This is a genomic window from Marinobacter sp. ANT_B65, assembly GCF_002407605.1.
Classification (GTDB): domain Bacteria; phylum Pseudomonadota; class Gammaproteobacteria; order Pseudomonadales; family Oleiphilaceae; genus Marinobacter.
Window position 1 is genome coordinate 514,954 of the sequence record NZ_NXGV01000001.1, and the last position, 57,180, is coordinate 572,133.

At 53.1% G+C, this 57,180-nt stretch carries 55 protein-coding genes (2 of these 55 cut by a window edge); 29 read left to right on the plus strand and 26 right to left on the minus strand.

All coding sequences use genetic code 11. The features are described from left to right. On the plus strand, positions 1-112 hold the 3' portion of the coding sequence (locus CPA50_RS02505; RefSeq protein WP_179397137.1) for a hypothetical protein. It extends 308 nt beyond the left edge of the window; only the last 112 of its 420 coding nucleotides appear in the window; its start codon lies beyond the left edge, outside the window; it ends in the stop codon at positions 110-112. Positions 113-176: 64 nt separating this feature from the next. On the opposite strand, the gene CPA50_RS02510 is transcribed toward CPA50_RS02505, so the two are convergent. Further along, positions 177-980 carry a DUF3750 domain-containing protein gene (locus CPA50_RS02510; RefSeq protein ID WP_096780894.1) on the minus strand — a complete coding sequence of 268 codons (804 nt, stop codon included), beginning with the start codon at positions 978-980 and terminating at the stop codon, positions 177-179. A 235-nt stretch (positions 981-1,215) separates the two neighbouring features. On the opposite strand from CPA50_RS02510, the gene CPA50_RS02515 reads away from it, so the two are divergent. Next, positions 1,216-2,025, plus strand: a complete 810-nt coding sequence (locus CPA50_RS02515; protein WP_179397138.1) for a substrate-binding periplasmic protein — start codon at positions 1,216-1,218, stop codon at positions 2,023-2,025. A 170-nt stretch (positions 2,026-2,195) separates the two neighbouring features. Next, positions 2,196-2,624, plus strand: a complete 429-nt coding sequence (locus tag CPA50_RS02520; protein WP_227519464.1) for a hypothetical protein — start codon at positions 2,196-2,198, stop codon at positions 2,622-2,624. A 16-nt stretch (positions 2,625-2,640) separates the two neighbouring features. On the opposite strand, the gene CPA50_RS02525 is transcribed toward CPA50_RS02520, so the two are convergent. The 7 genes from CPA50_RS02525 to CPA50_RS02555 all read right to left on the minus strand — a co-directional run bounded on the left by CPA50_RS02525 (position 2,641) and on the right by CPA50_RS02555 (position 8,859). Further along, positions 2,641-3,141, minus strand: coding sequence for an ureidoglycolate lyase (locus CPA50_RS02525; RefSeq protein WP_096780896.1), 501 nt, complete (start codon positions 3,139-3,141; stop codon positions 2,641-2,643). A 42-nt stretch (positions 3,142-3,183) separates the two neighbouring features. After that, positions 3,184-3,849: a FadR/GntR family transcriptional regulator gene (locus CPA50_RS02530; protein ID WP_096780897.1), complete on the minus strand. Its 666-nt coding sequence runs from the start codon at positions 3,847-3,849 to the stop codon at positions 3,184-3,186. Positions 3,850-3,936: 87 nt separating this feature from the next. Further along, on the minus strand, positions 3,937-4,986 hold the full coding sequence (locus tag CPA50_RS02535) for a tartrate dehydrogenase (RefSeq protein ID WP_096780898.1): 1,050 nt from the start codon (positions 4,984-4,986) through the stop codon (positions 3,937-3,939). 46 nt (positions 4,987-5,032) lie between these two features. Then, positions 5,033-6,001: an asparaginase gene (locus tag CPA50_RS02540; RefSeq protein ID WP_096782300.1), complete on the minus strand. Its 969-nt coding sequence runs from the start codon at positions 5,999-6,001 to the stop codon at positions 5,033-5,035. A gap of 10 nt (positions 6,002-6,011) precedes the next feature. Next, positions 6,012-7,271 (minus strand): TRAP transporter large permease, encoded by a 1,260-nt coding sequence (locus tag CPA50_RS02545; protein WP_096780899.1) that lies wholly within the window; start codon positions 7,269-7,271, stop codon positions 6,012-6,014. Then, positions 7,268-7,813, minus strand: a complete 546-nt coding sequence (locus CPA50_RS02550) for a TRAP transporter small permease (protein ID WP_179397139.1) — start codon at positions 7,811-7,813, stop codon at positions 7,268-7,270. Before CPA50_RS02550 ends, CPA50_RS02545 begins: the two co-directional genes overlap by 4 nt. 71 nt (positions 7,814-7,884) lie before the next feature. Further along, a complete protein-coding gene (locus CPA50_RS02555) occupies positions 7,885-8,859 on the minus strand; it encodes a TRAP transporter substrate-binding protein (protein WP_096780901.1) in 975 nt (324 codons plus the stop codon). Positions 8,860-9,212: 353 nt separating this feature from the next. On the opposite strand from CPA50_RS02555, the gene CPA50_RS02560 reads away from it, so the two are divergent. Further along, positions 9,213-9,521 (plus strand): hypothetical protein, encoded by a 309-nt coding sequence (locus tag CPA50_RS02560; RefSeq protein ID WP_096780902.1) that lies wholly within the window; start codon positions 9,213-9,215, stop codon positions 9,519-9,521. Between the two features lie 130 nt (positions 9,522-9,651). Here the strand turns inward: CPA50_RS02560 and CPA50_RS02565 are convergent, their stop codons facing one another. Next, complete coding sequence (locus CPA50_RS02565; RefSeq protein ID WP_096780903.1) at positions 9,652-10,200, minus strand: hypothetical protein; 549 nt, start codon at positions 10,198-10,200, stop codon at positions 9,652-9,654. Positions 10,201-10,448: 248 nt separating this feature from the next. Here CPA50_RS02565 and CPA50_RS02570 point away from each other — a divergent pair, with 248 nt between their 5' ends. Continuing rightward, the gene (locus tag CPA50_RS02570) at positions 10,449-10,874 is read left to right on the plus strand and encodes a GFA family protein (protein ID WP_096780904.1); all 426 of its coding nucleotides are present in this window, start codon (positions 10,449-10,451) and stop codon (positions 10,872-10,874) included. 451 nt (positions 10,875-11,325) lie between these two features. On the opposite strand, the gene CPA50_RS02575 is transcribed toward CPA50_RS02570, so the two are convergent. Beyond that, positions 11,326-12,177: a hypothetical protein gene (locus tag CPA50_RS02575; protein WP_096780905.1), complete on the minus strand. Its 852-nt coding sequence runs from the start codon at positions 12,175-12,177 to the stop codon at positions 11,326-11,328. Positions 12,178-12,427: 250 nt separating this feature from the next. Further along, positions 12,428-12,907 carry a hypothetical protein gene (locus CPA50_RS02585; protein ID WP_096780907.1) on the minus strand — a complete coding sequence of 160 codons (480 nt, stop codon included), beginning with the start codon at positions 12,905-12,907 and terminating at the stop codon, positions 12,428-12,430. A 321-nt stretch (positions 12,908-13,228) separates the two neighbouring features. On the opposite strand from CPA50_RS02585, the gene CPA50_RS02590 reads away from it, so the two are divergent. Together CPA50_RS02590 and CPA50_RS02595 are read left to right on the plus strand one after the other, a co-directional pair. Further along, a complete protein-coding gene (locus CPA50_RS02590; RefSeq protein WP_096780908.1) occupies positions 13,229-13,669 on the plus strand; it encodes a hypothetical protein in 441 nt (146 codons plus the stop codon). 2 nt (positions 13,670-13,671) lie between these two features. Next, positions 13,672-14,151 carry a hypothetical protein gene (locus CPA50_RS02595; protein ID WP_096780909.1) on the plus strand — a complete coding sequence of 160 codons (480 nt, stop codon included), beginning with the start codon at positions 13,672-13,674 and terminating at the stop codon, positions 14,149-14,151. A 34-nt stretch (positions 14,152-14,185) separates the two neighbouring features. On the opposite strand, the gene CPA50_RS02600 is transcribed toward CPA50_RS02595, so the two are convergent. Beyond that, positions 14,186-14,635: a hypothetical protein gene (locus tag CPA50_RS02600; protein ID WP_096780910.1), complete on the minus strand. Its 450-nt coding sequence runs from the start codon at positions 14,633-14,635 to the stop codon at positions 14,186-14,188. 23 nt (positions 14,636-14,658) lie between these two features. Further along, positions 14,659-15,711 carry a glycine zipper family protein gene (locus tag CPA50_RS02605; protein ID WP_096780911.1) on the minus strand — a complete coding sequence of 351 codons (1,053 nt, stop codon included), beginning with the start codon at positions 15,709-15,711 and terminating at the stop codon, positions 14,659-14,661. A 435-nt stretch (positions 15,712-16,146) separates the two neighbouring features. Here CPA50_RS02605 and CPA50_RS02610 point away from each other — a divergent pair, with 435 nt between their 5' ends. The 3 genes from CPA50_RS02610 to CPA50_RS02620 are packed head-to-tail and all read left to right on the plus strand — an operon-like array spanning position 16,147 to position 19,433. After that, complete coding sequence (locus CPA50_RS02610; RefSeq protein WP_096782301.1) at positions 16,147-16,626, plus strand: FKBP-type peptidyl-prolyl cis-trans isomerase; 480 nt, start codon at positions 16,147-16,149, stop codon at positions 16,624-16,626. A gap of 18 nt (positions 16,627-16,644) precedes the next feature. Then, the gene (locus CPA50_RS02615) at positions 16,645-18,426 is read left to right on the plus strand and encodes a DEAD/DEAH box helicase (RefSeq protein ID WP_096780912.1); all 1,782 of its coding nucleotides are present in this window, start codon (positions 16,645-16,647) and stop codon (positions 18,424-18,426) included. A 56-nt stretch (positions 18,427-18,482) separates the two neighbouring features. Further along, a complete protein-coding gene (locus CPA50_RS02620; RefSeq protein ID WP_096780913.1) occupies positions 18,483-19,433 on the plus strand; it encodes an adenosine deaminase in 951 nt (316 codons plus the stop codon). A 45-nt stretch (positions 19,434-19,478) separates the two neighbouring features. Here CPA50_RS02620 and CPA50_RS02625 read toward each other — a convergent pair whose 3' ends face one another. Then, positions 19,479-20,987: an acetyl-CoA hydrolase/transferase family protein gene (locus tag CPA50_RS02625; RefSeq protein WP_413772151.1), complete on the minus strand. Its 1,509-nt coding sequence runs from the start codon at positions 20,985-20,987 to the stop codon at positions 19,479-19,481. Positions 20,988-21,265: 278 nt separating this feature from the next. Here CPA50_RS02625 and CPA50_RS02630 point away from each other — a divergent pair, with 278 nt between their 5' ends. The 4 genes from CPA50_RS02630 to CPA50_RS02645 are packed head-to-tail and all read left to right on the plus strand — an operon-like array spanning position 21,266 to position 26,219. Next, positions 21,266-21,790, plus strand: coding sequence for a sigma-70 family RNA polymerase sigma factor (locus tag CPA50_RS02630; protein ID WP_096780915.1), 525 nt, complete (start codon positions 21,266-21,268; stop codon positions 21,788-21,790). Positions 21,791-21,820: 30 nt separating this feature from the next. Then, complete coding sequence (locus CPA50_RS02635) at positions 21,821-22,849, plus strand: FecR domain-containing protein (protein ID WP_096780916.1); 1,029 nt, start codon at positions 21,821-21,823, stop codon at positions 22,847-22,849. A 52-nt stretch (positions 22,850-22,901) separates the two neighbouring features. Continuing rightward, on the plus strand, positions 22,902-25,316 hold the full coding sequence (locus CPA50_RS02640) for a TonB-dependent siderophore receptor (RefSeq protein WP_202971731.1): 2,415 nt from the start codon (positions 22,902-22,904) through the stop codon (positions 25,314-25,316). Positions 25,317-25,346: 30 nt separating this feature from the next. Beyond that, entirely contained in the window at positions 25,347-26,219 is an 873-nt protein-coding gene (locus CPA50_RS02645; protein WP_202971732.1) for an alpha/beta hydrolase, read from the plus strand. A gap of 213 nt (positions 26,220-26,432) precedes the next feature. Here CPA50_RS02645 and CPA50_RS02650 read toward each other — a convergent pair whose 3' ends face one another. Next, positions 26,433-27,431, minus strand: a complete 999-nt coding sequence (locus CPA50_RS02650; protein ID WP_143750717.1) for a YeiH family protein — start codon at positions 27,429-27,431, stop codon at positions 26,433-26,435. A 172-nt stretch (positions 27,432-27,603) separates the two neighbouring features. Between CPA50_RS02650 and CPA50_RS02655 the strand changes: the two genes are divergently transcribed. Further along, complete coding sequence (locus tag CPA50_RS02655; protein ID WP_179397140.1) at positions 27,604-28,506, plus strand: LysR family transcriptional regulator; 903 nt, start codon at positions 27,604-27,606, stop codon at positions 28,504-28,506. Between the two features lie 75 nt (positions 28,507-28,581). Here the strand turns inward: CPA50_RS02655 and nudE are convergent, their stop codons facing one another. The 7 genes from nudE to CPA50_RS02690 all read right to left on the minus strand — a co-directional run bounded on the left by nudE (position 28,582) and on the right by CPA50_RS02690 (position 34,668). Beyond that, entirely contained in the window at positions 28,582-29,142 is a 561-nt protein-coding gene (nudE, locus tag CPA50_RS02660) for an ADP compounds hydrolase NudE (protein ID WP_096780920.1), read from the minus strand. Next, positions 29,139-29,813 (minus strand): 3,4-dihydroxy-2-butanone-4-phosphate synthase, encoded by a 675-nt coding sequence (gene ribB, locus CPA50_RS02665; RefSeq protein ID WP_179397141.1) that lies wholly within the window; start codon positions 29,811-29,813, stop codon positions 29,139-29,141. Before ribB ends, nudE begins: the two co-directional genes overlap by 4 nt. 75 nt (positions 29,814-29,888) lie before the next feature. Then, the gene (locus tag CPA50_RS02670) at positions 29,889-30,407 is read right to left on the minus strand and encodes a flavin reductase family protein (RefSeq protein WP_096780922.1); all 519 of its coding nucleotides are present in this window, start codon (positions 30,405-30,407) and stop codon (positions 29,889-29,891) included. Positions 30,408-30,417: 10 nt separating this feature from the next. Beyond that, on the minus strand, positions 30,418-31,734 hold the full coding sequence (locus CPA50_RS02675) for an LLM class flavin-dependent oxidoreductase (RefSeq protein WP_096780923.1): 1,317 nt from the start codon (positions 31,732-31,734) through the stop codon (positions 30,418-30,420). Between the two features lie 35 nt (positions 31,735-31,769). Continuing rightward, a complete protein-coding gene (locus CPA50_RS02680) occupies positions 31,770-32,801 on the minus strand; it encodes an LLM class flavin-dependent oxidoreductase (protein WP_096780924.1) in 1,032 nt (343 codons plus the stop codon). Positions 32,802-32,811: 10 nt separating this feature from the next. Beyond that, on the minus strand, positions 32,812-33,111 hold the full coding sequence (locus CPA50_RS02685; RefSeq protein WP_096780925.1) for a hypothetical protein: 300 nt from the start codon (positions 33,109-33,111) through the stop codon (positions 32,812-32,814). Between the two features lie 42 nt (positions 33,112-33,153). Beyond that, positions 33,154-34,668: a sodium:solute symporter family transporter gene (locus CPA50_RS02690; protein WP_096780926.1), complete on the minus strand. Its 1,515-nt coding sequence runs from the start codon at positions 34,666-34,668 to the stop codon at positions 33,154-33,156. Positions 34,669-35,266: 598 nt separating this feature from the next. Here CPA50_RS02690 and CPA50_RS02695 point away from each other — a divergent pair. After that, on the plus strand, positions 35,267-37,267 hold the full coding sequence (locus tag CPA50_RS02695) for a methyl-accepting chemotaxis protein (RefSeq protein WP_096780927.1): 2,001 nt from the start codon (positions 35,267-35,269) through the stop codon (positions 37,265-37,267). 3 nt (positions 37,268-37,270) lie between these two features. Here the strand turns inward: CPA50_RS02695 and CPA50_RS02700 are convergent, their stop codons facing one another. Then, positions 37,271-37,750, minus strand: a complete 480-nt coding sequence (locus tag CPA50_RS02700; protein ID WP_096782303.1) for a winged helix-turn-helix transcriptional regulator — start codon at positions 37,748-37,750, stop codon at positions 37,271-37,273. Between the two features lie 141 nt (positions 37,751-37,891). Here CPA50_RS02700 and CPA50_RS02705 point away from each other — a divergent pair, with 141 nt between their 5' ends. From CPA50_RS02705 to CPA50_RS02740, 8 genes are all read left to right on the plus strand, one after another. Beyond that, the gene (locus tag CPA50_RS02705) at positions 37,892-39,148 is read left to right on the plus strand and encodes a D-amino acid dehydrogenase (protein WP_096780928.1); all 1,257 of its coding nucleotides are present in this window, start codon (positions 37,892-37,894) and stop codon (positions 39,146-39,148) included. Between the two features lie 9 nt (positions 39,149-39,157). Beyond that, positions 39,158-40,246, plus strand: coding sequence for an alanine racemase (gene alr / locus CPA50_RS02710; RefSeq protein ID WP_096780929.1), 1,089 nt, complete (start codon positions 39,158-39,160; stop codon positions 40,244-40,246). A gap of 141 nt (positions 40,247-40,387) precedes the next feature. Next, positions 40,388-41,284 (plus strand): sel1 repeat family protein, encoded by an 897-nt coding sequence (locus CPA50_RS02715; RefSeq protein ID WP_096780930.1) that lies wholly within the window; start codon positions 40,388-40,390, stop codon positions 41,282-41,284. Next, positions 41,274-43,715, plus strand: coding sequence for an EAL domain-containing protein (locus tag CPA50_RS02720; RefSeq protein WP_227519465.1), 2,442 nt, complete (start codon positions 41,274-41,276; stop codon positions 43,713-43,715). Before CPA50_RS02715 ends, CPA50_RS02720 begins: the two co-directional genes overlap by 11 nt. Positions 43,716-43,835: 120 nt before the next feature. After that, the gene (locus CPA50_RS02725; protein ID WP_096780931.1) at positions 43,836-44,288 is read left to right on the plus strand and encodes a substrate-binding domain-containing protein; all 453 of its coding nucleotides are present in this window, start codon (positions 43,836-43,838) and stop codon (positions 44,286-44,288) included. Beyond that, a complete protein-coding gene (locus CPA50_RS02730) occupies positions 44,285-45,538 on the plus strand; it encodes a hypothetical protein (RefSeq protein ID WP_096780932.1) in 1,254 nt (417 codons plus the stop codon). Before CPA50_RS02725 ends, CPA50_RS02730 begins: the two co-directional genes overlap by 4 nt. 18 nt (positions 45,539-45,556) lie before the next feature. Further along, the gene (locus CPA50_RS02735; protein WP_096780933.1) at positions 45,557-48,409 is read left to right on the plus strand and encodes an EAL domain-containing protein; all 2,853 of its coding nucleotides are present in this window, start codon (positions 45,557-45,559) and stop codon (positions 48,407-48,409) included. Between the two features lie 133 nt (positions 48,410-48,542). Continuing rightward, entirely contained in the window at positions 48,543-48,998 is a 456-nt protein-coding gene (locus tag CPA50_RS02740) for a GatB/YqeY domain-containing protein (RefSeq protein ID WP_096780934.1), read from the plus strand. Between the two features lie 39 nt (positions 48,999-49,037). Here the strand turns inward: CPA50_RS02740 and CPA50_RS02745 are convergent, their stop codons facing one another. Both CPA50_RS02745 and CPA50_RS02750 read right to left on the minus strand, forming a co-directional pair. Further along, on the minus strand, positions 49,038-49,223 hold the full coding sequence (locus CPA50_RS02745; protein WP_096780935.1) for a hypothetical protein: 186 nt from the start codon (positions 49,221-49,223) through the stop codon (positions 49,038-49,040). Positions 49,224-49,332: 109 nt separating this feature from the next. Beyond that, a complete protein-coding gene (locus tag CPA50_RS02750) occupies positions 49,333-49,830 on the minus strand; it encodes a DUF2780 domain-containing protein (protein ID WP_096780936.1) in 498 nt (165 codons plus the stop codon). A gap of 183 nt (positions 49,831-50,013) precedes the next feature. Here CPA50_RS02750 and CPA50_RS02755 point away from each other — a divergent pair, with 183 nt between their 5' ends. Then, positions 50,014-51,006: a CobW family GTP-binding protein gene (locus tag CPA50_RS02755; RefSeq protein ID WP_096780937.1), complete on the plus strand. Its 993-nt coding sequence runs from the start codon at positions 50,014-50,016 to the stop codon at positions 51,004-51,006. Positions 51,007-51,080: 74 nt separating this feature from the next. Beyond that, the gene (gene corA / locus CPA50_RS02760; protein ID WP_096780938.1) at positions 51,081-52,154 is read left to right on the plus strand and encodes a magnesium/cobalt transporter CorA; all 1,074 of its coding nucleotides are present in this window, start codon (positions 51,081-51,083) and stop codon (positions 52,152-52,154) included. 11 nt (positions 52,155-52,165) lie between these two features. On the opposite strand, the gene CPA50_RS02765 is transcribed toward corA, so the two are convergent. Then, positions 52,166-55,300, minus strand: a complete 3,135-nt coding sequence (locus tag CPA50_RS02765; RefSeq protein ID WP_179397142.1) for an EAL domain-containing protein — start codon at positions 55,298-55,300, stop codon at positions 52,166-52,168. 224 nt (positions 55,301-55,524) lie between these two features. Here CPA50_RS02765 and CPA50_RS02770 point away from each other — a divergent pair, with 224 nt between their 5' ends. The 3 genes from CPA50_RS02770 to CPA50_RS02780 form a co-directional block, all read left to right on the plus strand. Continuing rightward, on the plus strand, positions 55,525-56,166 hold the full coding sequence (locus CPA50_RS02770; RefSeq protein WP_096782305.1) for a DsbA family oxidoreductase: 642 nt from the start codon (positions 55,525-55,527) through the stop codon (positions 56,164-56,166). A 37-nt stretch (positions 56,167-56,203) separates the two neighbouring features. Next, positions 56,204-56,626 carry a Replicative DNA helicase gene (locus CPA50_RS02775; protein ID WP_096780940.1) on the plus strand — a complete coding sequence of 141 codons (423 nt, stop codon included), beginning with the start codon at positions 56,204-56,206 and terminating at the stop codon, positions 56,624-56,626. Between the two features lie 118 nt (positions 56,627-56,744). After that, positions 56,745-57,180, plus strand: the 5' portion of a protein-coding gene (locus CPA50_RS02780; RefSeq protein ID WP_096780941.1) for a transporter substrate-binding domain-containing protein. 413 nt of this gene lie beyond the right edge of the window; 436 of the gene's 849 nt are visible here — the first part of the coding sequence; it begins with the start codon at positions 56,745-56,747; its stop codon lies beyond the right edge, outside the window.

Sequence of the window (57,180 nt, forward strand, 5' to 3'; positions counted from 1 at the left end):
TAACCTTGCAGAATATGAAGGCAATATCGACGTAGACGAAGCGTTGGTGACAAGTCTCATGGAAATAACTGAAGAAATCAGGCGAGCCATGGTTGCACTTGTCACAGGGTAAAAACCAGCATTACCCATATTGGGTAATTTAATGCCCAATATGGGTAATTGAGTCGCCCCGCCCATTAATTAGCCTCTGCAACCTGCTCCACAGCTGGAACTTGCTGCAACGTTGAGCGGTCCATCCAGGGATCGCGCAGGCCAAGGCGCCCTATACCGGGTAATTTGACGGCCAGAGTCAGTGGGTCAACGCCAAGATTGAGGCCGAGTATGTTCAGTTCAACACCTTCCCGGATACTCGCCATAAGGCCGAAATAGCCATTTAGGGAGAACTGGTAGCCCGAACCGCTGGGCGTTTTAGCAAATACGCCGTCAGGGAGATAGTCTTTTCCAATGGCAATGTTGGGCAGCGCTACATCCAGTTCGGGTACCTGCCGGATTACCCAGGAGACAAAGGTATTGCTGTTGGGGCCGGGCCAGGCTTTGTATTCATTCGGGAAGGGGTAGACGTCGATAGCTGTCCGGATATTGGTGATAGCGGCCTCCGCTTTCGTACCACGGATATCTGCCAGCAACATGGGTGGATTGCCATACCAGGCAGTATCCGGTTCACCGGCGCGGGACCGCACCTTCTGATTACCCCAGCCAGTGACATCGTGGACTTCGTAGGTGGATGCTCCGCGCTCCTTGGTCGCAATCCAGGTGTGGACCGCAAAGTTGCCCCGCCAGCTATAAGCCCGGGCACCATAAACCTGCACAATGGCCTCTTCGGTCTCGCCCGGTAGTGGCGCAATGCCTGCGCTGGAGCGGTCGGCGTCACGCCAGCTCTGGCCAGGCTGGCTACTGCAGGCCGCAATCAGTGCGGGGCCTGCCAGCAGAACCAACAAAAATACTGTGGTTCTGGCGAGCCATTTAAGGGGTTTCATCATTCCAGAGGACCTCGGGCTACATGCATTGGTTGGTAGTCAAAACCCATCCAGTATACGTCTCATATAATTTTGAGTATCAATGGGAAGTATTAACGACAGCTAATGTTATGGCTTCCCGCGGGGCAGATCGCCTAATCGGCTTTGTAGTGGGCAGTAGGTTCGAAGCATTATTTTCATGGTCGCAGGAGGAAAACCTGCTATTTTTAAATCAGGTTTTTCTGAAAGGACAGGTTCTTTGTTTCAATTTTATTCAAGCACCAAAAGCCGCTTGCTTCATGTCTTGATGCTGGTGCTTTTGATGGGCATTGCAGCAAGTTCTACGGCAACGGAAAGCCTCGATATTCGAGTGGGCAATTTCTACCCCAACTACTACAAAAACGCAGAGCAGCAGTGGGAAGGTATTGATGTCGAAATGGCTGTCGCTCTGGTTGTGCGTGCGGGGTTCGAGCCCAATATCCTTGAAATCCCCTGGTCACGGGCTCTGGTCATGGCGCTGCAGGGTCAGGTCGACCTGCTGGCCAATGTAAACATCACCGAAGAACGGTCTGAGTACCTGCACTGGATTGGCCCACAGCGATACACTCAGATGAGCCTGATTGTTACCAGGGAGAATGCTGCATTGCCTGTCAGCTCTCTTGACGATCTGGTTGCCCAGTGTAAATCGCTGGGACTGAAATTTGGTATTCAGCCCAACGTTACCTACGGGGATGAGTTTGATGAAAGGCTGAGAAACGATGATGCGTTCAGGGGGTGTGCGGAGCAATTGACCGGCCCCCAGAATGACGACAAGGTTTTACTTGGCAGGCTGCTTGGTTATTTCGATGAACCACTGGATGTTCAGGCCGAAAGAAGGCGCAATCCAGAATACGGCCTGGTGGTTCATCCGTTTACCGCGATTAAAGAACCTGTGTTCTTCGGGGTTAGCAAGGCGTCTGTTACTACTGATGAGTTAAAGCGCTTGCTGATGGCCTACCAGTCAATGGTGGCGGATGGTTCTCTGGAGGCCATTGAAGGGAAGTGGACCTTCAATACACAAGACCAATAGCAATCGTGAGTGGCCGGGCACCCCGGTCAGATTTATGTTTTGCGCTGGATTGATTCAAGGGAGAAGTGAATTGAATCAGAAAGGATTTCTCGCTGTCTGGAATGATGCCAAGGGGTTTGGTTTCATTATTCCGGAAGACGGTGGTCACCATTAAGAGGTCAGGCGCTACTGTGAATAAGTTAAAAATTCTGATGGTTCTGTTGCTGTCGTTAATCGCCGGTTGTACTAACATCGCCTACGATGTCGGCAGAACCATTCATCCGGTGCCGTCTTCTGTCCTGGACAGAAACACCCTGTTCTCCGTTGCCAGTGAGTACTTCATCGGGAAGGGCTACCAGTGCGATACCAGCCGTGACCCCGGTGCGCTTTATTGTGTCAGAGAACTTCGCGATCTTTATATTCACCAGACTCAGGCGGTGGTGCAGATTTATCCTGGCGATGGCGAAGAACACCCCTATGCCTTGGCTACGTCCCGATGGGATGAAGGGCTGATTCCGGGTGAGTTTATTTCCGGTGAATTCACAAGTCCTGATGTGAAGGCGTTCTGTGAATATCTGCAGGCGCAGGCTGTGGGAAGTTGCCGGCCGATCTACCAATAAAGTAAATCTGTCCCGATTACCCGAGGGTTACCCTTAGCGCCAGTGGATGCTCGTCGCAGTTGTTTCCTGCGCCACCGCGATCCACCACCAGAAAGGTGCCTTCGCACTCCAGCACAGACTGAATGGCATGCCATGTGCCTGCATGGTAGTTGACGCCCTGTTGGCCATCGGTAATGAAAGCCCGCACCTTGTCCGGGTTTATCACGTCTCCAGGGGGTGCCACCACAACTACAAAGCGCTCACCATGCAGCGGCACAAAAGCCTGGCTGCCCAGCGGGTGACGTTCAAGAAAGGTCAGCTCCAGTGGCATCTGCACTGGCTGGCTGACGAAGATACTGATCAGCGTTCTTGCTTCGTCACCTAGTGCTTCGACCTTTGCCAGATCATGGTAGCGCCGGGTGCGTCCGCTATTGATCATGAAATATTCAGCGCTGCGGTGATCAATTACCTCACCAAAGTCGGCGAAAGCCTCGGGGGTCAGCGGCTCGGCCGTCAATTGCAATAACTGCTCACTCATATAAAGTCTCCGCTTAATAATCGCAGGTCGATAATTTTATGGTTAGATATCGTCATCACTCAAACCACCACGTATCGCTGCCGAGCGGATGTGATAAGCCATGGCCGCGCTTGCACGCTCGGGGGACTGGTCCTGAATTGCGTTGATAATTTTCTGGTGCTCTTCCAGAGGCTTCATCAACTCTTCTCTGTTACGCAAAGGGCTTAACTGGGCGCTGTGTAGGTCTGTGGCAACGCGGCGCCTGGTGTCTGTAAAGATCGAGTTTTGTAATATGGAGAAGATGGTGTGATGAAAGTTAAAGTCTTCCTGAGCTGCATCAATCAGCTGCCCTTCCTCAAGCGCATAGCGCATCCGATAGTGGGATGCTTTCAGGCGTTCCAGATCATCATCCGAACGAAGTCGGCTGGCCATTGCCGCAGCATAGGGCTCTGCAGCTAACCGAAACTGAAAAACTTCTCGGATGCGATGGCTTATCTTGCTGGTGCTGCTGGCTGTCTGGTTTTTTGGGTCAGGAACAAAGACTCCTTTAGACTGGCGAATATCGATCAGGCCCAGTGTTTCCAGAACACTCAACGCCTCGCGCAGAGCCGGGCGGCTTACGCCCAGTTCTGCGGCGAGTACACGTTGCCCTGGCAGAGCTTTCCCCGGAGGATATTCGCCATTTAATATCTTGGTCTGAAGAAGCTTTGCTATAGCGTTATTGAGCATGTTTACGTATTCACGCCTCTCGAAGACACTGAAAATGTAATGATATTTGCATCAGTCTGACAAGGTGCTATCCCGGCAGGGGGGCAGCTACAGTGATCTCACTATAGCATCGGCCAATTCCGCCGTTGTAGCTGTGCCGCCCATATCTGGCGTGCAGTTATCGGTGATGTTCAGCACCTCATTCAACGCACTCATGATGGCACCTGCTGCCTGTTTTTCGCCAAGATGCTCAAGCATCATCGCTCCGGACCATATTGCTGCCACAGGGTTGGCCTTGCCCTGGCCTGCGATATCCGGCGCTGAACCATGCACAGGCTCAAACATCGATGGCATCTGCCGCCCCGGGTTGATGTTCGCAGAGGCAGCGAATCCCAGGCCGCCCTGAATAGCAGCGCCTATGTCGCTGAGGATGTCGCCAAACAGGTTGGATGCAACGATCACATCAAAGCTTTCCGGATGCGTGATCATGCGCGCGGCGGCGGCATCAACGTGGTAGCGTTCAACTTTTACGTCCGGGTACTCGGCTGCCAGTTCATCTGTGATTTCATCCCAGAATACCATGGAGTATTTTTGCGCATTTGACTTGGTCACGGATGCCAGTTTTTTGGAGCGTAACCGAGCCTGTTCAAAGCCAAAGCGGAGAATGCGTTCCACTCCGTGGCGAGTGAATATTGAGGTTTCCACTGCCACTTCGTGTGGATTGCCCATATGCACGCGGCCGCCGGCTCCGGAGTATTCGCCTTCGGTGTTTTCCCGTATGCACAGGATGTTGAAGTCTGTTTTCTTCAGCGGCCCCTGTGCGCCTTTAAGCAGCCGGTGTGGGCGTACGTTGACGAACTGGTCGAACTGTTTGCGGATCGGCAACAGCAGGCCGTGCAGTGAAACACTGTCTGGCACTTTCTCGGGCCAGCCTACGGCGCCCAGAAAGATCGCATCGCTTTTCTCAAGGAGTGCCAGCCCGTCATCGGGCATCATCTGACCCTGCTTCAGGTAATACTCACATCCCCATTCATAGTGAGTGGGGGTCAGGATAAAGCCATATTTACGGGCCGCCGCTTCGAGTACATCAAGCGCTGCTTTTGTGACTTCGACGCCAACGCCATCCCCGGGAATGAATGCAATATTATAAGAATTCATTGTCTCTCCTGAATATTCTGTTTTTCCACAACGCTGACGGTGGCCGTCAGGAAAAGGTCGACTGATCAATTGGCATTTTGCAGGACAAAGCGCACATGAGCCTCAGCCGGGCTTTTCTGGCATTCAGGTGATTAGCCTTGATCGCACCCATTGAGACCTGCTCTGCCAGTGATCCGGGGTATTCATACACCTCTTCGACACGCCCCCAGTGTGTTGACGATGTCACCACTACTGGAATTCCAGCGCTCAACAGGTCGCCCAGAGGTTCTACCCAGCTCGGTGGAATATGGCCCCGGCCGATAGCGTCTATCACCAGCCCTTTGGCGCCGCTGGCTACCGCAGCTTCAAGCAGGGCAGGTGATGCGTCAATTGCCACAGGCAGAATATCCACTCGCGGCAATTGCTCGCCTGGTGCAATTACATCTGAACGCTGCAGCCGCTTGCACAGTCTGACTTCATCGCCATCAACAAAACCCACGGGTCCGATCCCCGGCGAGCCAAAGCCGTTGAGCTGATAGCTGCTGAGCTTACGAACCGAGTTTGCCCCATGAATTTCCTCATTGAACACAACCAGAGCACCGGCTCCTCGTGCCTGAGGAGTACCTGCTACCTTCAGTGCATCACGAAGGTTGGGGCCGGCATCTGAGCCGGGGGCGTAGGGCACGCGCTGGGCGCCGGTGACCACTACCGCAGTGTCTGCCAGTGCCAGGCTTGTATCCAGGAAGTAAGCTGTATCCTCAAGGGTGTCCGTGCCCTGGGACACTACCAGCCCTGCCACATCTTCGCGTTGCGACAGATCAATACACAGCTTTCTCAGTTGTAGCAGGTCGGCTGTGGTAATGGCATTGCTGGGCTTCTGGCATAGGGTGATGACTTCAACCGGACAATCGCTCTTGATCTGCAGCTTCTCCATCAGCTCTGTGCCGGAAAGGGCGCCCGCAATGGCCCGCCCTGAAGTGCCAGGAAGACTGGCAATCGTGCCGCCCAGTGAAATCAGTACTAGGGTATTTTTCATATCCATATCTTCAGGAAAAAATAGTCAGGATGTTGGGGAAGGCTACGAAAATCAGCAGGGCTGCGATGTAAACCGCAACAAACGGAAGCACCGCGTGACTGATTTTTTCCACCGTTTCATTGGCAATGTTGGCCGCGATATACAGGTTAAGCCCTACAGGGGGCGTGAACTGCCCGACTGCCAGTGCAATGATGGTGAATACGCCAAAGTACATGGGGTCAATGCCAACGGCAGAGGTGATTGCTACCAGGGTGGGGACCAGCAGTACCAGAGCTGACACGTTATCCAGAAAGGTACCTACTACGATCAGCAATGCCAGCATCATGAGCATTACCATGGTCGGGTCAGTGGTAATGGTCATCACCCAGGCAGAGAAAAGCTGAGGGACGCGTTCAGTGGTTATCACAAAGGCAAAGACATTGGCACAGACCATCAGGAACATGATCACGGCAGTTGTGGCCGCTGTACCCATGAAGGCACGCTTTATTTCTGTAAGGCCAAGGGTTTTATAGAGGAAGACCCCAATGAGCAGCCCGTAAATGCAGGCCACCGCAGCTGACTCGGTTGGCGTAAATGCGCCTGAGTATATCCCTATAATGATAATGATCGGCATGAGCAATGCCGCCAGGTTCTTGATGCGTTCGCTGGCAGGTGGTGGGGTGTCGTCAAGGCTGATGTCATCAACGCTCTTTCTTCCACGCCACCAGTTCAGTACACAGATAGCCAGTGTCAGCAGTATTCCTGGAACAATCCCGTTGATGAACAGCCCGCCAATGGATACCCCGGAGATCACGCCATAGATAACCATGGTGATGCTCGGTGGAATGATCAGCCCCAATGCGCCCGAGGCAGCCACTACAGCTCCTGAACCTGCTGCGGTGTACCCCATTTTTTTCATGGAAGGGATCAGGACGGTGCCAACGGCTGCGGTGGTTGCCGGTGCAGATCCGGAAATCGCTCCGAAGAACGCAGAAGAAGTCGTGGCCACATTGGCCAATCCGCCCGGGCGCTTTCCTACCAGCCGGCTTGCCATACCAACAAGGCGCTCGGATAGTTTGGCCTCATACATCAGGGCTCCGGCCAGCAAGAAGAGAGGAATGGCCAGGTATGAGAAGTTATTCAGCCCCTGGAACATTTTCTGCGCAACTACCAGCAGTGGGATATGGCTGCCGAAATAGATAGCAAGAGTGCTGGCTGCGCCCAGGGCGATCGCAATAGGCAATCCTATTATCAGAAAACCGATAAATGAGAAAATCAGAATCTCAATCATGATACAGGTTCCGCGCTGACAGCATTTTTGTCACTGATGGTTTCGTGACCCAACAGGGTTTTCACGGTAAGCAGGAAAGCCGCTACAAGACAGCCGCCCGTCAGGAAAAACTGGACATATCCAATCGGAATTCCTGAGGTGGGTGATACCTGTCTGATACCTCGCAGTGCCAGCGAGTAGCTGAACCACACAACCACGGAAAGAAAGGTGATGGTAATAAGACGGGAAGCAAGATTTACTATTTTGGCAAGTACCGAGGGCAGGCTGTCAACGAAGACAGACACCCTGAAATGTTCTCCGCGCCAGAAGGCAACGGCCATTCCCGACATGACGGCAAGCATCATCGAAAATACTGAAACTTCCTGAGTCCACCCGATCGGGGTGTTAAGTACGTATCTGAATATGACCTGAATGATGACCAGCGACAGCATCACAGCAATAGCGATGGTTGCTATCACATGGCAGACAACAGCAATTTTGTCGCAAAGTGAAATTAGTGATTTTCTGATACCAGAGGCGGATGGTTGATCTGTATTATCCATGAAACCGGTCCCGATCATGCCAACAGAACCGCTAGACCACGGTTCTGTTGGCGATCTTGTTGCTGAGTTAATTACTTGGTTAGCAGGTCAAGGATGTCCTTGTTGAACGTTGCAGCAGCGTCGTCATAGACAGGCTGTACGGCTTTGCGGAACAGAGACTTGTCTACATCATTTATCTTCATGCCACGCTCTGCGACTTCCTCCCACTGCTCGGCTTCAAGGTTTGCGATCAAATCAATGTGCCTGCGGTCGTACTCTCTGCCAACCTCAAGCAGTGTTTTCTGGATGTCTTCCGGCATGCTGTAGAAGAGGTGTGCATTCATGATGAGCGGAGAGCCCATATGGATGTGGCCTGTACGCGATACATAGTCCTGAACTTCATTGAAGTTCTGGGTAATGATGTGAGCAGGCGGGTTTTCCTGGCCGTCTACAACACCCAGTTGCAGCGCAGAATACAGCTCACCGAAGGACATTACCGTTGCACCGGCCCCTAATGTCTTAAAGGTGTCTACGAACACTTTTCCTTCCGGAACGCGGATCTTCAGGCCTTCAAGATCTTCTGGCTTGTTGATTGGGCGAACGGAGTTGGTGACATGACGCATGCCATTTCCCCACCAGCCGATGATAACCGCACCCTGATCTTCTACCTGTGCGCTCAGCATATCGCCAACGGGACCTTCAACTACCTCAAGGTATTCATCCATATCTTCGAACAGGAAGGGCAGGTTAAGCATACCCATATCAGGTACCCAGTTAGACAGCACGGTGTCTGAGGCCAGAGTCATTTCCAGAGTGCCGATCATGGTGCCTTCCACTGATTCAAGCTGATTTCCCAGCTGATCGGAGGGGAATACCTGGATTTCAACAGCGCCATCGGTTTTTTCTGCGATTTCTTTGGCAAACTGCTCGGTAATGGTTTGGTAGTGGTGGCTTGGGGCGCCAGTGTGGCTGAGGCGAAGTGTATAGTCCTGCGCAAACGCCATGTTGGAAGACAGCGCCATAGAAAGAGCAAGAGTGGAGATTGCTGGAATAAATCCGTGTTTCATTGTGTTCTCCTGATAGATGGTCTTATTGTCTGCGGCCAACCAGCGTCTCTGGTTTGCTGCCGGGGAGCGCAGACTTTTTTGAGTTAATTAATTTTAAAGTGCTGTTTGTTGTACCGGGTGTCACGTCGGTCGATGATATGATTACTCATCTGGTCTGACCGGTATGACCGGTCAGACCAGATGAAATCTTAGATGATCACCTGAGTGCGAACAAGTTTTTTAGGCGATATGTGTCGTATTGCTGTGCACGAAGATAGGGCAGTGTCGGTGGTTGTCAGCGGGTCTTATGCTCATGCTGGCTGATTGACCCTGACGCGATGTTTGTTACATCGTTATTAACCAAGGGAAAACGGATGACTTTAGGATGGGTAATTGCAGGTAGCATTGGCCAGGTTCTTCTGGCGTATATGCTGTTTTTGTTGGTGGTGTTTGGGTTCAGTGCTGTCGATACCAGTCACCGGCCTGCTTCGATTGATGACTCAGTGCTGACCTCGGCCATATACTCAGTACCCGCAAGTTGTATTCTCAGTGCTGTGGTTGTGATGGGGCTTTATCGCATGGGCGCAGGCAAGCTTGCGTATCTTTGGTATATGGCACCGATTTTTTTGTTTTGTGGCTACCTGCTATACATCAAACTGATTATTCAGCGGGGTAGTAGCTGAATTGGGCAAGCGCCCTGCCAGATCAACAACCGGGACAGATTTGTTTTCAGGGAGTTTCCAGTGCTGCGAAACTAATCTGAACCACTGTAAATTGCGGAAAATGGATCTGGCCCGGTTTTGAGCAGGTAGTTTAGTTTATCCGATAGAATGGACGACCGTAATCGAGGCTGGTTGGCCGCTGAGCCGTTGAATCGGTTGTGCCTTCTGCTGTGTAGAGAATATCGTTGTTAATGTAAATGATGCTGTATTCGTTGATGTCGAAGTAGGCCCCATTGAACTGGGTGATATGGGTATCGAGTTCGGTAGCGGTAAGGCCATCACTCAGTAAAATATCGTCGCCCAATGCAAAGTTGCCTGATGAAGTCGGGTTTGGAGCCTCCTGAAAGGGGATGCTGCAACCGCTATCGATGTAGTTCTCGATACTGGAAGCGAATGTGCCGCCGGTAAAGGATACCGTCACAATATCGTGGTGCGTTTCACCCTCAACTGGCCCGCATTGTTTGTTCCAGGTGCCCTCAAGTACTGTGATTTGATCGCTTGGCGTCACGGCACCGTTGTCCTCGTTCCCTGTATCGGGAGTGGTATTTCCACTGGTTTTTTCCAGGTCGCTTCCACTACCTCCACCTCCGCAGCCAGCCATTAAAGCTGAAACCAGAGTGCACGCTACTACCCTTTTCATAGTTATATTTTCCTGACCGTATTATCTGTTTGATTTAACGCTATATCATTGTTGCATAAGGCGAATAATCGCGACAGATTTATTCCTGCGGGTTCTGGCTCTGTTAGCAGTTCTGCGAACCCGCGCAGGGCACCATTAATTTGTGCCTGCTACGAAAGTCCTGCCAATTCCACTATTCAGGAGGATATACACCCGGGTGGTGCCTCTGGAACAGTGATCCCTGAACAACAACAAATAAGGAGGTGGTCATGAGTCAGTATCAGGGCAACTGTTTTTGTGGCGCGGTTAAATACCAGGTATCCGGTACGCCAGAGGCAATGGGCTATTGCCATTGCGACTCCTGCCGCCGTTGGTCTGCCGGGCCGGTTAACGCTTTCTCACTCTGGCCAGCAGCCAGCCTTGAGATTTTGTCTGGTGCTGATCAGGTTGGCGAGTTTCATCTCACGGAGCAGAGCTACCGCAAGTGGTGCAGACAGTGTGGTGGGCATGTGTTCACAGACCACCCGGCTTGGGGGCTGGTAGATGTTTACGTTGCGAATCTTCCTGGCCTGAAGTTTGAGCCTGCCTTGCATGTGCACTACCAGGAATCGGTGCTGCCGATCCGGGATGGTTTGCCCAAGATGAAAGATATGCCCGCTGAAATGGGTGGCTCGGGTGAGACGTTGCCGGATTAAAGGAAAATTAACGCATAGAACGTGATCGAAAAATAGAGAATCGCAACCAGAGTTCCTATTAAACCTACAGATATATGAATTTTGCAGAGCACGGAGGCAACGGCACTGACTGAAAGTTTCTGTTCAAGTGACCTGCCCCCAGTCTTTAATCCAACTGCTCCCTAGTAATGTCCGTTATTTTTGGATCAGTTTTTCCAAGTCGGAGAGCGGAGGCATTAATGGATTATTATGTCGAAGCGCAGGATCTTGAGAGCCAACATAGCATTCGCGCGGCAAGCTCATCCTATGCAGGGGGGCCGCACCATACTCGCTTGGAAATGGTCACTTACACGCCTGAAACTGACTGGTACGAAGGGATAGTGATTTTTCAATGCATGAGGAGCAGCTGACAAAATAGCCATTGTTCCTTTGCCACATCATGGGCTTTAAATTTTCCTGATTCTTGCATAGCCTATAGCCGGGGCAGGTTTTTATAGTGAAGTTTCACCCCTTGCATCAGAATCTCCGAGTCCTCGATCAGCGGGCTCCACCAATACTTGAGAGAGGCTCCTGTCATTTCAGTTAGACCAAAGCTTATTGTCAGGAGAAAGGACGGTGTGAGCACACAAGTGTAACTGAGTGCTTTTGGGTAGTTCTGGCGGGGTGCCCAGATGTATCTAAGCCAGTTAACACCATTGAACATCATTGATTCATAGTTCTTTGGTGGATCGAAAAGCTGTATGGCTATTTGTTCATCAATTGATTCCTGATCCCATCCGCGCGGCTCAAGTTCATCCTGTGTTCTGGTTCTGATGTTCCAGTTTTGTCCACCTTCGGATTCTAGATGAGCGTAGTAATCATCCTTTAAGTACTGCTCGAGCATGGCAGTATTGCCTACCTCAAGTGCCAAGCCATTTTTGACTCTCTCTAGTTGCCAGGATGTAGTGACGATGACATAAGGTTCTTGGGGAATGGGCAGAAACCGGGTCGGTTCCAACTTGGGACGTCCATATTTCCAATTGGTGACGCCCAGTTTCAGGGTGTCATGCTCAGTACGATACTCGTATGCGACTTCTAGAGCGGGGGGGCTATCCAGATCAACACTTGCCGGATACTTTGCCCCGCCACCGAAGGACGCGGCGGGCAAGTAAAACTCCACATCAACGGCACCGCAGTCCACCCGCCGGTGGTCACAGTGCTCAAGGTCCGGGCCACCGAGTATTTCCTTGAAGGGTGCAATAAAGGGGCGGGTCAGCCGCTTTAGAAACGAAGAGGGTGTCCGCCTATATCGCACGGGCGGGATTGTTGCTGCGAGTTTCGCCATTACTCAGGCCCTCCGCTCTGGTCGGTATTCCCTGGCTTAGGCTGCATGTTTATGGTTCCCGGTAAACTCCAGTTGATGGATATAAGTTTCCAGTCCGAGATACGGCAGTGTGTGGGGGCTGGCGACTGAGTCCTCTCCAAGCACTAGGCCCAGAAACTTCAGTGACCGCTTGAGACCACTTGAGCTTATGTTATTGCCTCCGGCAATGTTTGGCACGAAGTCGAACGGATTGTTGCGTTCCTGGTCAATTTTAATGCCAGCGTGGATGCAGGCCCGCCTGATGTTTGCGAGGTTGCAGCCAACGCCATGGAGGCTGACTTGTGTTGGGGCCTAACAGTTCTTTATCAAATAAAATATCGCTGACCGTTACCCGACGATCTTTATCAATGCCGTATTTGATCATGTAGTGGTAGCCCTTGAAGGGATACCGGGTTTTCAGAAGTCGCTGAAACCAGTTCTTCCTGGCTGCATCTGCTTCGATCTTGTTTGGGTATCTGACAATATCCAGCAATTCTTCGGTAACCTTGCTCCGGTCGAAATCGTTGAGCGCACAAAGCATCCGCAGGGCTTGGTCATTCAGAAAAAGCTGGCGCTCCAGTTCGTGGAATTGGGGGGAATTAGGGTGGTAGATAGTGCGGATCTGTTCATGCTTCTCCGCAGCGTCTTTCCAAGAATGGCATTGCGTAGCAAGCTGCTGCAGTTTGGCAGCACTGAGCATTTTTCGTGACATGATTCGTCCCTGTATTTTGTTAACGTCCGTGTACGCCCATGGTCCTTTTGGGTGCAGATTAGGAAGGTAACAAAATATAAACCGATAGTTCAATTATTCCGGATCGATTACATCTCTGAGGTCAAAAACACCCCTAGGGAAAGTCGCTTTTTTTCGGAAACAGTGGGAGCCGCTGTCTCCTGTGGGGCAGCCGTAATAGGATGGTTCGTAGTACTTACATCAAGTGCAGCCATACCTTTCAGTGGCGGGGGCTCCGCGGTATTTTCCGTTATGGCCTACGGGGCTGCCACAGCCAGTTCGCTGCAATGCGGAAACAGCTTGATGAGGACGAGAAATGAAATAACATCTCCTTATATGAATGACGAGCTTGATAATGAAGAATGGTACCAAAACGCTACTCTGGCACTCGATGTTATTTCTCTTGGGGGGGCATCGGCGTCCGGATTGATGACAGTAAGAGGGATAAAACTCCTCAGATCACAGGGCATAACAACACGCAGGGCGCTTGAGGGCTTAAGTAGGCAGGAGCGCAGGAGGCTGTCCCGGGAGATCGCCCGGTCAAATGCATCAGGTATTTCTAACCAAACACTGAAGGTAATGGAGCGGGCGGGCAAGATTGAGCGACGTTTTTCTAATGCAGCTATCAAGAAAACGACGATGCGTCAGATCAAAGATTCCATTGGAGCCACGCTGAGCTTTACGGGAAGTGCTACCAGTGGCGCGCTGGGAACTCTGGCCGTGGCGGTTGTTTCTGAGGAATGATTATGGAAAAGCAGTACAAAACACCAACTGACAAGGCGATGCCTGAGTATCAGGTGCTCCCGAAGGGGATGTGGCACATGCTTGGAGCCGTCATGTTGATGGTGTTTTCTCTGCCCATCGTGCTGATGTTGTTGTCAGCGTTGGTTTCGGGGTTGCTAAGCGAGCGAGCTCTGGTCTACTTGGAAATGGCGCTGCTGGTAGTCATGGTGTTGTTCTTGGCGACTCCGACGTTTCTCCTCTCAAGGGGATGGTCTGTCTGCCATCGGGTTTTACTTTGGCAAAACCTTTTTTATGTTCTGTTGCTTGCTGCGGCCACTTGTACATTGTTTTTTCTGGGCAGCACCGGGATGGCTTTTACTGGGCTGGCTGGAGTGATAATGGCCGTGCTCGCGGGTATGCTTTATCGATCTGAACGCTATGGTAATGTGGTGGAATATTACCGGCTTATTTGGTCGCAGCACCGATCGAATTCAAAGCGCTGAACGTGGGCGAGCCGTTCCTGCCTTTGTTCCCCGATTAAACGAACTCAAGGTCCAGAAATCGCTTCTTTAACCCCCCGGGGCGACTTACTCCAGGCGTGAAGGTAAGTGGCTTTTTCCATCCGCTGTCAGATTTTACCGTCAGCCTGCAGCGCTTTTCGTGGATGAAGCTGAATTCGATGGACTGTTCGCCAACAACGTTAAGGCCTTCCAGAGTCCCGTTAGCGAGATAGCCACCGAATTCCAGTGAGTCCAGAACCTCGGCGTTGCCTGCAATCAGGTAGATGCGCAAGGTTTCCTCGTATGGAACATCATCCGTGATAAACAGCAGATAGCGGTCGTCGTCTACCTGATACTGGGCCTCAATCAGAGCCCCTTTCTGTGGGCTGCCGAATGGCTCATCGCCTTTTATCAGCTGAAGGCAAGGGGTTTGACTATCGTCGGAGCTTTTGAGTAGCCTGGACGAAAACTGATCGGTTTTTTCCATGGGAGGACTTTGTCTCTGCAGTTTTACTCGTAAACGCCTGGGCGCTGGAGCCTTTTAAGGAAGTTGATGGCGTCCGTTTCCTTTCTGCTGGTCCAGCCATCCGCCATGATTTTTACCAACAGCTTGTTCAGTGGCCGGTGAAGTCGCAGGCCTTCTTCAATAGATCCCCTACGCTTGCGGACCAGCTCTATGTATTTGACAGCAACGTCGTCGGCATCCGAGTTGTAGTTGGTGTCGAGCTCGAGAAAGACCTGGTAGACCTCGTCCATTACAATTCCGGATTTCCTGATAAGGTCCTGAGCCATTCCGTGCTCATCCGTATAGAACATCCTGGTTCTCGGAGCAATTATGGCGGCGGAAGCCTGACGCTCCGGCCCGGCATATTCGAGGTATGCTTCATTTCCGACAACGGCCCCAAGAACGCCACCAATCGCTGCGCCCACAGCCATTCCGACCGGGCCAAACCAGATACCTGCAACAGCACCCCCAGCCATGCTCGCGCCGAATCCTGTACCTAATGTTGTAACCTCTCGGCCGGTAGCCCAGGTTTTGTTTTCGGAGGTGAAAATGTTGTAGAACGCGACGCCCGCCGTAATGACCCAACAAACCCTGGCGGACCATTTCATACTGTGCGCAAGCCGGGTTGCTGCACCACGATCACGGCCAGCGCTTTCAATGATTTCAACAAATATGGCTTCCTTTTCTGCTTCGGATGCAAGATCAGTAAAGGCCCTCCCGTATTTGTTTTTCGCGTATTTATCCAGAAGTTCAGCGAGTGCTTTCCCTTCTTTTTTCAATGATTCTGAGTATTTAAAGCCCATGCCTGTTTGCATGGCCCGACTCTTGACGAGAATGTCATTCCGCATTTGGTTGGCAAGTTCTGCTGCTTCTTTGCCAGACATTAATCCACGGTCATAGGCTGAAAGAGTATTTCGGGACATTTGTCGTATCTCTTGCAGATACCACATTCGAGCCTGACTGTTCTTGATCATCTCGTAGCTGAAATAGAGGGCCTGCACTTCCATGTGTTGGAGTGCCGTCTGAACCTCGTCCCTGGTTTTTATTGAACCTCCCATGTGTCTACTCCCTCAGAAATGGGTTGGTTTTCAGGAGGCCGTGAAGTTCTCACATCTGGTATGACATCGAACGCCTGTTCGCCCCACATTCGGCAATATGAAAATGGCCGATTAATTATGCGGTTACGAGGGCGTTAAGCGGAAAAGCAAAGACCGGTTAAAAGCGATTCCATGGCATACACCCTGTAGGCGTGACTGCGCAGATCGCTAATGTCTTTTCCCTGACATGCGGACCATCCCTGTTGATTTAATGCTACCCGTTGCAGTTATCTGAATTCAACAGGTTTCGAAGCGGTGATTAGAAAATGCGAAGTACTGGCGGTTTCTGAGTTGTCCCCAGCCCTGAGGAAATCCCGGGCCTCAGTTGCAGGAACCACTGCAGCCGATTCTTCGTCTGGTTATAATGGCGCACGTTTAATCATTCCAGAGAACCTTATGCCAATCGAAAAGAATCAAGTGGTCCTGTTTCACTACAGCGTCAGTGATGAACAGGGCAATGTTGTGGAAGACTCCCGCAGCGGAGAGCCGAATGCTTACCTGCATGGTCACGGCGGCATTATCCGGGGCCTCGAAGAAGCTCTGGAAGGGCGCGACGCTGGCGAAAGCTTCAGTGTTACCGTCTCTCCGGACAAAGCATACGGGCCGCGCAAGGCTGATGCCGTGCAGCGTGTACCAATCAAACATTTGATCGGTGCCAAACGCTGGAAGCGGGGCATGGTTGCCCAGGTACAGACAGAGCAGGGCCCGCGCCATGTGGTTGTCGCCAAGGTCGGCCTCAAATTTGCCGATGTGGACACCAACCACCCGATGGCCGGAAAAACTCTCACCTTTGATATCGAAATCATCGAAGTGCGTGCGGCCAGTCCGGAAGAGATCGCACACGGCCACGTGCATGGACCGGGCGGGCATCACTGAACGATTAAGCCTTTCAAAATGAATGCCTCTTTCACCCTGCGGCCTTACCAGCAGGAAGCCGTCGATGCCACCTTAAGGCACTTCCGCAAATCCGACGATTCTGCGGTTATTGTGCTCCCCACTGGTGCCGGGAAAAGTCTGGTCATTGCCGAACTGGCCCGCCTGGCCCGGCGCAGGATTCTGGTGCTGGCCCATGTCAAAGAACTGGTTGAACAGAACCACGGCAAATACCAGAGCTATGGGCTGACTGCGGGCATCTTCTCCGCCGGATTGAGGCGCAAGGAGAAGCGGCATCAGGTCACCTTCGCCAGCGTCCAGTCGGTATCGGCAAATCTGGACCGGTTCGGGGATGAATACTCATTGCTTATCATTGATGAGTGTCACCGGGTCAGCGGTGAGGAAACCAGCCAGTATCAAAGAATCATCGGGCAGCTGCGGCAACAGAACGACTCCCTCAAGGTGCTGGGGCTGACCGCTACCCCCTATCGCCTGGGTATGGGCTGGATCTATCGCTATCACTACCGGGGATTTGTCCGCAGCGAACAGGACAAGCCCTTTGTCCATTGCATTTATGAGTTGCCGCTGAGCTATATGATCAACCGGGGTTACCTCACAAAACCCGAGGTGGTAGACGCGGCGGTGGCGCAATACGATTTCTCGGCTTTGCCCCGCAACAGCTTTGGCGAATACGCGGAAAAAGACGTGAACCAGCTGCTGGGCAAACATCCGCGTGTGACCCGGGCCATTATCGAACAGGTGATGGAGCTGGCGGCCAGACGCCAGGCGGTGATGATATTTGCGTCCACGGTGGACCATGCGAAAGAAATCACCGGCTATCTGCCGGAACAGCAGACTGCCCTGATTACCGGCGCTACCGATCAGAATGAACGGGATTCCCTGATCCAGCGCTTCAAGCAGCGACAGCTGAAGTATCTGGTGAATGTTTCCGTTCTCACCACCGGCTTTGATGCGCCCCATGTGGACTTTATCGCCATTCTGCGGCCTACCCAGTCAGTGAGTCTTTACCAGCAGATCGTGGGCCGGGGCCTGCGCCTGGATGAAGGCAAGAAGGATTGTCTGGTGATTGATTACGCAGGCAACCGGGTCAACCTTTACCACCCGGAGGTGGGGGAGAAGAAACCCAACCCGGACAGTGAGCCGGTGCAGGTGTTCTGCCCGGCCTGTGGGTTTGCCAATATTTTCTGGGGCAAAACCGATGGCGACGGCCATGTGATTGAACACTACGGCCGCCGTTGTCAGGGGCTGCTGGAACCTGCCCAAGAGGGTGGGCCGGCAGCTCGGAATGCGCGCCCTGAACAGTGCGATTACCGCTTCCGCTTCAAGGAATGTCCCCACTGCGGTGGCGAGAATGACATAGCTGCCCGTAACTGCCATCAGTGCAAAAAAGCCATCATCGACCCGGATGACCAGCTCAGGGATGCCCTTAAGCTCAAAGATGCCATGGTGATCCGCTGCGCCGGGATCACCTTGAGCGCCCATAAAGAGAAACCCGACAGCAAACTGAAGATCATCTACCACGGTGAGGACGGGGAAGAACTCGGCGAATCCTTTGATTTCAGCCGCCCGGCCCAGCGCAGCGTCTTTAACAGATTGTTTGGCCGGCGTTTCGCCAGTGGCCAGACTCCGAAAGAGTTCAGCGGGATACAGGAGGTGCTCGAAGTTCAGACCCTGTTGCCCGCACCGGACTTTGTCATTGCCCGAAAACAAAAGCACTATTGGCAGGTGCAGGAACGGATATTTGATTATCAGGGTGCCTATCGCAAGGCGAATGAAGCCTGAAGCCTCCCTCCTGTACTGATTTGTTGATCTACTATAAAACTCTCCCGGAGACTGCGATGAACGAAGCCTGGCTGAAAGCCCTGCCCAAAGCGGAGCTGCACCTTCATCTGGAAGGCGCGCTCGAGCCTGAACTGATGTTTGCGCTGGCCCGGCGTAATGGCATTGAGTTGCCGTGGAATGATGTGGATGCAGTGCGACAGGCCTATGCCTTCAATAATCTGCAGGAATTTCTGGATCTGTATTACAAGGGCGCTGACGTGCTGCGCACTGAGCAGGATTTTTATGACCTCACCTGGGCTTATCTGCAGAAGTGCCAGGCCCAGGGCGTGGTGCACGTTGAACCCTTCTACGATCCCCAGACCCATACCGGGCGTGGCATTCCCTTTGAAGTGGCTCTCAATGGCATCCGTGAGGCCATGCGGGATGGCCGCGAGCAGATGGGGATTACCGGTGGACTGATTCTCAGCTTCCTGAGGCACTTGTCTGAAGACGATGCTTTCCGGACTCTTGAGCAGGCCATGCCGTTCCGTGACCAGTTCTTTGCGGTGGGCCTGGATAGCTCCGAACAAGGCAATCCTCCCAGTAAGTTCGAGCGGGTGTTTGCCAAGGCGCGGGCCGAGGGCTTTCTGGCGGTTGCCCATGCCGGTGAGGAAGGACCGCCCGAGTATATCTGGCAGGCGCTGGACCTGCTCAAGGTATGCCGGATTGATCACGGGGTTCGTGCTGCAGAAGACCCAAGGCTGCTCGACAGGCTGGCGGAACAGCAGATCCCGCTAACGGTTTGTCCGCTGTCGAATATCAAGCTGTGCGTGTTCCCGGACATGGCTCATCACAACATTCTGGAACTGCTGGAGCGCGGCCTGAAGGTCACCGTGAACTCCGATGACCCGTCCTATTTCGGCGGTTATGCGCTGGAGAACTTCGTGGCGCTGCGCGATGGCCTGGGGATGACCGAAGACCAGGCCCGCCGGCTGGCCCAGAACAGTATGGATGCCCGGTTGGTGTGACAGCCAATGGAGAATCCGAGCTGTTCTGACAGCCGGTCAAAGTACTCACATCTGACCGGTTTCCTCAAACCGCTCATGCCAGCTTAATGCTTCGCTCAGCAGGTGCGGCGTATGCATGCCCCGGCCACTGGCACAGGCCCGTTCGAAGTAGCTGAGTAGTTTTGGTTTGAAATCCGGGTGGGCGCAGTTCTCGATGATTTTGAGGGCCCTCTGGCGCGGTGCCAGGCCTCGCAGGTCTGCCAGCCCCTGTTCGGTTACTACGATCTGCACATCGTGTTCGGTGTGGTCCACGTGAGAGGCCATGGGGACGATGGCGGAGATAGCTCCGTCTTTGGCGGTAGACGGAGTCATGAACACGGAGAGATAGCCATTGCGGGCAAAGTCGCCGGAGCCGCCGATGCCGTTCATGATCCGGCTACCCATGACGTGGGTGGAATTCACGTTGCCGTAGATGTCCGCTTCGATCATGCCGTTCATGGCAATGACGCCTAACCGGCGAATGATTTCTGGGTGGTTGCTGATTTCCTGGGTGCGCAGAATGATGCGGTCGCGGTAGAAATCGATGTTTTCTGTCAGCTCTTCAATGGCTTCAGGGCTAAGGGAGAAGGCGGTGGCAGAGGCCATTTTCAGCTTTCCGGATTTGAGCATGGCAAGCATGCCATCCTGCAGTACCTCGGTGTAGGAAGTCAGGTTTTCGAATGGTCCCTCGTTGAGGCCGGCAAGTACCGCATTGGCGATGTTACCGACACCGGACTGCAGGGGTAGCAGGTTCTTCGGCAGCCGGTTGTTTGCCACTTCCATTTCGAAGAAGCTGAGCAGGTGTTGGGCAATGCGTTGGGAATTTTCGTCCGGGGCGCTGAAGCGGGAGTTGCGGTCGGGGGAGTTGGTTTCCACCACTGCGATGATTTTTTCCAGCGGGCACAGCAGGTATTTCTCGCCAATCCGGTCGTCTGGAGCTGTCATATGGATTGGTTTGCGACGCGGCGGCAGGGCGGTACTGTAGTAAATGTCGTGCATGCCTTCCAGGCCTGAACTCTGGCCATGATTCACTTCCAGGATGACTTTGTCGGCCTGGTCAATCCAGGTTTTGTTGTTGCCGATGGAAGAAGATGGAATCAGTCTGCCATCCTCGGTTATGCCTGCCACTTCGATCACAGCTATGTCCAGCTTACCGAAAAATCCGGACCAGGCATGCTGGGCAACATGGGAAAGGTGGATGTCGATGTATTCCATCCGCCCTTCGTTGATTTTCTGCCGGCAGACAGGGTCACTCTGATAGGGCAGTCGCATTTCAATGCCATCTACTTCGGCCAGGGCTCCGTCCAGTTCCGGTGCGGTGGAGGCGCCAGTCCAGACGCTGATCCGATAGTTGTCGCCCCGGGCGCGGTGTTCCCGAATATGCCCGGCCAAAGCTTGCGGAACGGCCTTTGGATAGCCCGCGCCGGTGAATCCGCTCATGCCGACGTTAACGCCGGACGGGATAAGGGCGGCAGCTTCCTTGGCGCTCATGATTCGGTCATGCAGTTGGGGGCAGGGGATTCGGGGGGCTGTAATCACGATGGCTCCGGTTTTCTGTATGCGGGGAGTAGTTTTAAAAAAGCTAGAAATAATACCATGAGAACTAGGTATCAATACCTAAAACTTATAGCTACTAACACTGGTTGCAGCTTATTGAAAGTCGGAATGCTGGTTTAATGAAATCGCTTGAAAAGGTCTCTGAGTTGTATGGGGTTCATAAAAAACCGAAACAAAGACAAATGATAATAATTTGTATTAGCGTTTGTTCCGACATAGAATCTGTCGCGCTTGCCGATTGATTTTGTGAGGGACGAATGCCCGTTTCAGCTGATACCAGGCCGTTGGCCAGGATGTACGATGCACATCATGGATGGCTGCGAAGCTGGTTGCAGCGCAAGACAGGTTGTAGCTGGCAGGCGGCGGACCTCGCGCAGGATACTTTTCTGCGTATTCTCGCGTCTCCCCAAAACACTGCCCGGATTTCCGAAGTCCGCGAGCCTCGCAGTTTCCTGACGACCATTGCCCGGCGGGTGTGGGTGGACTTCGTGCGCCGGGACGCCCTGGAGAAAGCCTGGCTCGAAGCACTGCAGCAGCAATCTGAGCCGGTAGTGATATCGGCTGAGGAGCAGGCCCTGATTCTGGAGACTCTTCTGCAGATTGACGCAATGCTCGATGGGCTTGGAGAGAACGTGAGCCAGGCTTTTCTGCTCAGCCAGCTTGAAGGTTTGCGTTACGCGGAGATCGCCCGGCGACTGGGCGTATCTGTCAGTTCGGTGAAAAAATACATGGCCAAGGCCACTGAGCACTGCCTGCTGCTGATGTGTGAGGATGGTGAGTGAAGGATATCCGGCCCTCTCTGGATTTAGCCCATGGATAACCTGCGCCAACCCCGTGTGGAAGTCTTGAGGTCGGCCGCGAGTTGGTATGCCCTGCTATGTTCTGAGGACGTGACTGAGCGCCAGAGGCAGGACCATAGCCTATGGCTGGATGCGAATCCTGCTCACCAGCAAGCGTGGCAACAGGTAGAGAAATTACGTGAACAGTTGCAGTCGGTACCCGGCACACCCGCATTCGAGGCGCTTCGTATCAAACAGTTGCAGGGGCAGAGTCGGCGGACAGTACTGCGAGGCCTTGCCTTGTTTGTTGGTGGCACTGCTGTGGGTGGCCTGGCCTGGCGCCAGGCACCATCCGGGAACTGGGTGGACAGTTGGACGGCCGGCCACCGAACGGGAAGGGGCGAACGTCGGGAGCTCACTTTGTCAGGCGGTACCCGACTGGTTCTGAACACAGCGACAGCTCTGGACCTGGTGGAAACCCCAGGTTCTCTCCTGATCCGTCTCTATGAAGGTGAGATTTTTATTCGCACGGGAAAGCGAACCGATGGCAGCGTGACCTCCCGGGAACTGCAGATCCATACCGCTCAGGGAATAGTTCTGCCCTTGGGAACAGCCTTTACAGTTCGTCAGCTGGACACGGACACTCAGGTGTCTGTCATTGAGGATAGTGTCGAACTGATACCTGTTCAGGGGAATGGCAAAATCCGGCAACTGGAAGCGGGTCAGCAGGCTCGAATGAGCGCGAAAGAAGTTACCGTGTCTCCTTCCACAGTTCAGGCTCATAGCTGGACCGAGGGCATGTTGGTGGCGGTGGACTGGCCCCTTGAGCGCCTGGTAGAAGAACTTGGCCGGTATCGTAGTGGCATCCTGCGTTGTGATACCGCCATCGCGGGATTGCGGGTTTCAGGCACCTTCCCGGTCGATGATACCGAACGAGCCCTGCAGGCCATTGCCAACGGCCTGCCCGTGCGTATTCAACGTGTCACCGATTTCTGGGTGACCATCAAGCCGCTGGCTCACGCTGAAATGAAAAAAATTCAGAAACCATTGTCCTTTTTCTGATCTCGCTCGACCTAGAGATAAACCCGAATACCTGGTAACGAGCGAGAAAATTATGACACCCTCCGTAACTCCCCATCAAGAAAAGACCACCAGCACTGCCGGTCACCCCGTAACCCTTAAGGAAACCAGTCGTGCATGGGGGCACCTGGCCTTGAGTTGTATGCTTTTGGGACCAGTGGCTTTAGCGTCGTCCCAATTGGTTCAGGCAGCCGACGGCGCCGAACAAAGCGTTGCAGGTAGTATCTACTACAGCATTGCTCCCGGCCCATTGGGTGGTGTTCTGAGTCAGTTTGCCAGTCGCTCCGGGGTTGTTTTGTCATTTCCTTCCAGCTTCACAGAAGGTCTGCATAGTGAAGGGCTGGAAGGATATTACAGTGTGGAGCAGGGCTTCATTCGCTTGTTGTCCGGAAGTGGCTTGTATGTTAGCAGGCACGGCCCCTCTGACTATGTTCTGCAAGGTATTACCGAAAAGGATGTTCGGGTACTGGATGCCCTTGAAGTGTCAGATCAGCGCGTAAGCGGGGCTGGTTATCGAGCCAACAGCTCCTCTGCCGGAACGAAAACCGACACACCACTCGTGGAAACAGCCCAGAGCATAAGTGTGATCACCGGAGAACAGATCCGGGATCGCCAGCCATTGATGGTCGAACAGGCAGTGGCCTATACGGCGGGGGTCAAGATTGAGGGTGCAGGGTTGGACCCGCGTTTTGACAACATTTCAATGCGGGGGTTTCCTCTTGTCTATAACGGCGACTTCCTCGATGGCTTGCGCCAGCCTAATACCGGCTGGTTATCCTACTTCTCCACAGTTCCTTATAATCTGGAGCGTATTGATGTGGGCAAAGGCCCGGATTCGGTGCTCTACGGTCAGTTGTCGCCGGGCGGGCTGGTGAACCGGGTGAGCAAGCGCCCTGATAAGGGTGCGCGCCAGGAGGTTCAGCTCCAGGCTGGCAGCAATGACCATATACAGGGCCAGTTTGATGTTGGTGGGGAATTGCATAGTGACGTTCAGTACCGGTTGGTGGGTGTTATACGCGATGCACAAACGGATATAGAACAGATTGATAACGACGTTACGGCTCTGGCACCAACACTTAGTTGGCAGATTGGAGATAACACAGATATTACGTTCATCAGCCAATATTTGAAGCGCCGTACCTCCGGGTCGCCTCGTCCCTATCAGGATGGTGACACCCTGACCCGTTTCTGGGCAGGTGATGAAAACTTCGACAAACTGGATCAGGATCAGTGGACGCTGGGCTATGAGCTGAATCATGAGTTCAGCGATGGGCTGAAGCTTGAGCAGAATGTGCGCTATGGCGACGTGGACACAACCAATCAGTATCTGTCTGCAGGTACTTTGACAGGCTCCGTACTGAGCCGCAGCGGTGTGGGCGTCTATGAGAAGATGGATTCACTCAGTACGGATACCCGGTTGGTGGCCAACTTTGGCCATGGCGTGGTGGAGCACCAGATGCTGTTCGGTGCAGATTACGCCCGATTCGAGCATGACGTAATCTACGCTGGTGGCAGCGCTCCCTCCATTGATATGAATAACCCGGATTACAGTCAGCCGGTCCCCCGGCCCGCTAATGTTTGGGTAGACAATCATGGCGAAACCTCGCGTGCGGGCGTTTACCTGCAGGATCAGGCCAGTATTGATGACTGGCGCCTGACAGCCGGTATCCGTCGGGACTGGGCCAGGGATGAAACCCAAGACAACCTCGCTGACACCACCAGTAAGCGCAGGGATGAGCACACCACGTGGCGCTTCGGCGCTCTCTATATGCTGGACAGTAATCTGTCCTCCTACTTCAGCTATGCCCAGTCATTCGTTCCGGAAACCGGAGCTGATGTGAACGGTAATGATTTCGACCCCACCGAAGGGGAGCAGTTCGAGGTAGGGCTGAAATACCAGCCGGAAGGCACCGGAGCAATGCTCACCGCTGCTCTCTATCAGATCACCGAGTCCAATCGTAAGACCCGAGACCCGGACAACCTCCTGTTCCAGGTGCAGACAGGGGAAGTCCGTACCCGCGGGCTGGAGCTAGAAGCCACTGGCGATGTTACCGATAACCTGCGGATGACTGCTGGATATAACTACAACCGCGCTGAACTCACCAGAGACAACGACGGCAATCAGGGTAATGACCTCGGGTTGGCCCCCCGGCACCTGGCATCCGTGTGGCTGGACTATAGGGTTCCGGCCATTGAACGACTGCGGTTTTCGGGTGGTGTGCGCTATGTGGGAAGTGAGTACATAGATAACGCCAACAGTGACAAGAACGATGCATACAATCTTCTGGATCTGGCGGGCCACTATGACTTTGGCGGGTCTCTCAACGGAGTCCGGGTCAGCGTCAATGCCAATAACGTACTGAATGAAGAGCATATCTCTTGTCAGGGTGTTTATTGCTATCGGGGCGCTGGCCGTAGCCTGATCGGCAGTGTTTCTTACAGTTGGTAACCCCCCGGAAAGAATCAAGGAGAGAATTTGATGACCAAGCCTATGAGTATTTTGAACATCCTATTATTAATGGCACTGGTGTCCTGGGCTGCCAATACTCAGGCCAGAGACCAACCGTCAGGTGAGGAAACGAAAGTAACTCTGGACCAGACTCTCGAATGGCGGATGCAAAACGGGCAGGGCCATAGCTATAGAATCCTGGTGAGCAAGCCGGAGGGTGAGTTGCCCTATACCGGGGGGTATCCGGTAATTTATGTGCTTGACGCCAATGCCTATTTCGCCTCGCTGCACGAAGCCAAACGGGCGCAGAAACAATACCGACAGGCCATTATTGTCGGTATTGCCTACCTGGGGGATGACCCTCACAATTTTCTGCGCCGGGCCTATGACTTCTCGCCGCCAGTGAGCGAAGAAGCGAACTCGCCACCTCAGGGCGGCCAGGACGTACTGTTGGACTTTCTTGAGCAGCAGGTTATGCCCGCAGTGGCAGAAAGATTCCCGGTAAACGAAAGTCAGCAGAGCCTGTATGGCCACTCTTTTGGCGGGATGTTTGCCATTTACACTTTGTTCACTCGGCCAGAACTCTTTAACCACGTGGTCGCCGCCAGCCCCAGCCTGTGGTGGAATGACCGCTATCTGCTTAAACATGAACGCGAGTTTCGCCAGCGGGTTGAAGTGGGAGGGGTGGATGTTACACACCGCAGCCTGTCTCTGATTGTGGCTGACGGTGACAGCCTGCAGAACCAACAGGACGCAGCACAGCTCTTTGAGCGCCTGTCGGGTTTGTCCGGTTATGGGCTGCGCAGCAGCTACCACATAGTGGACCACGAGGACCATATGTCAGTCCCGTTCAGCATTGAAAACCGGGTTCTGGCGCAATTGGTTAAAACACGGAATGAATAATCAAAGCTTGCCACATGAAGTACAGTTGAAAAGTGCAGGGGTTTTTACAGGATTGTCTTACAAGGCTCCGCCCCGCATCCGTGCAACCGCTTCATAAGGGAGCCATATATTGTTTATCTAATCTGTAAGTTTTGCTTATATGCTTTCGGCATTGTAATTACTGCTCAGACAGAGAATTACGGGAAGTAGAAACGAAAACGATATCATTTTGCCTCAGACACTGTCGGCCACAATAAGTACGATAAGTGGCACGGTGAATAATAAAACTGAGAGAATCGCCAGCAGGAAAAGTGGTCGCCAGCTTTCCCCGAGCAAGCTGGAAAACTGGATCTTTGCCCCTAATCCGACCATCGCGGTTACCAGGCAAATTTGTGAAAATGCTTCAGCAATAAGCTTAATCTGAGACCCAATAAGGCCAAGTGCATTAAGAGCAACGACTGCAGCAAATGCATAGAGAAAGCCGGGTAGCCTATTGTCATGAGTGCTTTGATTTCTCATACAAAGGGCTATCAAAGCGATAACGGGAGCCAACGCAGCAACGCGAAGCATTTTCGTATAAATGGCAACGTCGCCGACAGCGTCTGAAACTGCATATCCAGCACCGGCTACCTGCGCTACATCGTGTATGGAAATGCCGATCAGTATTCCGGCACTTTGAGCGTCTATATCCAATAACTCGACAAGAAACGGGTAGGCGACCATCGCAACGGCTCCAATTCCGGTTACGCTGGCTGCTATGTATGGAAGGACGCGGGATGTGCCGCCTCGGGCGCTCAAAACAGCTGCTACAGCCATCGCTGCGGATGCACCGCAGATTGCGACCGCAGCGCCACCAATTAACCAACACTCAGTAGGCAGCCGCAACCAGCGCCCGATCATCCATGCCATCAGGATTGTGAGTGGTACGGTCAGTGCCACAAGAAGCACGGGGCCCCAGCCAAGAGCCAATACCTGGTCCGGCTCCAGGCGCACCCCAAGCAACACTACGCCTAGTTTCAGGACGCTCTGCCGGCTGAATTCAACACCGCTATAGAAGGGATGTTCACGCGCGGGACCGCCCACAACATATCCAAGGAAAAGGGCCAGAATAAGGGAAGGAACACCCCAGAAGGGGGAGGAAAAAACGGTAGCCAACCCGAGAGCCATACAGAGACCAAATCCAGGAATTACTGATAGCTGTGAACTGAACGCTGCATGGAGTCGGGAACCCACGTGGTGATCCTTAAAAAGTGATTTGGAATCAGGGTGTAGCAGGTTTTATGCCACCTCCGGGCTGTGGTGGACCTTGTTGTCGCAGCTTGCCTGGCCAGCTTGCAGAAGGGGCGATTGCTGGCTCGCTTAATGCATGAGTCTTCCCGGTTTCATCAATGTACTGGAAGACTCTATGCCCGTTACGCTTCGTCAGCTCGAGATATTTTCATCTGTGGTCAAGTGTGGAAGCTTCAGCGAAGCTGCGAAAGAACTCAAGCTTTCGCAGCCGGCCGTAAGTATGTCCGTTTCGCAACTCGAAAACATTCTGGGAGAGCGTGTATTTGACCGGGTGGATCGTAACCTGTTGCTCAATGATCGAGGCAGGGCAATACTGCCTCTTGCCGTGGAGCTTTGTTCCCGTGCGGATGAAATAGCGGCGGGTCCTAATACTAGCCCGGCGCAATATGTTGGTTCGATTAAGGTGGGTGCGAGCTCAACGATCGGGAACTATCTGCTGCCGGTTATCTTGGGAGGGTTCACAAGACAATACTCCAGGGCCGGTGTATGCCTGAATTCAAGCAACACAGAACAGGCACTTCAGGATCTGTCTTCCTTTAAAATTGACATTGCCTTTATTGAAGGAATCAGCTTTTCGCCAGAGCTTCAGGCGCTACCTTGGCGACAAGATAAGTTGGTAATCGTTGCGCATCCGAATCATCCACTTGCAAAGCGCCCCCCGAGGAGCTTGCATGATCTGCTCGACAAACCTGACTGGATACTGCGCGAAAGAGGGTCGGGTACCCGTACTATATTTGAGAATGCCTTGAGCGACCATTATCACAAGCTACAGGTTTATCTTGAACTGGGGCACACGGAGGCTATCAAGTCCGCGGTGGCGAGTGGGATGGGGATAAGCTGCCTTTCAATCATAGCCGTAAAATCAATGCTTGATCACGGCGATCTGGTCGAAGTGAATGTGCCTTTTTTGGATTTAACGCGGAGGCTTTATATTGTCATTCATAAAGATAAATACCGCAGCCGGCTCATGAACGCATTTTTGCGTTACTGTGAAGATTGGGATAGCCAGATAATATAGATGCATTGACGACGTTGATTTTCATATCCAGCCCTTTACGTTGCCTCATCAGGGCTGGCCTACACTGACGTGAAATCAGGCATCCAGGAACTCCCGCGCGAGATAGAGCGCTAATAATGAGCGGGCTTCTGTGATCTGTATGTCTGTGTTGCCGGACAACAGGGCATCAATATTGCACTTGATAGCTTGCAGCGGCTCGGGTTCATCGCCATCCAGTTGAGCATCGTAAAGAAGTTCCGCCAGCACAACCTGAACCCGGAAACCCAGAACGGAAGACGCTACACTGAGATCACTCAGGAGCCTGAGTTTTCTGGCTCCTGATCCTATCTCCTCTTTCAATTCCCGGTTAGCAGTTTCTTCCGGGGACTCTCCGGGCTCCCTCATGCCCTGAGGCAGCCCGATTTCATAGCGTTCGCTACCGACAGCATATTCTTTTACCAGATACACGCATCTGTCTGGCAGAACTGGTACCACAATCACTGCGCCGGGCCAGTGGCCAGCGGGAATGCGTTCAAGGACAGCTTCTGCTCCGTTGCTGTAGCGTACCTTGACAGTTTCGATACTGAAAAGCTGTGACTGCGCCGCTAACTCAACACTGAGAATTTGCGGGCTGCCAGGCTCCTTGTGACGTTTCAAAAACTATCCCCTGCTAAGCGGCGTTCAATCGAGCAGTCCGAAAAGCGGGAGTCTAGTTGCAGGTAGTCAACCAGGTCTCGAATTGCGAGAGTCGTCAGGCCGAATTCTTTTGCAAGTCTTTTCAGGTCATGCTGACTAGCCATGCCTCCTTCGCGGTTCATGATTTCGCAAATTACGGCACCGGGCCTCAGGCCGGCGAGTTGTGTTAGTTCAACGGATGCTTCGGTATGCCCGGAGCGCTCCATAACACCGCCACTTTTAGCACTGAGCACCGGTAAGTGGCCGGGGGCAATGAGAGCTCCGGCTTTGCTTGTTGGGTCCAGCGCAACACGAACGGCTTCAGCCCGGTCAGGGGCAGAGATTCCGGTCGTGATTCCTTCGCGGGCATCAACAGGCATGCAAAACGGTGTGGAGTGAGCCGTCTGGTTTGCCTCCGGGGGTACCAACAATGAAAGCCCAAGTTCCTGCACGCGGGACTCAGGGAGCGAAAGACAAATTAGCCCGCGTCCGTGAACTGCCATGAAATTAATGGCTTCCGGGGTGGCATGCTCAGCTGCCACACATAGGTCTCCCTCGTTCTCTCTATCCTCGTCATCTGTAAGAATAATGATGTTACCGGCTGCGAGCTCTGATAACGCGCTTCTCAACTTAACCGACGGAGTATTTGGCATAGTGCCCCCTTGTACTATTCTGGCAAGGCTGGGGGCGAACATCAGATGCCGAATGGTTGTCGATATCCCCCAGTCTCATGCTGCCCCCCTGGCGGCCATGCGCGGAGAGGCATCAGGAACTTCCAGGCCGGCATAGCTGCCTTTCCAGTACAGCAATGGCTGTACTTCGATATCCACAGAGGCATGCTCGATCTGTACGATGTAGATGGTGTGGTCGCCTGCCTCGTACGACTGTGAAATGACCGCCTCCATAACGGCGGCACATTCATTGAAAACCAATGCACCTCCCGGGCAGCGGCTGGTATCCAGGTCGTCAAAACGATTTCTGTCAGGGGTTTTCCAGGCATAACGATTGGAAATCGTTTGCTGGGTCTGGGATAGAAGGCTCACACCAATCCGGCCGGCTTTAGCAACCAGCTGGTCGGTATCGCTGCCGCGCTTGATACACACCAGAGCCAAAGGAGGCTCGGCAGATACTGAAGTAAATGAGGTGGCGGTCATGGCATGCAGCTGACCATCGCTTTCGGCAGTTATCACTGCAACCCCTGAGGCCAGCTGCCTCATGGTTTCGCAGAAAAGTTCGTTACTGATCATGGCTGTTTCCTCAGTTGGACAAGAGGTTTTCGCGAAGTGTGGAACCGCTGTACTCGGTCCGGTAGCGACCACGTTTCTGAAGTTCCGGGACAACCATATCGACGAACTCTTCAAAACAGCCCGGCGTATAGGTGGCTGCCAGCATGAAACCGTCGGCACCGCCGTCGTCCATGAACTCTTCCATCCGATCGGCGATGTCTGCAGGCGTGCCTACAAGTATCGGCATACCCATACCCTGGGCGTAATAGAGTGCAGCCTCCCGTACCGTGACGGGAGCACCTCCCTTGGCGTAAATAATGGATTCGAAAAGCCCCTGAATGCCGGGTATCTCGATATTCTGGACATGTTCGTCCAGGTCGTAGGTAGAAAAGTCAGGACCAAAGTGCCCGGCCATCCAGGCCAGTGCACCTTCGAGAGGAATACAGGCTTTAATGCGCTCATATTTCGCCTGAGCTTCTTCGCGGGTCTCCGCAACGACCGTCTGCAGCCCGTAAATCAGCTTCACGCTGCCAGGTTCACGCCCGGTTTCTGCCAGACGACTGTTCACATCATCGGCATACTCGCGCATGCGCTCGATATTGGGGTGAACGGCAAAGATGGCTTCCGCATGGCGGGCGGCAAAGTCACGACCCGTGGCCGATGAGCCCGCCTGCCAGAGAACCGGCCTGCCCTGGGGTGAACGACAGACAAAAGACCGCCCCTTCGACTTGAAAAACTCTCCATCAAAATCGATTTCCCTTACCTTGCTGGGATCCACATAAACACCGCTCTCCTTGTCCGCAACGATGGCATCCTCGTCCCAGGAGTCCCAGAGTTCGTAGCAGAGGCTGAGATACTCTTCCATGCGCTCGTAACGGCGAGAGCGATCGGTCATTGGTTCGCCATAAGCATCCCATTCACATTTGGAATAGGAACTTACGACATTCCATGCCACCCGGCCGCTGGAAAGGTGGTCAAGACTCGAAAGGCGACGAACCATTGAATAGGGGTGTTCGAAAGCTGTGGAGAGTGTAACGCCCACACCAAGGTGTTCGGTGGCACCGGTTACGATAGGGACTATGGTGGAGGGCTCGTGAGTAGGACACTGCACTGCGTATTTCACAGTAGCGTCTGAACTCTGTTCATAGTTGTTGTAGGGGGCAAGTTCATCGGCAATGAACATCGCATCGAACAGGCCCCGTTCCATGGTGCGTCCCATGTGCTGCCAGTATTCCGGCTTGCGCCAGTCCCAGTTGACCTTATCCAGGGAATGCCGCCACATGCCTGTTGCGTGACTGTTAACACCATGTTGTACAAAACCGAGTAAGTGTGCTTTTTTCTTGGACATCCTGTTGCCTCCAAAGGCATTTGTACTTGAGTTCTCTAAGCCGTACAGCGAATCTGAAACGGCTGCATTATGTGTTGAGCAAACTGATGACTACCTTTGAGCATGTCTTCAAACTGACACATCAGAACATCTACACCAGCGTCTTTAAGTTCGCTTACGCGCCTGGCGATGGTTTCCGGAGACCCTATGAGGCCAATATCGAAACCACAGTTGGAATCGAGCATTTTTTCCCTGGTCAGCCCTTCCCAGGAGCTTGCCCCTGATTCATCCATGGCAGTGCGCAGATCGTGAATCAGAGCGTCATCCCGTTGAACCTGTAACTTCTGATATCGGGCTTTCGCCAGAGCGTCTGTCTCTGCCATGAGTACAAATGCACTGACTGCGATTTTCAGTGGGGCGGAACCCGGGGCTTCCAGCTCCCGGATTCCTGAAATGGTTTCCCTGAGTTCAGCAACCGGCATGCTGTTCAGAAAGAGTGTCTCTCCGTATCTCCGGGCGAGGGCCAGACCATCCTCGGACTGACCGCTGACCCAGATCGGTGGAGCTGGATTGAGTGGGGTGACCTGCGGCGGTGTTTCTGTGCTGAAAAACTCACCTTCAGAGGTGGTATTTTCCAGCCCCCAGAAACGCTGAAGACCCTCGCAATACTCATTCGCACGGCGATAGCGGCCGGCATGATCAAGATAGTCCACTCCGGCCTGTCTGAACTCTTCAGGCCACCATCCACAGACAATGTTTACTGAGCATCGGCCATGACTCATCCGTTGAAGGCTTCGGGCCATCTGGGCCGCCAGCAGAGGCGAACAGAAACCGGGTTTGCTGGCGACAACCAACCCGATCCTCTGTGTCACCGTTGCCAGCCCTGCGACAAACATCCATGGGTCGGCAACCTCGGCATCCATACCGTAGACGCAGTTCAGCAGGTTCTCTGAGCCGTACAGGTAGTCGTATCCGTCGCTCTCAGCCTGCACCGCAAGCTGACTGCACTGCTCAAAGTCGGGTAATGGGCGATGGTTGCGTAATCGCAGCCAACCACCGTATACCGGAAGCCATAGACCGAACTTCATGCTTTGTCCCTCAGGCCTTGGAATCAACGAAGAAAGCTACTCCGTTCATCGTTGCAGTAACTATGGCGAGCAGGGGGCCGGCATAGATCATCTCCGGCACAACCCCCACCAGACCGATAATGGCGCTGGCAACAATGACCGCAGCCAGTATTGCTATGCCGTAGTTACTGTCTTTTTCTTCAGGTATTGGGCTGTCTGCCTGAGACCGGTGGTCAGCCACGGCCCCGGTCACACCCTTGATGTAACCGGTTACGAAGATGACTGTAGCAATCAGGCACAGGAACAGGGTTGCATAGAACAGGAACGACATAGCTATTTCCTCAATTGGCTTGTATCAGTTTTCAACTGTCTTTCAGGCGCGGCCGGGAACTGCAACAGGCTCTGCGTTGTGATCAAGGTCTGTAATCAGCTCTTCGAGTTCATCCATGTCGAAATTCACTGGCTTGAGTATGGCGCCAAGAACCACGGTGATACCGCTGATCGCGAGGATAGAAAGCGTACCGACCAGTTCGCCGTACATGCTTCTGATGGGCATGCCGATCAGGATGGCCAGAATGACACCGGCAACAAATCCGAGGGTGTTGGTGCGGGGCCAGAGAATAGCCAGCACCAGTGGAATGAGAATTGAGGTTTTCAGTGCATAGGTGGTCAGAACCAGTGAGGTGAAATCGACCCCGGAGAGAACAATCAGCGCCGCCACGCTGCCACCGATGAACATCGATGCCTTGGTTATGTAGAACAGTGTCTGCTCAGTGGTTTTTGGGGCAAAGCGTTTGACGATATCAATAGCAACAACCGATGACAGAGCTGCGCTGGCGCCGTCAATTGTGGAATAGCAGGCTGCGAGAATAACCAGGGTATAGGCGATGATAAGGGTCATCGGAAGGCCGATATGGGACACGATATAAGGACCTATCGCGACAATATCGCCACCAATCTCTGTGGCGGTCAGGCCGTAACCAATACCTACCAGTCCAAGCATGCCCAGGCAGATGGGAATCGGATAAAAGAGCGCACCAGCCCACATGAAGGTCCGGGATACCTGATCCTTGCGAACCGACCATACTTTCTGCCAGAAAGTCTGATCAGCAACTACCGATGCCAGCAGGCCGAAGGCCAGGGTGATACCGAATCCGGCAGCCGCCGCAGAGTCCAGAATCGACAGGTTCATCTCATCAGCCTCACCTACGGCAGCAAAGACTGTGTCGACACCACCGGGAATCAGGTCAAATACAGCCACTATGACCAGAGCTGCAGGAACGGTGATCATCCATGTATTGATTGTCCCCGTCATAACGGCAGTCCAGAGCCCGCCAAAGAATGAATAGGCCATCACGACGCAGACGGTGACGACTGTTGCGACTCTCCAGTCAATTGAGAACACGGTAGACATCACAACAGAGGTGCCTTTGAGATTAATCAGTATCTCAAGCAGGATTCCGAAGATCATGGTCACGGTGACGACACTGGCCGCAGCCTGCGAGCGCCCAAACCGGTTATAGGCGAACTGGCTGATGGTATAGCCTTCTGGCATCCGCTTCCGGAGAATGCGAGCCAGGGGAATCATTGCCATAAGAGCAAGACCATTCGGGACAACAAACCAGAACAGACCCGAGAGCCCCCACTGGAAAGTCATGGCTGAACTCATCATGACAGCCATGGCCCAGGTCCAGACGGAAATCACCGAGCCAACCCCAAAACCCAGACCGATTCTGCGGTTCGAAGAGATAAAATCGTGGGTGTTTCGGATCAGGGTTCGCTTGATCAGATAAGCGAGAGCCAGAAAAACCAGGCCCAGGCCAATCATAAGTGCAAAGCCAAGGCCCGGTGTGAGCCCTTCGGTTAGTTGGAGCGCCGACTTGTCCATATAGAGGTTCCTCAAGTTGGATTCTGTTTACGCCGGGAGGCGCTATAGGAGTGTCAGCAACTGCTGTGCCAATATAAAAGTTGTTTAAAAACAAAAGGATGCGAGGTTTGCAAAAAAGGCGCCCGCCCTTCTTCCGTGCGATTGCATCATAAAGGAGCCATTGAATACTTATCGGATGTATAAGTATTTTTTATGGATACTTGGCTGGGCAGGAACTGAAAAGGTTACTTTGGCGGACTCAGTGAGCTCCGCAAGAAAAGCTTGATATGCACTATTTCCTTGATAAATTCTCGAACCGCTCAATCAAGAAAGTGTCACTTCCCACGAAGGGTGTTGCTGGATAGAACAAGTGGATTTAGATTTCGGAGTTTGGGGCCTGAGTTGTCGAGACTGAGATGGTTTTCCAACACCCAAGCCCGCGCTTTTTATGTAACCACGCGAAGTCATTTTGGGGCGCTTCGCCGTCGCCACATCTCGACAGGCACTGATTTGGTGCGGTTGGTGCAATAAAAGCCTTTGGTTGCTTTGTTCGCTGATGGCACCCTTCTTGCGTTGAATCCTGCCCAACGAGTCAGATTTTATTCAGGGCTGGAGAATTATGCTGTTCTTGCTTCGAAACCTTTCAATGCGCGGCAAACTGTTGCTGCTTATTCTGCCCGCTCTCCTGGGTATCCTTTATTTTTCCATCTCCACGGTCAGTGAGCGCTACGTCAACCTGCAGAATACCCGGTCCCTGCAGACTCTGTTCAATCTGGTGCTGGAGGCTGATCCGCTGGTGGCAGACCTGCAAAGGGAGCGCGGGCTTTCTGAGCTTTATCTGTCGAGCGGTGGTAGCGACAGCCGGGTCATAGAGCGTCTGGAACTACAGCGCGAGGCTACTGATGTCCGCCTTGCCGAAGTGCAGTCATTTATCGATACCATGCCAGCGGAGGATCTGCAGATTGTAGCTGTTCAGCTGAAGAGGGTGGATGACTTGCTAGGCAAACTTGCGGGCCTTCGGAGACATTTCATGGACGACAGTGACCTTCTCATTGACACTGTCCGGGCCAGCTATACCGATAGCATCAAAGGGTTGATGGATCTACTTCCGCCAATTTTACAGCGGGCCGGTGAGCCGCATTTGACTCGCCAGTTGAGTGCTTTTCTGGCGATGACGGAAGCAACAGAGTGGGGCGGGCAGGAGATGGAAGCTGGCGCTCAAGTGCTGAAGAAAGGTGACACCACGCTGGCTCTTGCCTCCAGGGTCAGTCGTGCGGCGGGCCGCCAGGATGCGCTGCTTACTCAAGCTGGTGAAACCCTGGGTAATGGCTTCCATGATGCGCTTCAGGCCATGCGGGAATCAGAGCCGGTGGTTGCATTCAATGCGCTGCGGGACAGGTTGATCGGTAGTAAATACGGTTTTTTGGGTATGGCTAATATCGACTGGTTCGACAGTGCCAGCCAGTCAATTGAAGCGATTGGTCAGCTTAAGAGTGTGGTCAGCCAGGACATGGCTGCGGGAACACAGACAGTGCTTGATGAGGCAACAGTTGACCTGTGGGAAGCGGCCATTGTCGGAGTGGTGGTTATACTCGCCGTGATTCTTCTGGCGGTGATGATCATCCGTGGAGTGAGCGGACAGGTTAATCAGTTACTGGGGGATTTTCGCCAGATAATGGATGAGAAAAATCTGGGGATTCGCACCCGTGTCAGTTCAAAAGATGAGATGGGGCTGATTGGCTCCGCCCTGAACAGTCTGATGGAGAGCTTTGCCAGTGCGTTGACCCAGATTGATCAGACCAGTGTGCAACTGGCGTCCGCCACTGAACAGACCCGGGCAACCGCTGGGCAAAACGCGGATCAGGTGAGTCAGCAGCAGCAACTGGTGGAACAGGTTGCCGCTGCAGCGGAAGAAATGACCAGCACCTCCGAGGATATTTCCCGCAACACTCAGGATGTAGCAGAAGCCGCAGCCAGCGCCTCGGGAAAGAGCGAAACCGGGCGTCAGGTGGTACAGACCAGCGTGGGACATATCCGGAGCCTGGCGGGCTCGATTGAGCAGGTCAGTGGTCAGGTGACGCGCCTGCAGGAAAGCAGTGCATCTATTACCCGGGTGACTGATGTGATTCGCAGTGTTGCCGACCAGACCAATCTGCTGGCCCTGAATGCCGCCATTGAAGCTGCCCGCGCCGGAGAACATGGCCGGGGTTTTTCTGTGGTGGCAGAGGAAGTGCGTAATCTGGCCCGGCAGACACACCAGTCTACGGTTGAAATCGAATCCATTATTGCCGGCCTGCAGACGATCACTGATGATGTCCATGGGGCGGTAACCGAAAGCCATGAACTGGCTAACCGCAGTGCTGATGAGGCCGCGACTCTGGAAGGAACTCTCGCCGAAGTACTCCGGGATGTGGATCGTATCTCTGGTATGGCTACCCAGATAGCGGCAGCGGCAGAAGAGCAGGTGTCTGTAACCCGGGATATTTCCCGCAACATGGTGACTGTGCGTGACACGTCATTACAGACGCTTTCAGGATCTCAGGAGATTTCTCAGGTTACTGTGAGCCAGGCGCAACTGGCTAACGAGCTCCAGGCTCTGGCTCAAGGTTTCCGGGTGTAGCGCTTAGTCCAGCGGTAACGACAGGCTTTCCTTCAGCTCTTCCATCACGATGTAGCTTTTCGAATTCTTGACTCCGGGGAGTGTGAGCAGCATGTCTCCGAGTAACGCCCTGTATTCGGAAATCCCTCTGATCCGTGCCTTGATCAGATAGTCGGAATCTCCGGACACCAGATGGCATTCCAGAATATAGGGTAGCGTTTCCACGGCGTCACTGAATTTCTTGAAGGAATCCGGTGACTGGTACGAAAGGGAAATCTCCACGAATACCAGCATGTTGTACCCGAGTAGTTCGGGATTCAGCCGGGCATGATAGCCCTCAATATAGCCTTCTTTTTCCAGCCGCCGTACCCGTTCAATGCAGGGTGTTGAGCTAAGGCCCACCTTGTCGGCGAGATCCACATAGCTGATCCGTCCATCCTTTTGCAGGGTTCTGAGGATACTGATGTCCAGTTTGTCGAGAGGGCGCTTTCTGTTATCCGGCATGGCAAATTTTTCCACTAACCTGAATAGAATATATAGGTTTTTACCCTGCAAAAATAAAAAAATCAAAACTTTCCTCTGGCTATTTGATAATAAACTGGGGATATCAAATTAATCGCTACCACCGTCATTGAGGGGCTGTTTATGAAAGTTCTGGTATTGGGCAGCGGCGTCATCGGGGTGACTACCGCATGGTATCTGGCCAAGGCGGGCAATGAAGTTACCGTGGTTGACCGCCTGGACACTCCGGCTACCGAAACCAGCTACGCCAACGCCGGCATGCTTTCGTTCGACTATTCCACGCCCTGGGGCGCACCTGGTGTGCCGGTCAAGGCCGTCAAGTGGATGATGCAGGACATTTCACCCCTCTATTTCAACGTCCGGGATTTCGATGCCAGAACCATTGGCTGGATGATGAAAATGCTGGCCCAGTGCACACCCCAGGCATTCGATGTAAACAAGGAGCGTATGCTGCGGGTGGCCCGTTATAGCGCCGAATGTTTCCGGGAACTGAACAGCGAGCTGACTCTGGATTACGACGTGCGCATGAAAGGCACCCTGGAAGTTTTCCGCAGTCAGAAAGAGCTGGATGGCGCAGCCCACGATGTGGCGATCCTGCAGCGCTGCAATGTGCCCCATGAAATGGTGGATGTGGAAACCTGCATCAGGCACGAACCGGCCCTGGCCAATGTGAAGGAAAAAATCGTCGGTGGTCTGTACCTGCCGGGTGACGGCACAGGTGACTGCTACAAGTTCACCAAAGGGCTGGCGGAAGAGTGCAAGAAACTGGGTGTGAGGTTTATGATGGAGACTGAAATCCAGTCCATTGAAACCAGCAAGGGCAAGGTCACCTCACTGAAAACCACTGCCGGTGAGCTCAAGGCTGACAAGTATGTGGTGGCACTGGGCAGCTATGCACCCCACTTGCTGGGCAAAATCGGTATCGATCTGCCGATCTACCCGCTCAAGGGTTACTCCCTGACCATGCCGATCCTTGACGAGAGCAAGGCGCCTGTATCTACCGTTATGGATCAGAAATACAAGGTTGCCGTGACCCGTTTTGATGACCGGATACGGGTCGGCGGTATTGCCGAAATCGCCAACTTCAACAAGGAACTGAATCCGAAGCGCCGGGGCGCCATTGAATTCTCCGTCAAGGATCTGTTCCCGGGCGCCGGGGATGTGGATGGCGCCGAATTCTGGACCGGCCTGCGTCCCATGACGCCGGACAGTGTGCCCATTCTGGGTGAAACCAGGTACGACAACCTGATCCTCAACAGTGGTCACGGCACCCTGGGCTGGACCATGTCCCTGGGTACCTCGAAATACGTCGCAGACATTGTTAACGGCAGGAAACCGGACATCAGTCCGGAGGGTCTGTCTGTTGCCAGATACCACTGAGGCAGAACCATGGCCAGAGCAGCAACTGTAACCATAGACCTGAACGCCATTGCCCATAACTACCGGGTCGCAAAATCCCAGGCGCCGGAGCAGAAAGCTCTGGCGGTGATCAAAGCCAATGCCTATGGCCATGGTGCCGTTGATGTGGCGAAGAAACTGGAACCGGAAGCGGATGGTTTCGCCGTCGCCTGCATTGAGGAGGCGGTGGAGCTTCGTGAGGGGGGCATCCGCAAACCCATCGTTCTGCTTGAGGGTTTCTTCACTGTTGATGAGCTGGATTATATCTGCCGTCACGATATCTGGACCGCAGTGCACAATGACTTTCAGCTGGACGCCATTGCGGCGGCGGACCTGGCCAGGCCAGTGAATGTCTGGCTCAAACTGGATACCGGCATGCACCGCCTGGGCTTCAGCCCGGAAGAGTACAGGGCTGCCTACTGGCGCATCGAGGCCATGCCTCAGGTCAACAGCGTTACCATGTTGAGTCACTTTACCTCTGCGGATGACATGGATAGCCCGGTGACCCGGCATCAGATGGAAATCTACGACAGCGTCAGCCGGGAATGTCCGTCGACCATGAGCTTTGCCAATTCTGCGGCTACCATGAAGCATTCAGGCGCCCACCATGACTGGCAGCGCCCGGGTATTATTCTGTACGGTTCCTCTCCTTTTGAAGGGGAGGGGGATGTGCAGGCGCAGCTGAAACCAGTCATGACACTGACCTCGGAAGTGATTGCTGTGCATGATCTGCAGCCAGGTGATGCCATCGGCTATAACGGCACCTGGGTTTGTGACAAGCCGACCCGTGTGGGAACCGTGGCCATGGGTTATGCCGACGGCTATCCCCGTCAGGCCCGGAACGGCACGCCTGTGCTGGTGAACGGCCAGCGTACCCGCATTATCGGCCGGGTATCCATGGATATGCTGACGGTGGACCTGACCGGTATCGATGCCGACCGGGGCTCTCCTGTGGAGTTCTGGGGAGAAAATCTGCTGGCAAACGAAGTGGCACCCTGGTGCGACACTATCTCCTATACCTTGTTCACCGGCATTACCCGCAGGGTACACCGCAAGGTAAAAGGCTGGGTGCCGGATTAGCGATTACCAGCTCACTCTGAAATAGTTTCAATACTTTACAATGTCATCAAGGACATCGGAGAACAGGTGAATTAAAGTTCATCAGATTCAGGTGGTTTCCCGACGCGTACCCGCAGTCTTTATATATTTCTGGTGAATCTGATGTATCGATTGCTTGTCATCATGATGAGCGCAGCGCTTGTTGGAGGCTGCGGCAGTTTAAATACCAGTGACGTCCTGAGTCGTACCGGTGATGCGCTGAGCAAAATCGGGCAAAGGGCGCCTGACGCTGGCGTTGACCAGGAAATTACATCGCTTTTTGATCAGCCATACATTGATCCGTTAACGGAGTATCTGCAGCAATACGCGGATGATCCTGCGCGCTCTGATCAGTTGGGGCAGGTGTGGGCTGAGCGTGAGCGCCGCTGTGCCTCAGTCTCCCGACGCTATAACGCGGGTGAGATTACTGAAACCGGTCTGGCACTGTATCGTCGTGGCTACAGCCTTTCCTGCCCGCAGGATGTGGCGGCCTATGAGGCACGGCTGGAAACCAGGCTGCAGGCGAAAAAAGCTGCCCGGCAGCCAGCCAGCGAACCACTGAGCGACGATGATGAGCTACACAATGGTGAACTTGCTGAGCCGGGACGGAAAACTGCAGGCATGCATATGCACTCGGCAGAAGAAGCTCCGAACGTAGCCGTATCCGGTCAGTTGAACGACTGTTACCTGCTCACCCGGATTCGCAACTTCAGCGATGCGCTGAAAGCTTGTCGCGGCCCTGCCGAAGACGGTGTTGCTGGTGCGCAGGCAAGCATGGCCCAGATCCAGAATGCCTTGGGTGATTACGGGTCTGCCTATCGCTGGGCGCTTCAGGCTGGCAATGAGTCTGGTCAGGCAGCGTACCTGCTTGGCGAAATGCACGCCCAGGGGGTGGGTGTCGCGCAGGATAAGAGCGCAGCTGCGAAATGGTTCAGGAAATCTTCTGCGCTCGGCTATGCTCAGGCTGAAAGCGCTCTCCGTAACCTGGTTGCAGCCTCTGCGGGTGCGAATGCCAATTAAGCGGTTGTCCTGGCAAGTCCTGTCCGGATGGGCGCGGCCACACATGGGCTTCTGGAGAAGTAGCTACGCCATGCACTCCATTATGGGGCTGCTACTCCTGCTGGTTGCGCTTTTCGCTATTGGTATGTTCCTGCTCTCTCACCTGAACCTGAGCTACTCACAGCAGGCGATGTATGAGTTGCGCCGGGATCAGATCCGGGATGTATTCTTTACAGGACTGGTCCGTATTGATGCCCGCCAGATTGCTCTTGAGCGTCAGGTTGAAACAATTGCCGCTATCGGCGAAACATTTTACCGGTTGTCACGGGAGCAGTCGGGTTCGCCAGAAGCTCTGCGCCGGCTGCAGCGCGAGCTTGAATTAACCTTGCAGAGCCGTCTTGAGAGTGAAGCTGGAGTATCTGGTGCTGGTCTCTGGTTTCAGCCGGGCATAGTTGCTCCCGTCGGTGACCGCTATGCCCCGTATCTGGTCAAGGCCGGTTCTGGCGCCCCCCGGATTCAGTCTCGATCTACCGATTTCCGGCAGGCTCGCTGGTTCGATCTGACTCTGGGGCTGGAAGGCGCCCGCGATCCCGTATCAGACGGAGCTGTTCACTGGTCACCTGTATACTACGACATGGAAACCGAGCGTGCTGTTCTTACTCTCGCTCAGCCGATGGTCAGCGCAGAAGGAGAGTTGATTGGTGTAGCGACTATCGACTGGGCTTCAGATCAGGTTGTGGATCTGGTCAGCCGTATGGAAGTCACTCAACACAGCTTTACTTTTCTCAACGACCGCAATAACCGGAACCTGTCCAGCCTCAGTCAGAACGAAGACCCTGTTCAGGAGCAGAAGCTTATCGATGCGATCCTGGCAGCGCATCTTTCCGGAAATGATCCGGGCACGTCATCAGCCACGAGTGAAAGCCAATCCCCTGAACAACGCATGCGTATGCGGCAACTTGACGTTGGCGGACGGCTTTATGAATTGTATTACGCCACAACGCCGGCTGGCATGGTCTATGGTGCAGGCGTTCCAACGGATGAGATCGACAGGGTGCTGGTACCCATGCGAAACACCAACTACCGGATACTGCTGATTACAGGTTCGGTTTTGCTGATTCTGAGCGTTTACCTGCTATACCGGATCATACAGCTCATTCGTGAATTGCAGGCCTCCTACACAGACGCTCTTACGGGGCTGCCCAATCGCGTGCGTTTGTTGAGAGACTTGAATAGCCAGCAAGATGCCTGTCTCATCCTTCTCAACCTTGACCGGTTCAAGGAAATCAACAGTCTGTTCGGCAACGATTGTGGTGACGCTGTGTTGTTGGCTATGCGCAAGCAAGTGCGCTCGTTTGTCAGCACTCATTCACACCCATTTGGGCTGGCTCCCGAATTTTATCGCCTGTCCAGTGACGAATTTGCACTTCTGGGGCCTGGTGTTGCTGAGTCCCGGGTACGTACCTTTGCCAGTGAGCTTACCGACTTCCTTTGTGCGCAACGGGTTATCTGGCAACAGCAGGCATTAAGCCTGGATACCAGTGCTGGCATTGCGTTCCAGAAGGAACGAAAGGACGACGGGGCACCGGATCGCCTGCTTAACCAGGCAACTATTGCTGTTTTACAGGCGCGGGATCAGATGCGCCAGTACCTGTTCTATGATCAGAGCCAGGAAGTTGAAAAAGGCTACGAAAAAAATATCTATTGGGCACAACGCCTGAAGAAGGCGATCGAGGCAGACTCATTAATTCCTTACTTTCAGCCGATTCATGACAATCTGAAGGGCACATTTACCAAGTATGAATGCCTGGTGAGGATGGAAGATCCCCAGCATGGTGTGATCGCTGCGGGGCAGTTTATCGAGGTGGCTAATAAACTCCGGCTTAACCGTCAGATTACCCGGATCATGGTGGAAAAGGCGTTCGCTGCGTTTGCCACCCAGCCCTACGAGTTTTCTATCAATCTGTCTTACAGGGACATAACAGACCCGGAAACCCTTGCCCTGATTCTGGAACACCTGCAGGCGGGTAATGTTGGAGAGCGGGTGATCTTCGAGATTCTCGAATCTGATGGTATTGGCAGTTACGGCGACGTTCTGCACTTTATCGACAAGGTGAAATCCTTTGGATGCCGGATTGCCATTGATGATTTTGGTACCGGCTATTCCAATTTCTCCCATCTGCGCAAGCTGAACGTGGATTTCATCAAGATAGACGGAAGCCTGATCCGCTATCTGGCCCAGGACCATACGGCGTTTCTTGTAACCAAAGGTATTGTGCAATTTGCCCGGAGCCTGGGAATCAAGACGGTCGCAGAGTTTGTCCACAGTGCAGCAGTGCAGGAACGTGTGGTGGAGCTGGGTATTGATTTCTCTCAGGGAGAATACTTCGGAATGCCTGCGGCGGAGTTACTGAGTCGGGGCGATCATGTTATTCAAAAACCAACACACTGAAACATTATAAATTAACTTTTGGTTATAAAATCAGTTAATATTTACTTCCTGACTGAAAAAGTCTCCAAGGCTTGTTGTTTGATGCCGCCATCCCAGGTGCCAACGGAATAAACCGGTTTTATGGATAGAGTTAACCGCGGCTATTTCAGAAGAAGGTTCAGGACGCTGACGCTAGCGGCGCTGCTTTCCTTCGCCCAGCCTCTTTTTTCTGCTCCAAAAGTCATTCTCAATAATGATGCAGACATCACCAGGCTGGACTCCGCCTCTCTGACCCAGATATTTGCCATGCAAATCCGGAAGTGGCCGAACGGCCTCGCTATCCAGGTCTTTACGCTGCCAAGCGAAAATGACCTCCACCGGGAGTTCGTCGTTAACCGGCTGCACATTCAGGCTCACCAACTCGATCGCATCTGGAACAGGATGCTTTTTACCGGAACAGGCAAGGCACCAGCTGTCGTCAATTCTCAGGCTGAGATGGTTGAAATGATTCAAAGCACACCCGGTGCAATCGGGTATACCTCCGCAGATTATCCCACCGGAAGCATTGTTACCCTGGGAGATAAGGAACAATGAGAAAATTCTCCTCGATGGCCCTGGGTCTCGCAGCTGCAGTGATAATGGCACCGGCAGCCGCTCTTGAGCTGGGAAGTTCGTCTGAACTCCACGGATTCGTGAATCAGGCGTATATGTACAGCCCGGATAATCCCTACACAGGATCCGACTCCCTGAACGGTTCCTTCAAGTTCCGTGAACTCGGCATTACCGGTTTTACTGAAATATCCCCGGAGTTTCGCCTGGCAGGACAGGTTATCAGCCGGCAACGGGACGAGGCCGACGACGGTGATGCGCGGATCGATTTTCTGCTGGCCGATTACCTCTTTTACAGCAATATGGGCGCAACAGCTGGCGTTCGTATCGGCCGTGTCAAAAATAATGTGGGCTTTTATAATTCCACCCGGGACATACCTTCCGCCCGGCCCGGCTTTAATGTTCCTGATTCGATTTATCTCGGCTCTTTCAGGGACAGTATCCTGTCTACCGATGGCATCAACTTCTATGGTTCCCTGCTGTTCCATGACAACCAGCTGAGCTGGGAATTCTTTGCCGGCAAGAAAGAGATCGAGAGTGAGCGCCTCGAATACTACCTCTACGGGATCCCTGTGGGTAAAGGCGAGTTTGACGATCTCTCGTTGCAAGGCCTGAATCTGAATTTCGTGCCGGCAGCCCAGAGAAGCCTGAAGCTTGGTCTCAGTTTGCTGGATGCTGGCGTCGATCTGGATAACCCCCTGAGTGTTGCAGACGCACAAATGGCGTTGTTTATGGCAGGCCCGGCAGATGTTGTCGCGAACCTGCATAACTACGTTACCGGGACCAGGATTGACGTTCTGTTTACCATTCTTTCAGCTCAGTACAGTTACCGTGACTGGGTAATCACGGCGGAATATATGAATCTGTTCAGCGACCTCGAACTCCAGATCGCAGGCGTGGACAATAACCAGAGCAATACTACCGAAGCCTATTACCTGCAGGTTGAGTGGCTGCCGACTCCTGCTACCACATGGTTCGCCCGCTATGAAGAGCTATATCTCGATAAGGACAAGCGCTCCGGCGGCGACCTGATATCGGCCAACAATCCTTACCGGGGGTTTGGCAAGGGCTGGAGTCTGGGTGGCAAGTGGATGTTTTACCCGCAATGGACTGTCACCGGTCAGGCCAGCTTCAATGAGGGTACTGCCTGGCTGCCCAGCTACAACGGCATGGAAAAGGATAGCATTGGTAAATACTGGAACTATTATGTCGTCTCGCTGACGTTTCAATTCTAGCGGCGCGGGCGCATAACAATGTTTGTCAGCATCAAATGGAAGGCGGTCGCGTTCCTCAGTCTGGTACTGGTTGTCATTATTGCGGCCTGGGTTACCCAGCAGGTATTTAAAACACTCGATCACTACGAAAGCCGGATAACAGATCTTCATCTGCAACAACAGCGTGTCATTGACTGGCAGCTGGAGGAAAACGCCCTCCGCCTGTCACAACTTGCCCAGCTGATCGCCGAAAATCCTCTGATACAAGCGGCCGACGAGAATAACCGGCAGGCGGAAATGAACCGCTTTCTCCAGCGTGAGTGGTTCAATCTCAATATCAATACCGGCATCGATTACCTTGCTGTCTATTCAGCGCAGGGCACCCGACTGGGTTCAGCGATGAATCCTGTGTTTTTCCAGGACCCGGGCGCCTTGATCCAGGCAACCGAGCAGCTGGTGCTGGCGAGCGGCCCAGGAATGCCCCAATCCTTTCTATACTGCGGCTTTGGCTGCTCCGAGTTCGTTATCGAGCCGTTTGTTTTGGGTAACGGCTCGGAAGCTGTGATGGTGATTGGCCAGAACATTGCCGACGTAATCCAGCATTTTCAGCAGGTATCCACTGACGAACTGGCCATTCTTCTCGACGGATCGGGTGCAGACAGTGGTGATACAGGGAATGAGCGCTCGCTTGGCAACTGGAATAAACGAGTATGGGCGGCAAGTAATTTTCCAAAAACCTTTGCGCAGCTCAAGGGGGCAGAAGCAACAGCACCGTTTGACAGTCTGAGCCGTGACCACGCCTTCGACTATGAATCCCGAAGACTTCTTTTCAACAGGCTCGTCCCGACTCATTTCAAAACTGTGGGTGCGGCCCCGGATTTCGTAGCAATCATTGACGAGACCCGGCAATACAACAATCTGATCAGCTCTGTAGAAAACAGTCTATTGATCGGAGTGATGGCGCTGATCATTGCTGAAATCATTCTTATCATGTTGATACTAAGCCCGTTACGACGGCTGATAGCAGTTGTTCAGGCTCTTAACCTGTTGCCAAAGCATGAATATGTGCAAGCACAGCAGAAAATACAGGGGAGGCAGGGGTATATAAGCGACGAACTCACCCTGCTCGAGAAAAGTACACGTTTTGTCACCCAGGAACTGGAAACCCTGCATATCGAAGTTGAGCAGAAGAATCATTCTCTCAAAAACCAGATTGGCATTATTTCCCGCTCCCGCGCTTTTCTTGAGCGATTGATCGACAGTTCCCACCTGTTTATTGTTACCCACTCTCTGGATGGGACTATTCTGACCACAAACACGAGGTTTGAGAGGGAATTCAAGCAGCCGGTTGTCAGGTTCCCGCAGATTTTCAATTCAGATACCGCCAGTGCAGACTACAACAGTAAAATTGAACTTCTGCTGAATGGCCAGCGTGACGTCGTTCAGTTCGATGCCAGGTTCACCAACGATCAGGGCCACACTGTATATGCAGACTGGACCTGCTCGCTGGTCGAAAACGAAAACGGGCAATCTGTTGTTCTTGCTACCGGCGTTGATCTGACCCAGCGCAAGCGGGACGAGCAGGCGCTGGAATGGCTGGCAAATAATGATCCTTTAACCTGCATAGGAAATCGCAGGGCTTTCCAGCATGATTTGGCAAAGGTTCTCGGAACCGGAGCCTCGGGTGCCATAATCTTTATTGATATAAACCGATTCAAACAGATCAACGATCTGTATGGCCATGCGGTCGGTGACAGCGTGCTGATTCAGATTGCCAACGCACTGACTGCGAATGTGCGGGCCAGTGACTCCATCAGCCGGCTGGCAGGGGACGAATTCACCATTATCCTGCCTGGTATCACGCGGGCTCAGCTTCAGGCTGTGCTCGCCAAACTCTCAGTCCAGCTCAATGGCGAAATTCTCATTCCGGCGGAGAACCGCACGGCTGAATACAGCGTCAGCATTGGCGCGGCCCTGATTCCGGACCACGGTACAACAGAGCAGGAGCTGGTGGTGCATGCTGACATGGCGATGTACCGGGCCAAGAAAAAAGGCGTTAATCAATGGCAGATCTTTGATCCGGCTGATAACAACCTTGAGGTTCTGCGCCGGGATCATGATCTGACGGCGCTGCTGAAGCGCGCCCTGTCTGAAGACGGTCTGTTCGAGCTGCATTTCCAGCCCATTCTGTTCCTTAAGGAAAACAAGATAAGCCATCATGAGGTCCTTCTGAGGCTGAAAGACAGTTCTGGCGCCCCTGTTTTTCCCAGCGAATTTATCCCTGCAGCAGAGCGCATGGGGTTGATCCGGCTGGTCGATACCTGGGTGCTTGAGCATGCTATCCAGAGACTGGCCGCAGAAGATGCTGAGGGTTATCCCGTCAGTTTTGCTGTCAACGTGTCAGCGCCAACACTACAGTCGGCGGGCTTGCCGGAGATATTGGCCGGGCTTGTCCGAAAATATCAGATTAACCCCGGCCAACTGATTCTGGAGCTGACAGAAACCGCTTACATTGAGAACTTCCAGATGGTTTTGTCGAACCTGGAAGAAATTAACGCCATGGGGGTCATGGTTGCTCTGGATGACTTTGGCGTCGGCTTCTCATCATTCAGCTATCTCAAGAAGTTGCCTCTGAGCTACGTCAAGCTCGATGGCTCGTACATTCTGGACCTGGACACGAGTCCTGATAACCAGGTGTTTGTTGAAAGCCTGACCAACATGGTCAACGCATTCGGAATGCAGACGATTGCAGAATTCGTAGAAGACGAAGTGACGCTGATAAAATTACGGGAGCTGGGTGTTGATTTCGCTCAAGGCTATTACATTGGTAAACCGTCGCCCGTGCTGATAAAGGGTGGCGCAGACGGCCACCCTTTTCCTGGAAAGCTCTAATCTGATTGTCCGCCCCGCTTTTTTTTAGGGTTTGCCGGTCAGCATTCTTCTGTGTGTAGTATCCTTTCGCAACAACCAGCACTTCGATTAATGCGAAGTTAATCCTCTTAACTTTTGGAGCAGGAGTTCAATAATGGCGGAATCATCACTTAAGGAACAACTGAGTACCGCGGTAAAAAACGCAATGAGGAGCAAGGATAAGGTCCGGCTTGTCACTCTGCGTATGGCGCAGGCAGCGATCAAACAGATCGAGATTGATGAGCGCCGCGAGCTGGATGACGAGGACGTTCTTAAGGTGCTGGACAAAATGCTCAAGCAGCGCCGGGATTCCGCCCGTCAGTATGATGATGCCGGTCGTGAGGAGCTGGGCGACAAGGAACGGGCGGAAATGCTGATTATTGAAGAATTCATGCCTGCAGCCCTCGCTGAAGATGAACTGGATGATCTGATTCGTGCCGCAATCAGCTCAACTGATGCTCAAGGCATGCAGGATATGGGGCGTGTGATGAATGAACTGCGCCCGCAGGTACTTGGCCGGGTCGAAATGGGCCATCTGGGCAAGAAGGTGCGGGCCGCGCTGGCGGGCTAATGCCCACCAGAGGTTAGTACTGCCAGGTAAGGAAACAACTCAGTGACGCGGGTTGCTGTTACCGGGTGACGCCTTATCATCGGATGAGTTGTCACCCGGTGTGAGGTAGTAGTCCTTCTCTTCAATGGTCTTTACATCAGGGTCTTCAATGCTGTTTTTGCGACGGCCCTGATATAGCCAGTAAGCTACCGCGGCACCAATAATGACCAGTACGATCCATTTCATGTCCGTTCCTCCGCCCATTGATATACCCTCTATTCAGGCATGCCGCAGGGCGCTCCGTCAATGTTGATTATGCCTCCGCACTACAGTCCCTTCCGCAAGGTGCCGTAATTCAGGTGGCGGGAGTCCAGAGACTCTGCAACTGGCCCAGTAATGAAGAGCCAACACCCTGGTCTCCCAGAAAGCTCATCACAATTGGTACGAATTGCTGGATCATGGAGCTATCCATGCCCAGCGCTGAGAAAGCCGATGTTACTTCGGACATGGATGAAATATTGGAAAGCATGCTTCCAGTCAGGCTGTTATCTCCCCCCAGCAGGCTGGAGAGGCCTGAAGCATTGCTGGTGAGAGAACTTATGGTGTCTGAGCCAAGCTCACTTTTAGCCAGCTGCAGTAATGCACCTGTACCACCCATTGCCTGGGTTTCTGTGACGCCGAGCTGGTTTTCAAGCAGGCCCAGCAGTTGCTGGGCTTCGCCGGTGACTTCGGTTGTTGAGGTAAGTGCTTGTGTTCCGTTGGACAGGGCGTTGTCCAAGCTGAAAGCACCTGCAGCAGGCGCTAGCAGATAGATGCTTGAAACAAAGAGAAACTTTTTGAGAATGGCGTTCATTTTCACGTCCTGCGGAAGTGGAGAATTAGTGTCCTGACAATATATGGGGGTGGGATAGCAAAATAAAAGTGCGGGAAACCGAGACATGTCACTTGCCCCCTCTCACGCTGCTTTCAATCAGTCTTGTCGTTATGTTATAACGTGATAAATCTGTCAAGACAGAGCTCGGGAATGTCCCTTTAAATGTCAGTCTCCAAACCGATTCCAACTAACGTAATCACTGGGTTTCTGGGTGTCGGAAAAACTACCGCCATTCTGCACCTGCTGAAGCATAAGCCTGAAGCTGAGCGTTGGGCTGTGCTGGTCAATGAGTTTGGCAAAGTGGGTATCGATGGCAGTGTGTTCGCCGGGCACGAAAGCGGGCAGCAGGGGGTGTTCATCCGCGAGGTGCCTGGTGGCTGCATGTGTTGCGCCGCTGGTTTGCCGATGCAGGTTGCGCTGAATATGCTGATCGCCCGGGCCAAACCGGATCGTCTGTTGATTGAGCCTACCGGCCTTGGCCACCCGAAAGAGGTGCTGGAGGTATTGAGATCAGAGCACTACCGGGAAGTTCTGGACCTGAGGGCAACAGTTACTCTGGTTGATGCCCGAAAGATTCACGATCAACGGTACGTAAACCACGCAACATTTAACCAGCAACTGAATGTTGCTGACGTTATTGTTGCCAGCAAAGCCGATCAGTATCAGCCTTCGGATTTTCCGGCGCTTCTGAATTATCTGGGCACAGCGCAAAAGAAATCGGTTTTCCAGGCGAGTTGGGGTGGGCTGGAACCTGTCTGGCTGGACGTTTCAGCCGAAGATCATAGACTCTCAGGCCCCAATCCTGATTTGAACCTTGCCACTTCGTTTGTTAAACAAGCCAATATTCCGGCAGAAGGCTACCTCGGCTCTGGCAATAAAGACGAGGGTTTTTACAGTCAGGGCTGGGTGTTCAGTGCTGAATGGGTTTTCGATGCGAACAGGCTTTCTGCGCTACTGACAGGTGCGGACGCCGAGCGCATTAAAGGCGTATTCAGAACCAATCAGGGTGTTATTGCCTACGACAAGGCGGATAACGTACTCTCAGAGACGGAACTGGATAACAGCCTTGATAGCCGGCTTGAATGCATCAGTGCCGGCAAGCACGCGCTTGAGTATCTGGAAGAAGCTGTGACTGCCTGTGTAGTATCCCGGTAGGCTTCGTGGAGCAGGTGAAGCTACGCGGTGCGAGCAGGCCACTGAATGACTATAGCTTGCCCGGAGAATGAGTTATGGCTTTTTTTAACAACCACTATCACCGCCCGGGCGCGGCACCCGGAACTCTTGTGGCCACACAGAAACCGGTAACGCCGGTCACAATTCAGCTGATTGACTATACGGATTCCTCGATTGAGGAGCATCGCCTTGCTTCAGCGCGCGATTGCCAGCAATTTCTGGCCCGCGACACCAAAACCTGGATTCAGGTGAATGGGCATGTGGATCCCGACACGCTCAAGAGCTTTGGTGAGATGTTTGATCTCCACGATCTGGCACTGGAAGATGTCATCAACTGTGGTCAGCGCCCCAAAACTGAACTTTACGATGATCAGCTTTTCATCATCGCTGCGATGCCCGTTTACGATGGCAGGAATCTTGAACTGGTTCAGGTCAGCCTGTTTGTCGGCAAAAATTACCTGATCTGTTTTTGTCCTCTGGCTGATGATCCTTTCGAGCCGGTGCGCAAGCGTATGCGACAACCCGGTAACCGCCGTTTTGCAAGCCGTGGGATTGATTATCTGCTGTATGCTCTTGTGGATTTCATTATCGATGCCGGTTTCCCGGTACTGGAGCAATTCGGCGGCCAGCTTGAAGCTCTTGAGGAAGACTTGCTGGACAGTCCCGATCAGAACACCCTGTCGTCATTGCATGAGCTTAAAAGGGAACTCCTGACCTTGCGGAGGGTACTCTGGCCGCAGCGCGACCTTGTTGCGACGCTGATGCGGGGCGAGGACGAACTGATCCGTGCGGACACACTGGTGTATTTCCGGGATTGCTATGGCCACAGCATTCAGATAATCGAATTACTTGAGAGCTTTCGTGACATGTCCACCAGCATGCTCGACCTCTACCTCTCCAGTGTGAGTCAGCGTACCAACGATACGATGAGGGTGCTGACGATTATCGCGACCATTTTTATTCCGCTGACGTTTGTGGTGGGCGTCTACGGGATGAATTTCAATCACCCTGACAGCCCCTGGGCTATGCCGGAACTGCATTGGTATTATGGCTACCCGATGGTTTGGGGCATCATGGTGATAACCGTTCTGGGCCTGGTCTGGTTTTTCAGGCGCCGGCACTGGATATAGCACATGATCTCTCAGACCGGCTTCATGCTGTTTATGAGGAAGGCTTCGAACTCCTCAGCGGGCAGGGGCCGGGAAAACAGGTAACCCTGTCCATTGTCGCAGCCAATGTCCAGCAGCAGGCGGCGTTGAGCGTCGGTTTCAACGCCTTCTGCAGTGACCTTCAGGCCGAGCTTATGAGCCATGATTACGATAGCTTCGGAAAGCGCCAGGTCGTTCTGGTCGGTTTCCAGGCTCCTGATAAAAGACTGGTCAATCTTCAGAAAGTCGATATCAAACCGCTTGAGGTAAGAGAGGGCTGAGTAGCCCACACCAAAATCATCAATAGCCACCTGAATCCCGGCATCACGAAATTGCAGCAGTTTGTCTTTCACATCCTTGCTGGCATTAAGAAGCAGACCTTCGGTAATTTCTATGCTCAGGTATTTTTCATCCAGCCCCAGAGTCCTCAGGTGCGTCAGCCACTCCGTGATATTCAGGGTCTCGCTCTGAAACTGTACCGGAGATACGTTGATTGATACCGGTACTCCAGCATCAAACAGATCAACCCAGCGTTTGGCTTTGGCTGCTGCGTCCCGGAACACCCAGTCACCAATCCCGACAATCAGCCCGCTTTCTTCCGCCAGGGGAATAAACTCTACGGGGCTGATGATTCCGTGTTCCGGATGATTCCAGCGTATCAGAGCTTCGGCTTTGACGATGAGCCCGCTGTTCAGATTAATGATCGGCTGGAAATACAGCTCGAACTCGTTTTTTTCGACAGCTACACGCATATCGGTGATCAGGCTCAGGCGTTTCTGGGCTGACTCCTGCAGGGTGCGGGTAAAATAACTGATGCGGTTGCGCCCGGAAGTCTTGGATGCATACATGGCCTGGTCGGCGTTGCTGATCAGCTGGTCAACATCTGAAGCATCGCCCGGGCAGAAACTGATACCGATGCTGGCCGGCGCATAGATTGTCTCTCCGTTGATAAAATAGGGCGCGGCCAGTTCGCTGATGATCTGTTCGGCAACTTTTTCAGCATCGATGGTCTGTGTCAGATCACGCAGGATTACGGTGAACTCGTCGCCGCCCATCCGGGCCACGGTATCTGCGCCCCTTACGCAATGGAGGATACGTTCTGCTGTCTTTACCAGTAACTGGTCACCTACCGGGTGCCCGAGAGTGTCGTTCACATCCTTGAAGTGGTCCAGGTCGATAAACAGCAGGGCCAGCATGGACCTTTCACGCCGGGATTTTCGGATTTCCTGTTCAAGCCGGTCCTGGAACATGTACCGGTTTGGCAGATCGGTCAGAAAGTCGTAGTTTGCCTGGCGCCAGATCACTTCGTCAGAACGGATCTTGTTGGTGATGTCTGAGCCCATGGCCACATAGCAGTGAACGTCACCGGTATCTGTGTAAATGGTATTGATAGTGAGCCATTCCGGAAAGGTCCCTCCGTCCTTGCGACGATTCCAGACCTCACCCTGCCAGGAACCCTGTTCCTCTATATTTTGCCACATGGCCTGAAAAAAGTCGGCATCATGGCGGCCGGAGTGAAGAATAGCCGGATCTTTGCCCTTGATTTCTTCAAGGGTGTAGCCGGTTGTTTCTACAAAGGCGGGGTTGATGGCAATAATTTTGTTCTGTGCGTCTGTCACAAGCACTGCTTCGGAGCTGTTGCGGTAGATGGCGGCGGCAAGATAGAGCTCTTCCTGCGACCGGACCCTCTCGATAGCTATGCCCATCAGGGTGCCTGCGTTTTCTATCAGCGCGATTTCCTGGTCGTCCGGTCGGCCCGGTTTCTGGCGATAGATGGCAAAGGTACCCAGTACCTTGCCTGATTTGGAGAGAATAGGTTCAGACCAACAAGCTGCAAGGCCGGCCCTGGCTGCTACTTCCCTGTTGTTTTCCCAATAGGGGTGAGACGAGATATCTTCGACAATGGTACGCTCTCCCGTAAATGCGGAGGTGCCGCATGAGCCGACTCCGGGGCCAATCTTCAGGTGCGCGGTAAGTTCATTGTAGAAGTCAGGGAGGCTGGGTGCGGCGCCATTTTGAAGGTGTGTTCCATCGTCGTTCATAAGCAGAATCGAGCACATGGACTGGGGATAGATTGCCTCAGCGGATTCGATAACCTGCAGCATGATTTCATCCAGAGAGCTGCCTCTGGCGACCGTCTCAAGAGCCAGTCGCCGCATCTGTTCCCGGCGTTCCTCCATCTTTCGGCGTGTAATGTTTTCAACCAGCACGACAATATACGCCAGGCTAGCATCTGCATTGCGAACGGCTCGGGCCGCCAGAAGCCCGTCGACAACATCACCGGATTTCCGGATATATCGCTTTTCAATCATGAAGTCATTAACTGAACCCTCAATTAACTGGTTTAAAAGGGTCTGGCTGGTTTCCCTGTCATCGGGGTGGGTTAGTTCGACCCAGCTCAGCGTTTTGAACTCATCATAGGTGTAACCAAACATGTCACACAAAGCCTGGTTAACCTCTAACCAGTTTTTGTCAGGGAGGATGGCCGCCATACCGAACATGGCTCGCTCAAAATAGGCCCGGAACCTCTGCTCATTGGCTTGCAGGGCTTCCAGTGCGTCACGGCGCGCCTGATCGCGGTCGAAGATGTCGAGCGCGAAGGTAAGGTCGTAAGCCATTTCGTCGAGAAGATTGACCGTATCACTGTCGAAGAAGTTTTCTTCCTCGTGATAAACCGATAGAACTGCAAAAGGCTGTCCGTTCCTCGGGATGGGAAAACTGCCACAACTGCCCCAGTGAAAGTGTTTCGCCTGGCCCGGGAGCTGCGTCGATAGTGGTTCGTCGGGCCATTTATTGATGACTACGGAGTGGTTGCCACGATAGGCCGTAACGAGAGGCACCTGCTCTTCCGCTTGGTCCTGGTGCGTCGAGATCCGGAGAGTCTTCAGGTAGTCTGTATTTGCGCCGTAACTGGCTATTGGAACAATGTGTTCTGATTCCGGGTCGCTAATCCCGACCCAGGCCATGCTGACGCCACCGTATTCGACGGCGATCTTGCAGACCATGGGAAAGAGTTCTTTTTCATCACTTATACGAATAATGGCGTGATTATGTTCACTGAGAGTCTGGTATATCTGCGTCAACCGGTGAATGCGGGCATGTGTTGATTCACCCTTGGAGATAGTCAACGGGGCATTGTGGCGCCTTTTTTTCTGTTCGGCCTCATTATCCAAGGGGGGCATCAAACTGGTGCTCTCTGTGGCCAAAGATTGTACTTAGAGTGTTGGTTGTTTTTGTTCAGAATTCAAGCAGGCTGCGAAGATAGTTTGGGCAGTCTGGGCGCCCTGAGCGGGTGGCGGTGGTTGGCGCTTGATTTATCTGGATTTATAGAACTATTTAAATGGGAATTGCTATGAAAAAGATACAGATTGATATTGTTTCCGACATCGCCTGCCCGTGGTGCGCCATTGGTTACGCGCGCCTGGAAAAGGCGATGGCGCAACTGGCGCCAGAGTATGAATTCAGCATTGAATGGCATGCGTTTGAACTGAATCCGGATCACAGTGGTGAGGGTGAGCCTATTCTGCCCGCTCTGGCCCGAAAGTACGGGAAGAGCGAGGAAGAGGCGCGAGCAACCCAGAATCAGATGATGGCGATCGCGATGGGGCTGGGCATTAACTTTGGGAAGCTGCAGGAGCGATTAACCTGCAATACCTTTGATGCTCACCGGTTGGTTAAGTGGGCCGGCGAGCAGGGCCAGCAAACTGGCCTCAAGCAGGCGCTGTTCGACGCTTATTTTGGCAAAGGGTATAACGTCTCCAGCCACGACGTTCTTCTCCGGTGTGTTGAGGATCTGGGGCTGGATTCAGCGAAAGCGAAGGAGGTGCTGGACTCGGATCAGTATGCCCGTGCGGTGCGTGAGGATGAGGCTGAATATCACAAGGCAGGTATAACGGCGGTGCCTGCGTTCATAATCAACAACAAGTACCTCATTGCCGGAGCCCAGGAGCCCGATGTTCTGGTGCAGGCGCTGCAGGAGATTGGCGCGGATTGAAATCCACTTTGCTTTCTGTAAGAAAAGGTCATGAGTAATGATTAATACCAGAATATATAAATCCGTCTATGCCCTGGCTGAGAAGCTGATGGAGGCTGATAAACAAGCTGATAAAGCAGCATTTGATTCGCTTTATGCAGAGTTGAAGTCTGTTTGCATCGACAACGAAAACACCGATACAGACCACCCGGAACAATGGGAAACACTTGCAGACTTCACAGAAGATCTGGACGAGGCTCTAAAAGGTTACGAAAAAGCCCTGGATAAAGCCGTTGCTATCAATGCGAAAGATCATATGGCGTCGATCGCATTTTCCATGGCAACGCTGCAGGTTGAATCAGGTCAAACCGATGCAGCTATCAAAAACCTTCAGGATGCTAAAACACATGCGAACAAAATTGACGACAAAGAATTTAAAAATGAAATAGATGATCTGCTTGAAAGGCTGTTGGCTGACTAGTTTTTATAAGCCAGGAATCAGGAATCACCGGGTGTGACCAGGCCCCGTGATCCGCGTCTTATGAATGTATGTCATAATGGTTGTACATCATGTGATGAGCTTGAACTGAGGTATATTAGTGAGATTATTAAAAAATACATGTGCTAAAACGTTAGCGCTGGTGTTGGGTGTTGTGGGTGTGACCAGTCTGTCTCAGGCAGGTACGCTGGAGGATCGTATTGAATCCGGCGAGACAATCCGTCTGGGGTTTGCAGCCGCGCCGCCTTGGGCCTACGCGGGTGATGATGGTTCAGCCAGGGGGTTTGTGAATGGTATAGCTGTTGATGTACTCAAACGCATGGGTTACACCAACATCGAACCGGTCCTGACCGACTGGTCCAGCCTGATTCCCAGCCTGAAAGCACGCCGGGTGGATATTGTCACGGGTGGGATGTATATCATTAAGGCGCGATGTGAAAATATGGATTTTTCGGATCCTATTGGCGCTTTTGGTGATACGTTTGTAGTACCCAAGGGTAACCCCAAAAATCTTGAAACCTATCAGGATCTGATTG

Bases quoted from the DNA above. Each gene is read 5' to 3' on its own strand.
- CPA50_RS02510 (WP_096780894.1), bottom strand. From the start codon at position 980: ATGATGAAACCCCTTAAATGGCTCGCCAGAACCACAGTATTTTTGTTG.
- CPA50_RS02525 (WP_096780896.1), bottom strand. From the start codon at position 3,141: ATGAGTGAGCAGTTATTGCAATTGACGGCCGAGCCGCTGACCCCCGAG.
- CPA50_RS02530 (WP_096780897.1), bottom strand. From the start codon at position 3,849: ATGCTCAATAACGCTATAGCAAAGCTTCTTCAGACCAAGATATTAAAT.
- CPA50_RS02535 (WP_096780898.1), bottom strand. From the start codon at position 4,986: ATGAATTCTTATAATATTGCATTCATTCCCGGGGATGGCGTTGGCGTC.
- CPA50_RS02540 (WP_096782300.1), bottom strand. From the start codon at position 6,001: ATGAAAAATACCCTAGTACTGATTTCACTGGGCGGCACGATTGCCAGT.
- CPA50_RS02545 (WP_096780899.1), bottom strand. From the start codon at position 7,271: ATGATTGAGATTCTGATTTTCTCATTTATCGGTTTTCTGATAATAGGA.
- CPA50_RS02550 (WP_179397139.1), bottom strand. From the start codon at position 7,813: ATGGATAATACAGATCAACCATCCGCCTCTGGTATCAGAAAATCACTA.
- CPA50_RS02555 (WP_096780901.1), bottom strand. From the start codon at position 8,859: ATGAAACACGGATTTATTCCAGCAATCTCCACTCTTGCTCTTTCTATG.
- CPA50_RS02560 (WP_096780902.1), top strand. From the start codon at position 9,213: ATGACTTTAGGATGGGTAATTGCAGGTAGCATTGGCCAGGTTCTTCTG.
- CPA50_RS02565 (WP_096780903.1), bottom strand. From the start codon at position 10,200: ATGAAAAGGGTAGTAGCGTGCACTCTGGTTTCAGCTTTAATGGCTGGC.
- CPA50_RS02570 (WP_096780904.1), top strand. From the start codon at position 10,449: ATGAGTCAGTATCAGGGCAACTGTTTTTGTGGCGCGGTTAAATACCAG.
- CPA50_RS02575 (WP_096780905.1), bottom strand. From the start codon at position 12,177: ATGGCGAAACTCGCAGCAACAATCCCGCCCGTGCGATATAGGCGGACA.
- CPA50_RS02585 (WP_096780907.1), bottom strand. From the start codon at position 12,907: ATGTCACGAAAAATGCTCAGTGCTGCCAAACTGCAGCAGCTTGCTACG.
- CPA50_RS02590 (WP_096780908.1), top strand. From the start codon at position 13,229: ATGAGGACGAGAAATGAAATAACATCTCCTTATATGAATGACGAGCTT.
- CPA50_RS02595 (WP_096780909.1), top strand. From the start codon at position 13,672: ATGGAAAAGCAGTACAAAACACCAACTGACAAGGCGATGCCTGAGTAT.
- CPA50_RS02600 (WP_096780910.1), bottom strand. From the start codon at position 14,635: ATGGAAAAAACCGATCAGTTTTCGTCCAGGCTACTCAAAAGCTCCGAC.
- CPA50_RS02605 (WP_096780911.1), bottom strand. From the start codon at position 15,711: ATGGGAGGTTCAATAAAAACCAGGGACGAGGTTCAGACGGCACTCCAA.
- CPA50_RS02610 (WP_096782301.1), top strand. From the start codon at position 16,147: ATGCCAATCGAAAAGAATCAAGTGGTCCTGTTTCACTACAGCGTCAGT.
- CPA50_RS02615 (WP_096780912.1), top strand. From the start codon at position 16,645: ATGAATGCCTCTTTCACCCTGCGGCCTTACCAGCAGGAAGCCGTCGAT.
- CPA50_RS02620 (WP_096780913.1), top strand. From the start codon at position 18,483: ATGAACGAAGCCTGGCTGAAAGCCCTGCCCAAAGCGGAGCTGCACCTT.
- CPA50_RS02630 (WP_096780915.1), top strand. From the start codon at position 21,266: ATGCCCGTTTCAGCTGATACCAGGCCGTTGGCCAGGATGTACGATGCA.
- CPA50_RS02635 (WP_096780916.1), top strand. From the start codon at position 21,821: ATGGATAACCTGCGCCAACCCCGTGTGGAAGTCTTGAGGTCGGCCGCG.
- CPA50_RS02640 (WP_202971731.1), top strand. From the start codon at position 22,902: ATGACACCCTCCGTAACTCCCCATCAAGAAAAGACCACCAGCACTGCC.
- CPA50_RS02645 (WP_202971732.1), top strand. From the start codon at position 25,347: ATGACCAAGCCTATGAGTATTTTGAACATCCTATTATTAATGGCACTG.
- CPA50_RS02655 (WP_179397140.1), top strand. From the start codon at position 27,604: ATGCCCGTTACGCTTCGTCAGCTCGAGATATTTTCATCTGTGGTCAAG.
- ribB (WP_179397141.1), bottom strand. From the start codon at position 29,813: ATGCCAAATACTCCGTCGGTTAAGTTGAGAAGCGCGTTATCAGAGCTC.
- CPA50_RS02670 (WP_096780922.1), bottom strand. From the start codon at position 30,407: ATGATCAGTAACGAACTTTTCTGCGAAACCATGAGGCAGCTGGCCTCA.
- CPA50_RS02675 (WP_096780923.1), bottom strand. From the start codon at position 31,734: ATGTCCAAGAAAAAAGCACACTTACTCGGTTTTGTACAACATGGTGTT.
- CPA50_RS02680 (WP_096780924.1), bottom strand. From the start codon at position 32,801: ATGAAGTTCGGTCTATGGCTTCCGGTATACGGTGGTTGGCTGCGATTA.
- CPA50_RS02685 (WP_096780925.1), bottom strand. From the start codon at position 33,111: ATGTCGTTCCTGTTCTATGCAACCCTGTTCCTGTGCCTGATTGCTACA.
- CPA50_RS02690 (WP_096780926.1), bottom strand. From the start codon at position 34,668: ATGGACAAGTCGGCGCTCCAACTAACCGAAGGGCTCACACCGGGCCTT.
- CPA50_RS02695 (WP_096780927.1), top strand. From the start codon at position 35,267: ATGCTGTTCTTGCTTCGAAACCTTTCAATGCGCGGCAAACTGTTGCTG.
- CPA50_RS02700 (WP_096782303.1), bottom strand. From the start codon at position 37,750: ATGCCGGATAACAGAAAGCGCCCTCTCGACAAACTGGACATCAGTATC.
- CPA50_RS02705 (WP_096780928.1), top strand. From the start codon at position 37,892: ATGAAAGTTCTGGTATTGGGCAGCGGCGTCATCGGGGTGACTACCGCA.
- alr (WP_096780929.1), top strand. From the start codon at position 39,158: ATGGCCAGAGCAGCAACTGTAACCATAGACCTGAACGCCATTGCCCAT.
- CPA50_RS02715 (WP_096780930.1), top strand. From the start codon at position 40,388: ATGTATCGATTGCTTGTCATCATGATGAGCGCAGCGCTTGTTGGAGGC.
- CPA50_RS02720 (WP_227519465.1), top strand. From the start codon at position 41,274: ATGCCAATTAAGCGGTTGTCCTGGCAAGTCCTGTCCGGATGGGCGCGG.
- CPA50_RS02725 (WP_096780931.1), top strand. From the start codon at position 43,836: ATGGATAGAGTTAACCGCGGCTATTTCAGAAGAAGGTTCAGGACGCTG.
- CPA50_RS02730 (WP_096780932.1), top strand. From the start codon at position 44,285: ATGAGAAAATTCTCCTCGATGGCCCTGGGTCTCGCAGCTGCAGTGATA.
- CPA50_RS02735 (WP_096780933.1), top strand. From the start codon at position 45,557: ATGTTTGTCAGCATCAAATGGAAGGCGGTCGCGTTCCTCAGTCTGGTA.
- CPA50_RS02740 (WP_096780934.1), top strand. From the start codon at position 48,543: ATGGCGGAATCATCACTTAAGGAACAACTGAGTACCGCGGTAAAAAAC.
- CPA50_RS02745 (WP_096780935.1), bottom strand. From the start codon at position 49,223: ATGAAATGGATCGTACTGGTCATTATTGGTGCCGCGGTAGCTTACTGG.
- CPA50_RS02750 (WP_096780936.1), bottom strand. From the start codon at position 49,830: ATGAACGCCATTCTCAAAAAGTTTCTCTTTGTTTCAAGCATCTATCTG.
- CPA50_RS02755 (WP_096780937.1), top strand. From the start codon at position 50,014: ATGTCAGTCTCCAAACCGATTCCAACTAACGTAATCACTGGGTTTCTG.
- corA (WP_096780938.1), top strand. From the start codon at position 51,081: ATGGCTTTTTTTAACAACCACTATCACCGCCCGGGCGCGGCACCCGGA.
- CPA50_RS02770 (WP_096782305.1), top strand. From the start codon at position 55,525: ATGAAAAAGATACAGATTGATATTGTTTCCGACATCGCCTGCCCGTGG.
- CPA50_RS02775 (WP_096780940.1), top strand. From the start codon at position 56,204: ATGATTAATACCAGAATATATAAATCCGTCTATGCCCTGGCTGAGAAG.